This window comes from Halomonas stenophila, from assembly GCF_014192275.1.
Taxonomy (GTDB): Bacteria; Pseudomonadota; Gammaproteobacteria; order Pseudomonadales; family Halomonadaceae; genus Halomonas; species Halomonas stenophila.
Genome location: NZ_JACHXR010000003.1, coordinates 364,440 through 419,697 on the forward strand (window position 1 = coordinate 364,440; position 55,258 = coordinate 419,697).

52 protein-coding genes (2 of these 52 only partly in view) are annotated in these 55,258 nt (G+C 70.0%); 28 read left to right on the forward strand and 24 right to left on the reverse strand.

The features are described 5' to 3' along the window. Positions 1 to 148, forward strand: the 3' portion of a protein-coding gene (locus FHR97_RS08235; protein ID WP_343065571.1) for a T2 family ribonuclease. 602 nt of this gene lie to the left of the window's left edge; only the last 148 of its 750 coding nucleotides appear in the window; its start codon lies beyond the left edge, outside the window; it ends in the stop codon at positions 146 to 148. Between the two features lie 12 nt (positions 149 to 160). Here FHR97_RS08235 and FHR97_RS08240 read toward each other — a convergent pair whose 3' ends face one another. Further along, positions 161 to 1,069, reverse strand: a complete 909-nt coding sequence (locus FHR97_RS08240; RefSeq protein ID WP_183383304.1) for a nuclease-related domain-containing protein — start codon at positions 1,067 to 1,069, stop codon at positions 161 to 163. Between the two features lie 131 nt (positions 1,070 to 1,200). Here FHR97_RS08240 and FHR97_RS08245 point away from each other — a divergent pair, with 131 nt between their 5' ends. Next, positions 1,201 to 2,058, forward strand: coding sequence for an NAD-dependent protein deacetylase (locus tag FHR97_RS08245; protein WP_183383305.1), 858 nt, complete (start codon positions 1,201 to 1,203; stop codon positions 2,056 to 2,058). Here the strand turns inward: FHR97_RS08245 and FHR97_RS08250 are convergent. Both FHR97_RS08250 and FHR97_RS08255 read right to left on the reverse strand, forming a co-directional pair. Beyond that, a complete protein-coding gene (locus FHR97_RS08250; protein ID WP_183383306.1) occupies positions 2,039 to 2,413 on the reverse strand; it encodes a translation initiation factor Sui1 in 375 nt (124 codons plus the stop codon). The two genes, FHR97_RS08245 and FHR97_RS08250, sit on opposite strands and share 20 nt — an antisense overlap. Positions 2,414 to 2,597: 184 nt before the next feature. Continuing rightward, positions 2,598 to 3,776 carry an alpha-hydroxy-acid oxidizing protein gene (locus tag FHR97_RS08255; protein WP_183383307.1) on the reverse strand — a complete coding sequence of 393 codons (1,179 nt, stop codon included), beginning with the start codon at positions 3,774 to 3,776 and terminating at the stop codon, positions 2,598 to 2,600. Positions 3,777 to 3,909: 133 nt separating this feature from the next. Here FHR97_RS08255 and FHR97_RS08260 point away from each other — a divergent pair, with 133 nt between their 5' ends. The 8 genes from FHR97_RS08260 to uxuA all read left to right on the forward strand — a co-directional run bounded on the left by FHR97_RS08260 (position 3,910) and on the right by uxuA (position 12,583). Next, positions 3,910 to 4,647 (forward strand): GntR family transcriptional regulator, encoded by a 738-nt coding sequence (locus FHR97_RS08260; protein ID WP_183383308.1) that lies wholly within the window; start codon positions 3,910 to 3,912, stop codon positions 4,645 to 4,647. Further along, a complete protein-coding gene (gene manD / locus FHR97_RS08265; protein ID WP_183383309.1) occupies positions 4,644 to 5,855 on the forward strand; it encodes a D-mannonate dehydratase ManD in 1,212 nt (403 codons plus the stop codon). The genes FHR97_RS08260 and manD overlap by 4 nt, the downstream gene beginning before the upstream one ends. Before the next feature lie 12 nt (positions 5,856 to 5,867). Next, on the forward strand, positions 5,868 to 6,890 hold the full coding sequence (locus FHR97_RS08270) for a Zn-dependent oxidoreductase (protein ID WP_183383310.1): 1,023 nt from the start codon (positions 5,868 to 5,870) through the stop codon (positions 6,888 to 6,890). 69 nt (positions 6,891 to 6,959) lie between these two features. Next, a complete protein-coding gene (locus tag FHR97_RS08275) occupies positions 6,960 to 7,928 on the forward strand; it encodes a TRAP transporter substrate-binding protein (protein WP_183383311.1) in 969 nt (322 codons plus the stop codon). 75 nt (positions 7,929 to 8,003) lie between these two features. Further along, on the forward strand, positions 8,004 to 8,588 hold the full coding sequence (locus FHR97_RS08280; RefSeq protein ID WP_183383312.1) for a TRAP transporter small permease: 585 nt from the start codon (positions 8,004 to 8,006) through the stop codon (positions 8,586 to 8,588). Continuing rightward, positions 8,588 to 9,868, forward strand: a complete 1,281-nt coding sequence (locus tag FHR97_RS08285; RefSeq protein ID WP_183383313.1) for a TRAP transporter large permease — start codon at positions 8,588 to 8,590, stop codon at positions 9,866 to 9,868. Before FHR97_RS08280 ends, FHR97_RS08285 begins: the two co-directional genes overlap by 1 nt. Positions 9,869 to 9,918: 50 nt before the next feature. Further along, a complete protein-coding gene (locus FHR97_RS08290; RefSeq protein WP_183383314.1) occupies positions 9,919 to 11,388 on the forward strand; it encodes a mannitol dehydrogenase family protein in 1,470 nt (489 codons plus the stop codon). A gap of 16 nt (positions 11,389 to 11,404) precedes the next feature. Continuing rightward, positions 11,405 to 12,583 (forward strand): mannonate dehydratase, encoded by a 1,179-nt coding sequence (uxuA, locus tag FHR97_RS08295; protein ID WP_183383315.1) that lies wholly within the window; start codon positions 11,405 to 11,407, stop codon positions 12,581 to 12,583. 82 nt (positions 12,584 to 12,665) lie between these two features. Here the strand turns inward: uxuA and FHR97_RS08300 are convergent, their stop codons facing one another. The 5 genes from FHR97_RS08300 to FHR97_RS08320 form a co-directional block, all read right to left on the reverse strand. After that, complete coding sequence (locus FHR97_RS08300; protein WP_183383316.1) at positions 12,666 to 13,343, reverse strand: HAD-IA family hydrolase; 678 nt, start codon at positions 13,341 to 13,343, stop codon at positions 12,666 to 12,668. A 59-nt stretch (positions 13,344 to 13,402) separates the two neighbouring features. Continuing rightward, on the reverse strand, positions 13,403 to 14,386 hold the full coding sequence (locus tag FHR97_RS08305; protein ID WP_183383317.1) for a sugar kinase: 984 nt from the start codon (positions 14,384 to 14,386) through the stop codon (positions 13,403 to 13,405). A 100-nt stretch (positions 14,387 to 14,486) separates the two neighbouring features. Next, positions 14,487 to 15,509 carry a LacI family DNA-binding transcriptional regulator gene (locus FHR97_RS08310; protein WP_183383318.1) on the reverse strand — a complete coding sequence of 341 codons (1,023 nt, stop codon included), beginning with the start codon at positions 15,507 to 15,509 and terminating at the stop codon, positions 14,487 to 14,489. Positions 15,510 to 15,709: 200 nt separating this feature from the next. Continuing rightward, entirely contained in the window at positions 15,710 to 16,396 is a 687-nt protein-coding gene (locus FHR97_RS08315; protein ID WP_183383319.1) for an HAD-IA family hydrolase, read from the reverse strand. A gap of 143 nt (positions 16,397 to 16,539) precedes the next feature. After that, positions 16,540 to 17,571, reverse strand: a complete 1,032-nt coding sequence (locus tag FHR97_RS08320) for a sodium:calcium antiporter (protein ID WP_246403850.1) — start codon at positions 17,569 to 17,571, stop codon at positions 16,540 to 16,542. 193 nt (positions 17,572 to 17,764) lie between these two features. Between FHR97_RS08320 and FHR97_RS08325 the strand changes: the two genes are divergently transcribed. Beyond that, the gene (locus tag FHR97_RS08325) at positions 17,765 to 18,052 is read left to right on the forward strand and encodes a DUF4235 domain-containing protein (RefSeq protein ID WP_183383321.1); all 288 of its coding nucleotides are present in this window, start codon (positions 17,765 to 17,767) and stop codon (positions 18,050 to 18,052) included. Here the strand turns inward: FHR97_RS08325 and FHR97_RS08330 are convergent. The 5 genes from FHR97_RS08330 to FHR97_RS08350 form a co-directional block, all read right to left on the reverse strand. Further along, on the reverse strand, positions 18,049 to 18,633 hold the full coding sequence (locus tag FHR97_RS08330) for a COG4315 family predicted lipoprotein (RefSeq protein ID WP_183383322.1): 585 nt from the start codon (positions 18,631 to 18,633) through the stop codon (positions 18,049 to 18,051). The two genes, FHR97_RS08325 and FHR97_RS08330, sit on opposite strands and share 4 nt — an antisense overlap. A gap of 200 nt (positions 18,634 to 18,833) precedes the next feature. After that, positions 18,834 to 19,142, reverse strand: coding sequence for a hypothetical protein (locus FHR97_RS08335; protein ID WP_183383323.1), 309 nt, complete (start codon positions 19,140 to 19,142; stop codon positions 18,834 to 18,836). A 56-nt stretch (positions 19,143 to 19,198) separates the two neighbouring features. Then, positions 19,199 to 20,263: a class II fructose-bisphosphate aldolase gene (fba, locus tag FHR97_RS08340; RefSeq protein WP_183383324.1), complete on the reverse strand. Its 1,065-nt coding sequence runs from the start codon at positions 20,261 to 20,263 to the stop codon at positions 19,199 to 19,201. A gap of 73 nt (positions 20,264 to 20,336) precedes the next feature. Further along, positions 20,337 to 21,500 carry a phosphoglycerate kinase gene (locus tag FHR97_RS08345; protein WP_183383325.1) on the reverse strand — a complete coding sequence of 388 codons (1,164 nt, stop codon included), beginning with the start codon at positions 21,498 to 21,500 and terminating at the stop codon, positions 20,337 to 20,339. A 37-nt stretch (positions 21,501 to 21,537) separates the two neighbouring features. Continuing rightward, complete coding sequence (locus FHR97_RS08350) at positions 21,538 to 22,572, reverse strand: type I glyceraldehyde-3-phosphate dehydrogenase (protein WP_183383326.1); 1,035 nt, start codon at positions 22,570 to 22,572, stop codon at positions 21,538 to 21,540. Between the two features lie 182 nt (positions 22,573 to 22,754). On the opposite strand from FHR97_RS08350, the gene FHR97_RS08355 reads away from it, so the two are divergent. From FHR97_RS08355 to FHR97_RS08365, 3 genes are all read left to right on the forward strand, one after another. Continuing rightward, positions 22,755 to 23,213 (forward strand): Hsp20/alpha crystallin family protein, encoded by a 459-nt coding sequence (locus FHR97_RS08355; RefSeq protein WP_183383327.1) that lies wholly within the window; start codon positions 22,755 to 22,757, stop codon positions 23,211 to 23,213. 30 nt (positions 23,214 to 23,243) lie between these two features. Next, the gene (locus FHR97_RS08360; RefSeq protein WP_183383328.1) at positions 23,244 to 23,636 is read left to right on the forward strand and encodes an Hsp20/alpha crystallin family protein; all 393 of its coding nucleotides are present in this window, start codon (positions 23,244 to 23,246) and stop codon (positions 23,634 to 23,636) included. Positions 23,637 to 23,881: 245 nt separating this feature from the next. After that, positions 23,882 to 24,934 carry a class I fructose-bisphosphate aldolase gene (locus tag FHR97_RS08365; protein WP_183383329.1) on the forward strand — a complete coding sequence of 351 codons (1,053 nt, stop codon included), beginning with the start codon at positions 23,882 to 23,884 and terminating at the stop codon, positions 24,932 to 24,934. A gap of 106 nt (positions 24,935 to 25,040) precedes the next feature. Here FHR97_RS08365 and tkt read toward each other — a convergent pair whose 3' ends face one another. Next, on the reverse strand, positions 25,041 to 27,044 hold the full coding sequence (tkt, locus tag FHR97_RS08370; protein ID WP_183383330.1) for a transketolase: 2,004 nt from the start codon (positions 27,042 to 27,044) through the stop codon (positions 25,041 to 25,043). Positions 27,045 to 27,413: 369 nt separating this feature from the next. On the opposite strand from tkt, the gene metK reads away from it, so the two are divergent. The 5 genes from metK (at position 27,414) to FHR97_RS08395 (ending at position 34,037) form a co-directional block, all read left to right on the forward strand. After that, a complete protein-coding gene (gene metK, locus FHR97_RS08375; protein WP_183383331.1) occupies positions 27,414 to 28,634 on the forward strand; it encodes a methionine adenosyltransferase in 1,221 nt (406 codons plus the stop codon). Positions 28,635 to 28,736: 102 nt separating this feature from the next. Continuing rightward, a complete protein-coding gene (gene ligB, locus FHR97_RS08380; RefSeq protein ID WP_183383332.1) occupies positions 28,737 to 30,428 on the forward strand; it encodes an NAD-dependent DNA ligase LigB in 1,692 nt (563 codons plus the stop codon). Positions 30,429 to 30,493: 65 nt separating this feature from the next. Beyond that, positions 30,494 to 31,903: an adenosylhomocysteinase gene (ahcY, locus tag FHR97_RS08385; protein ID WP_183383333.1), complete on the forward strand. Its 1,410-nt coding sequence runs from the start codon at positions 30,494 to 30,496 to the stop codon at positions 31,901 to 31,903. A gap of 48 nt (positions 31,904 to 31,951) precedes the next feature. Further along, positions 31,952 to 33,124: a diguanylate cyclase gene (locus FHR97_RS20495; protein ID WP_183383334.1), complete on the forward strand. Its 1,173-nt coding sequence runs from the start codon at positions 31,952 to 31,954 to the stop codon at positions 33,122 to 33,124. Between the two features lie 85 nt (positions 33,125 to 33,209). After that, positions 33,210 to 34,037 (forward strand): UDP-2,3-diacylglucosamine diphosphatase, encoded by an 828-nt coding sequence (locus tag FHR97_RS08395; protein WP_183383335.1) that lies wholly within the window; start codon positions 33,210 to 33,212, stop codon positions 34,035 to 34,037. Between the two features lie 19 nt (positions 34,038 to 34,056). On the opposite strand, the gene FHR97_RS08400 is transcribed toward FHR97_RS08395, so the two are convergent. Further along, positions 34,057 to 34,521, reverse strand: coding sequence for a hypothetical protein (locus FHR97_RS08400; RefSeq protein ID WP_183383336.1), 465 nt, complete (start codon positions 34,519 to 34,521; stop codon positions 34,057 to 34,059). A 21-nt stretch (positions 34,522 to 34,542) separates the two neighbouring features. Then, complete coding sequence (locus FHR97_RS08405) at positions 34,543 to 34,914, reverse strand: DUF6152 family protein (RefSeq protein WP_183383337.1); 372 nt, start codon at positions 34,912 to 34,914, stop codon at positions 34,543 to 34,545. Between the two features lie 236 nt (positions 34,915 to 35,150). On the opposite strand from FHR97_RS08405, the gene FHR97_RS08410 reads away from it, so the two are divergent. Next, positions 35,151 to 35,813 carry a glutathione S-transferase family protein gene (locus tag FHR97_RS08410; protein ID WP_183383338.1) on the forward strand — a complete coding sequence of 221 codons (663 nt, stop codon included), beginning with the start codon at positions 35,151 to 35,153 and terminating at the stop codon, positions 35,811 to 35,813. 130 nt (positions 35,814 to 35,943) lie between these two features. After that, positions 35,944 to 37,179 carry a cation:proton antiporter gene (locus FHR97_RS08415; RefSeq protein ID WP_183383339.1) on the forward strand — a complete coding sequence of 412 codons (1,236 nt, stop codon included), beginning with the start codon at positions 35,944 to 35,946 and terminating at the stop codon, positions 37,177 to 37,179. 4 nt (positions 37,180 to 37,183) lie between these two features. Here FHR97_RS08415 and FHR97_RS08420 read toward each other — a convergent pair whose 3' ends face one another. Beyond that, complete coding sequence (locus FHR97_RS08420) at positions 37,184 to 38,119, reverse strand: AEC family transporter (protein ID WP_183383340.1); 936 nt, start codon at positions 38,117 to 38,119, stop codon at positions 37,184 to 37,186. Positions 38,120 to 38,402: 283 nt separating this feature from the next. On the opposite strand from FHR97_RS08420, the gene metF reads away from it, so the two are divergent. Together metF and sodC are read left to right on the forward strand one after the other, a co-directional pair. Next, entirely contained in the window at positions 38,403 to 39,245 is an 843-nt protein-coding gene (metF, locus tag FHR97_RS08425) for a methylenetetrahydrofolate reductase [NAD(P)H] (protein ID WP_183383341.1), read from the forward strand. A 181-nt stretch (positions 39,246 to 39,426) separates the two neighbouring features. Continuing rightward, positions 39,427 to 39,957: a superoxide dismutase family protein gene (gene sodC, locus FHR97_RS08430; protein ID WP_183383342.1), complete on the forward strand. Its 531-nt coding sequence runs from the start codon at positions 39,427 to 39,429 to the stop codon at positions 39,955 to 39,957. Positions 39,958 to 40,047: 90 nt separating this feature from the next. Here sodC and FHR97_RS08435 read toward each other — a convergent pair whose 3' ends face one another. The 4 genes from FHR97_RS08435 to prlC all read right to left on the reverse strand — a co-directional run bounded on the left by FHR97_RS08435 (position 40,048) and on the right by prlC (position 46,173). Next, positions 40,048 to 42,234: a TRAP transporter permease gene (locus FHR97_RS08435; RefSeq protein WP_183383343.1), complete on the reverse strand. Its 2,187-nt coding sequence runs from the start codon at positions 42,232 to 42,234 to the stop codon at positions 40,048 to 40,050. Positions 42,235 to 42,314: 80 nt separating this feature from the next. Next, on the reverse strand, positions 42,315 to 43,292 hold the full coding sequence (locus FHR97_RS08440) for a TAXI family TRAP transporter solute-binding subunit (protein WP_183383344.1): 978 nt from the start codon (positions 43,290 to 43,292) through the stop codon (positions 42,315 to 42,317). 367 nt (positions 43,293 to 43,659) lie between these two features. Then, entirely contained in the window at positions 43,660 to 43,902 is a 243-nt protein-coding gene (locus FHR97_RS08445) for a YheV family putative zinc ribbon protein (RefSeq protein ID WP_183383345.1), read from the reverse strand. A 222-nt stretch (positions 43,903 to 44,124) separates the two neighbouring features. Continuing rightward, on the reverse strand, positions 44,125 to 46,173 hold the full coding sequence (gene prlC, locus FHR97_RS08450; RefSeq protein ID WP_183383346.1) for an oligopeptidase A: 2,049 nt from the start codon (positions 46,171 to 46,173) through the stop codon (positions 44,125 to 44,127). A gap of 106 nt (positions 46,174 to 46,279) precedes the next feature. Between prlC and FHR97_RS08455 the strand changes: the two genes are divergently transcribed. The 3 genes from FHR97_RS08455 to FHR97_RS08465 all read left to right on the forward strand — a co-directional run bounded on the left by FHR97_RS08455 (position 46,280) and on the right by FHR97_RS08465 (position 48,932). Beyond that, the gene (locus tag FHR97_RS08455; protein WP_183383347.1) at positions 46,280 to 47,620 is read left to right on the forward strand and encodes a sodium-dependent transporter; all 1,341 of its coding nucleotides are present in this window, start codon (positions 46,280 to 46,282) and stop codon (positions 47,618 to 47,620) included. Positions 47,621 to 47,635: 15 nt separating this feature from the next. Beyond that, a complete protein-coding gene (locus FHR97_RS08460; RefSeq protein WP_183383348.1) occupies positions 47,636 to 48,184 on the forward strand; it encodes a gamma carbonic anhydrase family protein in 549 nt (182 codons plus the stop codon). Positions 48,185 to 48,260: 76 nt separating this feature from the next. Then, the gene (locus FHR97_RS08465) at positions 48,261 to 48,932 is read left to right on the forward strand and encodes a metal-dependent hydrolase (protein ID WP_183383349.1); all 672 of its coding nucleotides are present in this window, start codon (positions 48,261 to 48,263) and stop codon (positions 48,930 to 48,932) included. On the opposite strand, the gene FHR97_RS08470 is transcribed toward FHR97_RS08465, so the two are convergent. Genes FHR97_RS08470 through FHR97_RS08480 form a run of 3 tightly spaced genes read right to left on the reverse strand, consistent with a single transcriptional unit; the run spans position 48,908 to position 52,983 of the window. Continuing rightward, complete coding sequence (locus tag FHR97_RS08470) at positions 48,908 to 50,290, reverse strand: sigma-54-dependent transcriptional regulator (protein ID WP_183383350.1); 1,383 nt, start codon at positions 50,288 to 50,290, stop codon at positions 48,908 to 48,910. The two genes, FHR97_RS08465 and FHR97_RS08470, sit on opposite strands and share 25 nt — an antisense overlap. After that, complete coding sequence (locus FHR97_RS08475; protein ID WP_183383351.1) at positions 50,283 to 52,205, reverse strand: sensor histidine kinase; 1,923 nt, start codon at positions 52,203 to 52,205, stop codon at positions 50,283 to 50,285. Before FHR97_RS08475 ends, FHR97_RS08470 begins: the two co-directional genes overlap by 8 nt. 4 nt (positions 52,206 to 52,209) lie before the next feature. Beyond that, complete coding sequence (locus FHR97_RS08480; protein WP_183383352.1) at positions 52,210 to 52,983, reverse strand: GntR family transcriptional regulator; 774 nt, start codon at positions 52,981 to 52,983, stop codon at positions 52,210 to 52,212. Between the two features lie 318 nt (positions 52,984 to 53,301). Here FHR97_RS08480 and FHR97_RS08485 point away from each other — a divergent pair, with 318 nt between their 5' ends. Beyond that, on the forward strand, positions 53,302 to 54,057 hold the full coding sequence (locus tag FHR97_RS08485; protein ID WP_183383353.1) for a (Fe-S)-binding protein: 756 nt from the start codon (positions 53,302 to 53,304) through the stop codon (positions 54,055 to 54,057). Continuing rightward, positions 54,054 to 55,258: the 5' portion of a LutB/LldF family L-lactate oxidation iron-sulfur protein gene (locus tag FHR97_RS08490; protein WP_183383354.1), read on the forward strand. The gene runs 235 nt beyond the window's last position; only the first 1,205 of its 1,440 coding nucleotides appear in the window; it begins with the start codon at positions 54,054 to 54,056; the stop codon falls past the right edge of the window. Before FHR97_RS08485 ends, FHR97_RS08490 begins: the two co-directional genes overlap by 4 nt.

Below are 55,258 nucleotides of genomic sequence, written 5' to 3' on the forward strand. Positions count from 1 at the left end.
GTGCCGGGGGCGTGGCAATCGGTGGCTGACCGAGGTGCGCATCGGCATCGACGCCGAGGCCCTGGCACGCTTCCCCGCCGCCGACAGCCTGGTGCGGCAGGATCGGGGTCGCTGCGCGGCGAGGGTACGGATCGCGGCCTTCGACTGAGGGGCCGCGAGGTCAGGCCTCGTCCAGCCCCACGGAAGCGGACGCCTGGCCGGCGCGCCTGTGCAGGGCGCCGATCACGGCATCATGGGTGGCATCGTCGAGTTCGCCCAGCCACTCGCCGGCCAGCCGGTCCGCCAGGGCATCGCCGCTGACCACCAGCAGGTCGCCGGCGGCACCGGCCCCCTCGATCCGCCAGCCCGGCAGCGCCAGGACCCCCTGCACCGGCACCGCCCGGCCCACCTCCCTCTCCAGCCAGACGCCCAGCCAGCGCACGGCGCGCCGGGTCTCGTCCAGCGGGCGTCGCTCGAACCCGCCCGGAAAGCGGAGCCGTTCGCGTTCCACGGTGACCCGGTTGTCCTCCTCGCCGGACGGCGTCACCGCCGGCGTGCGGGCGCGGGTCTCGATGACGAAGACGCCGTGGGGCGTCACCGCCACATGGTCCAGGGTGTCGTCGCCGCCGGGCACGTCGTGGAAGACGACGTAGGGGTGGGACTCGGGACGGAGCATCCGCTCGAGCTCCTGGCCCACCGCCAGCTCGCAGGCCAGCCCCAGCTTGAGACGCCGGATGCGCTGGAAGTCGCGGATCAGCCGGAAGCAGAACACCAGCACCAGCGCCGTGGACAGCGCCCCGTAGAAGGCCCACTCGAGCCAGTTCTGCTCGCTGGCGAAGAGCATGCGGCCCATGCCGTAGACCAGCGGCGCCAGGGAGACGATGGGCCCCAGGGCGCCATTCAGGAAGAGCCCGGCGAAGGCCCGGTCGAGGCGGTCGCGCAGCGATTGCCCGGGTTCGCGCAGCGGGTGGGCGTCGAAGGGGGAGCTCACGCGGGCGTCGTGGAGGTTGTGCAGCGCCACCACGATCACCGCGCACGCCGCCAGGGGAAACAGGAAGATCAGGGGGAGCAGGTATTCCAGCCAGGCCATCGGGTATCCTTGCCCGTGGGGTATCCTGCCCATTCTAGACAACCTTGTCCCCCGGGGGCCATGCTCGGTTCTTGCGAGGGGCGAGGGGTAAGGTGTAAGGAGCCGCCAAGCACCGAGGAGTGAGGCGAGGTATGAGGAGCGAGATACGCGACATCGCGGCACTGGCGGCCTTCGTGGCCCGCACGCCCCGTCTCGCCGTGCTCACCGGCGCCGGGATCAGCACCGCCAGCGGCATCCCCGACTATCGCGACGACCACGGCGACTGGAAGCGCTCGCCGCCCATGCGCCATCAGGTGTTCATGGCCAGCCACGCCGCCCGGCAGCGCTACTGGGCCCGGGCGCTGATCGGCTTCCGCGCCCTGCAGGAGGCCCGGCCCAATGCCGCCCATCGGGCGCTGGCACGGCTCGAGGCTTCGGGACAGGTGGCGGGGGTGATCACCCAGAACGTCGACGGCCTGCATCGCCGGGCGGGTTCGCGGCGGGTGATCGACCTGCATGGCCGCGCCGACCTGGTGCGCTGCATGGGCTGCGGGGCAGCCCGCATGCGTCACGACCTGCACGCCGAACTGGCGCGCCGCAACCCTCGCTGGCTCGACACCGGCGCCCAGGCCGGGCCCGACGGCGACGCCGACCTGGAGGCGGACTTCGCCGCCTTCCAGGTGCCCGCCTGTACGCGCTGTGGGGACGGCATCTGGAAGCCCGACGTGGTGTTCTTCGGCGACAGCGTGCCCAAGTCGCGGGTGGCCGAGGCCTTCGCCCTGTTGGAGGAAGCCGGGGGGCTGCTGGTGGTGGGCTCGTCGCTGATGGTCTATTCGGGCTTCCGCTTCGCCCGGGAGGCCGCCCGGGCGGGCAAGCCGGTGGCCTGCCTCAACCTGGGCCGCACCCGCGCCGACGACCTCTATACGCTCAAGGTGGCGACCCGCGCCGAAGCGGGCCTGGCCGCGCTGGTCGACGCCCTGGAGGGGGACCCTAGCCGCCGGCCAGCTTGACCTTGTAGCCGCGCTTCTCGAGCTCGGCCTTGAGCACCTCGCGCTGGTCGCCCTGGATCTCGATCACCCCCTCCTTGAGGGCGCCGCCGGTGCCGCAGCGCTTCTTGAGCGCCTTGGCCAGCGCCTTGAGCTCGTCGGCCTTGAGCGGCACGCCCTCGACCAGGGTCACCCCCTTGCCCTTGCGTCCCTTGGTCTCGCGGCGCAGGCGCACGATGCCGTCCAGGCCCGCCAGGCGATCCTCCTCTGCGGTTTCGGCGCAGCGGCAGTCGGCGAGCGGCTGGCGGCATGCGGGGCAGATGTCGCCGTGCTCGGTGGAATAGACCAGGCCGCGCAGCTGGTCCTGCAGGGATGCCATGGGGCCTCCTTCACGGTATGCATGTGGTCCTCGATGATAGCGGTGGAGGCCCTACCGGTCGATCCAGTCGATGACGCTCGCGAACAGCGCGGCCGGCTGGCAGCGCACCTCGCCGACAGGACACGGGCCACTCCTTCCGGGGTGGGCCCGTGTGTCGACGACGCGATGGGGACCGCGACATCCGCTATCCGCGGCGGCTCACCAGGGCGCTCGCCTCCAGGTCGGCGATCCGGTCGACACCCAGCAGGCCGATCGTGCGGTCGATTTCCCGTTGCAGGATCTCCAGGGCATGCTCGACGCCCGCCTGACCGCCCGCGGCCAGCCCGTACAGGGTGGCGCGTCCCAGCCAGATCGCATCGGCGCCCAGCGCCAGCGCCTTGACGACCTCCGTGCCCTGCCGGAAGCCGCTGTCGACGAACAGCTGGCAGCGCTCGCCGACGCGCTCCCTGGCCTCCGGCAGCACATCGAGCGGGGAGCAGGCGTGATCGAGCTGGCGGCCGCCATGGTTGGAGAGCACCACCGCATCCACCCCGAGCGCGGCGGCCCGCTCGGCCTCGGCGGGCGACAGGATGCCCTTGACGATCAGCTTGCCCGGCCAGCGGTCGCGCAGCCAGGCGATGTCGTCCCAGTTCAAGGTGGGATCGAGCTGCTGGCCGATCACCGCCGAGGCGCCCTGCACGCTCTGCTTGCCGGGTGGCAGCAGGTCGCCCAGGTTCTTGAAGGTCGGCATGCCGTCGGGAATCAGCACGTCGGCGATCCAGCCTGGCCGGGTCAGCAGGTGGACGAGGTTACGCAGGGTCGGCTGCATGGGCTTGCGGAAATTGCGCAGGTCCCACTCCCGGTTGCCGTAGATGGCGCTGTCGGTGGTGACCACCAGGGTCTCGTAGCCTGCTGTCTGGCAGCGTTCCACCAGTTTCCTGACGTAGTCCCGATCGCGATAGAAGTAGATCTGCATCCAGGCGTTGAGCCCCTCGATGGCGGCGATGTCCTCCAGCGAGGTGGTGGCGACGTTGCTGAGCACGAAGGGAATGTTCGCGCCGGAGGCCGCCGCCGCCAGCTTGAGGTCGCCGTTCCGCGTCAGCATGCCGTTGTAGCCGGTGGGCCCGATCACCAGCGGCAGGGCATGGCGCTTGCCCAGCAGCGTGGTGGACAGGTCCCGCGGGCCGACCCGGGTCAGGGTCCGGGGCTCGAACAGGTAGTCATCGAATACGGCTTGATTGTGGCGCAGCGTCCGCTCGTCATCGGCGCCGCCCTCGAGATACTCGAACACGAAATGGGGGAGTCGGCGCCGGGCGATGCGTGCCAGGTCCTGGATGTTGAGTGCCTTGCGGCAGTCGGTTCCTGCGTAGGGGCGGCGTTTCACATGAGCCTCCAAGCGATGGTCGTCCCACCAAGGTCTAAGCCGAGGGCGCTTTCTGTTTTCTTGCCATACTACCATACTAGCCATATCAGGTAGGCGCCGGCCAGGGGCCACGCCGACATATCGGGGTAAACACATGAACGCGACACTGCAAGCGCTATGGCAGGAAACCCGCGACAGCGACTCGGTTCGCCAGCGGCTCTATCAGGTGCTGCGCCAGTCGATCATCCGCATGGTGCTGGCGCCGGGACAGGCGCTGTCGGAGAAGGAGCTCGCCGACACCTTCTCGGTGAGCCGCCAGCCGGTCCGCGAGGCCTTCATCCGGCTGTCGGAGGCGGGACTGGTCGAGGTGCGGCCGCAGCGCGGCACCTTCGTGGTCAAGATCTCGCAGCAGGCGGTGCTCGAGGCGCGCTTCGTGCGCGAGGCGGTGGAGGTGGCCGTGGCCCGCGAGGCCGCGACCCGCGGGCTGGGGAAGCCGGTGCTCGCCGATCTTCGTGAGCTGATCGAGCGTCAGCGGCGCTGCATCGAGCCGGCCGACCACGACCGCTTCTTCCTGCTCGACGAGGCCTTCCATCGCACCCTCTCGCTGGGCATCGGCCAGCAGACCGCCTGGAAGGTGACCGAGGAGGTCAAGGCGCAGCTCGACCGGGTGCGCTACCTGAGCATTCCCGACAGCACCCCCATCGACAAGCTGATCGAGCAGCACGAGGCCATCGTCGAAGCCATCGAGCGGCGCGACGTCGAGGCGGCGGCGGAGGCCATGTGCGTCCACCAATGCGAGATCCTGCAGTCGCTGCCCGATCTGGTGCGCCGCTTCCCCGAGATGTTCCAGACATCCCAGACACCATCGCTCGCCGAGGAGGCCAAGGCATGAAGATCGAACGGGCCTATACCATCGTCACCGCGCCGGGGCGCAACTTCGTCACCCTCAAGATCGTCACCGACGAGGGCGTCTACGGCATCGGCGATGCCACCCTCAACGGTCGCGAGCAGGCGGTGGTCGCCTACCTCGAGGAACACGTGATTCCCGCCCTGATCGGCCGCGACCCGCAGCGTATCGAGGACATCTGGCACTACCTCTACCGCGGCGCCTACTGGCGGCGGGGCCCGGTGACCATGAGCGCCATCGGCGCCGTCGACATGGCGCTGTGGGACATCAAGGCCAAGGCCGCCGGCATGCCGCTGTACCAGCTGCTGGGCGGCAAGAGCCGCGAGCGGGTAATGGTCTATGGCCACGCCACCGGCAAGGACATCGAGGCCTGCCTCGACGAGGTGGCCCGGCATGTCGAGGCAGGCTACCGCGCGGTGCGGGTGCAGGCCGGGGTGCCGGGCATCGCCAGCATCTACGGCGTGGCCAAGAAGCCCGGCGAGCGCTACGAGCCCGCCGACGCCGAGCTGCCGGCCGAACACGTCTGGAACACCGCCAAGTACCTCAACCACGCGCCCAGGCTGTTCGCCGCCGTGCGCGAACGCTTCGGCGATGACCTGCACGTGCTGCACGACGTCCACCACCGGCTGACGCCCATCGAGGCGGCGCGGTTGGGCAAGGAGGTCGAGCCCTTCCACCTGTTCTGGCTGGAGGACTGCGTGCCGGCGGAGAACCAGGAGAGCTTCCGGCTGATCCGCCAGCACACCACCACGCCGCTGGCGGTGGGCGAGGTCTTCAACAGCCTCTATGACGCCAAGGCGCTGATCGAGAACCAGTGGATCGACTACATCCGCGCCACCCTGACCCATGCCGGCGGCATCACCCATGTGCGGCGGCTGGCCGACCTGGCCGGGCTCTATCACGTGCGCACCGGCTTCCACGGACCCACCGACCTGTCACCGGTGTGCCTGGGGGCGGCGATCCACTTCGATACCTGGGTGCCCAACTTCGGCATCCAGGAGTACATGCCCCACGAAGCCGTCACCGACGAGGTCTTCCCCCACGACTACCGCTTCGAGGACGGCCACTTCCTGGTCGGCGAGACGCCTGGGCATGGCGTCGACATCGACGAGAAAGCGGCCGCCAAGTATCCCTATCGCCGTGCCAGCCTGCCGGTCAACCGGCTCGAGGACGGCACCCTGTGGCACTGGTAACGAGGTGAACCGATGAAAGCCTTTCAGGTAAGCGCCCCCCAGGACTACCGCCTGGTCGACACCGAGGTTCCCGACGCCGCCCCCGGGGAGGTGCTGGTGAGGGTGGCCTTCGCCGGGATCTGCGGCTCGGACATGCACATCATCCATGGCGACAACGCCTTCGTGCGCTTCCCGCGGATCACCGGGCACGAGTTCGCCGGCCTGGTCGAGGCCGTTGGTGAGGGCGTCCAGGGCCTCGCCATCGGCGACCGGGTGTGCATCGACCCGGTGATCAGCTGTGGCCACTGCTATCCCTGCCGCATCGGCCGCCCCAACGTCTGCACCGCGCTGGAGGTGATTGGCGTGCATCGCAACGGCGGCTTCGAGGAGCGGGTCAACGTGCCGGCCGGCAACGTCCATCGCCTGCCCGAGCACCTGGGGCTGGATGCCGCGGCGCTGGTCGAGCCCTATTCCATCGCCGCCAACGTGCTGGGCCGCATGCAGCCCCATCCCGGCGATCGCCTGCTGATCCTCGGCGCCGGGGTGATCGGCCTGACCATCCTGCAGGTGGCCCGCGCCCTGGGCATCGAGGACGTCACCGTCAGCGACGTGATCGATGCCCGCCTGGCCACCGCCCGGGAGCTGGGCGCCACCCGCACCCTCAACGGGGCGGAGCAGGACGTCGAGGCCGAGGTCGCGGCGTTGACCGGCGGCGAGGGCATGCCGCTGATCGCCGACGCCGCCTGCGTGCCGGCCCTGCTGCCGCAGATGCTGCGCATGGCCTCGCCGGCGGGCCGCATCGGCCTGCTCGGCTTCAACCCCACCCCCAGCGACCTGGTGCAGCTGGAGGTGATCAAGAAGGAGCTGACCCTGGTCGGCTCGCGGCTCAACAACCGCAAGTTTCCGGAGGTGATCGAGCTGATGGCATCCGGGCGGCTCGATCCGCTGGCGCTGGTCAGCCACCGCCTGCCCTTCGACGACATGCCCGGGGCCATCGAGATGATCGATCACCATCCCGAAAGGGCCCGCAAGGTACTGATCCAGATCGGTGCCTGACGGCCATCCACGCTCGTGGTCCGCACGACAACCAACAAGCCACAACCGCAAGTGCCAGGAGACAACGCCATGATCAAACGACTCGTGACCAGCGCCGTCCTGGGCGCCGCCATCCTCGGCAGCCAGGCCGGCCTGGCCGCCGACTTCACGCTGAAATTCGGCCACCTGGCCAACGAAGAGAACATCTGGCACCAGGCCGCCGAGAAGTTCAAGGAAGAAGTGGAAGCCAATTCCGACGGTCGCATCGAGGTGCAGCTCTATCCCAACGAGCAGCTCGGTGCCGAGATGGATGTCATCAACAGCATCCAACTGGGCACCGCGGACATGACCATCACCGGCGAGAGCCTGCAGAACTGGGCGCCCAAGGCGGCGATGATGGCGGTGCCCTATGCCTTCCGCGATTCCGCCCACCTCGGGCAGGCCGTGGAGGGCGAGATCGGCGAGCAGATCGAGGCCCAGATCACCGAGCGCGCCAACCTGGTGCCGCTGGCCTGGTTCGAGCGCGGCCCGCGGCACCTGACCTCCAACCGCCCGATCGAGCATCCCGAGGATCTCGACGGCATCCGCCTGCGCGTGCCCAACGTGCCGCTGTTCGTGGATACCTGGGAGGCGCTGGGGGCCCGCCCCACGCCCATGGCCTTCAGCGAGGTCTTCACCTCCCTGCAGCAGAATACCATCGAGGCCCAGGAGAACCCGCTGAGCCTGATCGAGAGCGCCAGCTTCGATGAGGTCCAGGACTACGTGAACCTCACCGGCCATGTGCGCAGCTGGATCTATGTGGTGATCGGCAAGGACCAGCTCGAGGGCATGCCGGAGGACCTGCAGCAGGTGGTCCGCGACGCCGCCCAGGAGATGCAGGCCCATGAGGCCGAGCTCTTCGCCGAGGACGAGCAGCGGCTGCGTCAGGATCTCGAGGAGCGTGGCATGGAGTTCGTCGAGGTGGATATCGACGCCTTCGCCGAGAAGGCCCGCCCCGCGGTGCTCGATGCCCTCAATGAAGAGCAGCGCGAGCTGTTCGAGGCCATCCAGGACCTGTGATGTCGCTGCCGGGCGAGTCCCGCCGGGCTCGCCCGCTCGCCGATGCGTGCCGCCCAGGCATCTTGAGGAGGACCTATGGACCCCAACCACAAGGCGGCCGAGCAGGAGGCGCTCGAGCAGTTGGACCCACTCGCCTCGGTTCCCACCTTTCAGGGCGCCCTGGGGCGGCTGATCGGGGGGATCGACACCCTGTTCACCGTGCTCGCCGTCCTGGCGCTGGTGGCTATCGCCGGCACGGTGCTGCTGCAGGTCTCGGCGCGGCTCTTCCTGCCGTTCAGCGTCTCCTGGACCGAGGAGCTGTCGCGCTACCTGTTCATCTACATGGTGGCCCTGTCGGCGGGGGTGGTGCTGCGCCAGCACCGCAACGTCAGCGTGGAGCTCTTCCACCATACCCTGGGGCTCCGCGCCAGGGCCGCCCTCCAGGCGCTGATCTGCCTGCTGATCGCCGGCTTCGCCTGGATGGTGCTGCCCTACGCCTGGCAGTACGCCCTGAACGGTGCCTGGCAGACCTCCCCGACCCTCAGGGTTCCCATGCTCTACATCTTCTTCTCCACGGTGGTGATGTTCGCGCTGTTGCTGGTCTACGGCGCCATCGGCTTCCTGGAGGGCCTCGTCGCCATTTTCCGCTCGCCTGAGAGCCCCGCATCGGAGAAGCCGTGATGGAAGTGATCATCCTGTTCAGCGCCTTCCTGGTCCTGCTGTTGATCGGCATGCCCATCGCCTTCTCCCTGGGCATCGCCTCGCTGGGCTACCTGCTGCTGGAAGGCATCTCGCTGACCGTCGTGCCGCAGCGCCTGTACGCGGGCATCGACACCTTCGTGCTGCTGTGCATTCCCGGCTTCGTGCTGGCCGGCAACCTGATGAACGTCGGCAACATCACCGAGAACATCGTGCGCTTCTCCAACGCCCTGCTCGGCCATATCCGCGGGGGGCTGGGCCTGGCCAACGTCGGCGGCTCGATGATCTTCGGCGGCATCTCCGGCACCGCCGTGGCCGACTCGGCCAGCATCGGCTCGGTGATGATCCCCGGCATGGCCAGGTCCGGCTACGACAAGCCGTTCGCCGCGGCGGTCACCGCCGCCTCCTCCACCGTGGGCCCGATCATTCCCCCCAGCGTGCCGATGATCATCGCCGGCTCGCTCTCCGGGGTCTCGGTGGGCCGCATGTTCCTGGCCGGCGCCGTCCCCGGCCTGCTGCTGGGCCTGGCGATGATGGTCACGGTGTATATCCTCGCCGTGCGGCGTGGCTATCCCAAGGAGGCCCGCGTGCCCTTCCTGCAGCTGCTGCGCGAGGCCAGGACCGCCTTCTGGGCGCTGCTGATGACGGCGATCATCCTCTACGGCATCATCGGCGGCTTCTTCACGCCCACCGAGGCCTCCATCGTCGCCAGCCTCTACGCCCTGGTGGTGGGCATGTACGTCTACAAGGGCCTCTCCTGGCGCAAGCTGCCGGCGATCCTCACCGATACCGTCTTCACCTCCGCGGCGCTGCTGCTGATGGTGGGGCTGGCCAACCTCTTCGGCTGGATCCTGACCAGCGAGCAGATCCCCCAGATGATCGCCGGCCTGATCCTGACCATCAGCGAGAACCCCCTGGTGGTCATCCTGATCCTCAACCTGATCCTGCTGTTCGTCGGCGCCTTCATGGAGACCATCGCGGCGCTGATCATCCTCTTCCCGGCGCTGCTCGGCGTGGCCACCGGGGTGGGCATGGATCCGGTCCACTTCGCGGTCATGGCGGTGCTCAACCTGATGATCGGCCTGACCACCCCGCCGGTGGGCGTCTGCCTGTTCGTGGTCTCGGGGATCGGCAAGCTGCCCATGCTGACCGTGGCGCGGGCCATCCTGCCCTTCCTGGTCTGCAACCTCGCCGTGCTGCTGCTGGTGTCCTATGTGCCGGCGGTCTCGCTGTGGTTGCCGACCCTGCTGTTAGGTGAGTAGAGAGTGGGCGAGTGACGCTCCGACAGAATCCAGCCATCAAAGGGATGCGCATGAACCTGACCCATCTTCCCGCGGCCGCGCGCGCTGGCCGGATCGGCATCGTCCACCTGGGCCTCGGCGCCTTCCACCGCGCCCACCAGGCGGTCTACCTGGAGCGCTATCGCCGGCGCAGCGGCGATACCGCCTGGGGCGTGAGCAGCGCCAACTTGCGCGCCAGCGTGGGGTTGGTGGATGCCCTGCGCGAGGCCGGCCACCGCTACCACGTGGCCGAGTACGCCGACAGCGAGCATGTCACCGTCCGCGAGATCGGCGTGATCGAGGAGACGCTGTTCTCCGGCCGCGATGAGCACGGTCGCTGGGGCCGCGACCGCGAGGCGCTGCTCTCGCGACTGGCAGACCCGGCGGTGCGCATCGTCACCCTGACGGTGACCGAGAAGGGCTACTTCCTGAGCCCGGCCAGCGGGCGGCTGCTCGTGGACGAGCCGCTGATCGCCGCGGACATCGCCACTCCCGAGGCCCCCTGCACCGCGCCGGGGCTGCTGGTCGAGGCCCTGGCGCGGCGCCGGGCGGCGGGGCTGGCGCCGTTCACGGTGCTCAGTTGCGACAACATGCCCGACAACGGCAAGCGTACCCGCGCCGCCGTGACCGAGCTGGCCGAGCGTCGCGACGCCGCGCTGGCGGCCTGGATCGAGCGCGAGGTGGCCTTCCCGTGCAGCATGGTCGATCGCATCGTGCCGGCCATGACCGCGGCGGACTTCGCCCGCCTGGCCGAGCTCGGCGTCGAGGACCCCAACGCCGTGGTCGGCGAGGCCTTCAGCCAGTGGGTGGTCGAGGACGACTTCCCCCAGGGGCGGCCGGCCTGGGAGGCGGACGGCGTGGAGATGGTCGCCGATGTGGCGCCCTTCGAGACCATGAAGCTGCGCATGCTCAACGGCAGCCACTCGCTGCTCGCCTACCTGGGCGCCCTGGACGGCATCGAGACGGTATTCGAGGCGGTGAGCCGCGACGACCTGGTGGCCCTGCTGCGCCGCTACATGCTCGATGAGGCCGCCCCCACCCTGGCCATGCCCGAGGGCACCGATCTCACCGCCTACGCCGGGCAACTGCTCGAGCGCTTCGCCAACGACAGCCTGCGCCATCGCCTGCAGCAGATCGCCATGGACGGCTCCCAGAAGCTGCCCCAGCGCTGGCTGCACGGCGCCCAGGCACGCCTGGCGGCCGGCGGTGAGGTGCCCTGCACCGCGCTCGGCGTGGCCGCCTGGATCCGCTATACGGCCGGCGACGACCTGGCCGGCCGGTCCCATCGGGTCGACGACCCCCTGGCGAGCCGCCTGGCGGCCCTGCACGCGCGCCACGGCGACGATGTCGAGGCCCTGGTGGCGGCCTTCCTGGCCGTGCAGGACGTCTTCCCGCCGGCGTTGGCGGCCGAGCCGCGCTTCGCCCGGGCGGTCGCCGCCGCCTACACCACCCTGACACGACAGGGGCTCGCCGGGGCGCTGGCCGCCCGCGGGCGGGCCTGACCGAGAGGACCTTCCCATGGAACACAGCTGGCGCTGGTTCGGCCCCGCCGACCCCATCACCCTCGACGAGATTCGCCAGACCGGGGCCACCGGTATCGTCACCGCCCTGCACGAGATCCCCAACGGCGAGGTCTGGCCGGTCGAGGCCATCGCCGAGCGCAAGCAGATGATCGAGGCGGCCGGCCTCACCTGGTCGGTGGTGGAGAGCGTGCCGGTGCACGAGGCCATCAAGCAGGGCCTGCCCGATCGCGACGCCTATATCGCCGCCTACCAGCAGACGCTGCGCCACCTGGCGGCCTGCGGCATCGACACCGTCTGCTACAACTTCATGCCGGTGCTCGACTGGACCCGCACCGACCTGACCTGGCGCCTGCCGGACGGCGGCCTGGCGCTGCGCTTCGACCAGACCGCCTTCGCCGCCTTCGACCTCTACCTGCTGGCGCGTCCCGGCGCCGAGGCCGAGTACTCCGACGCCGAGCAGGCCGAGGCCCGGGCCTATCTCGACGGCCTCGATGACGCCGGTCGCGAGCGGCTGGTGAACACCATCATCGCCGGGCTGCCCGGCGCCGAGGAGCACTACACCCTCGAGCGCTTCCGCGGCGCGCTGGCGGAGTATGCCGAGATCGATGCCGAGCGGCTGCGCCAGCACCTGGGCCACTTCCTGACGGCGGTGGTGCCGGTGGCCGAGGAGGTGGGCGTGCGCCTGGCGATCCACCCCGACGACCCGCCCCGGCCGATGCTCGGCCTGCCGCGGGTGGTGTCCGGGCCCGAGGACGCCCGGTGGCTGCTCGAGCGCGTGCCCAGTCCGGCCAACGGCCTGACCCTGTGCACCGGCTCCTACGGCGTCAGCGCCGACATCGACCTGGTGGCGATGGCCGAACGCTTCGCCCCGCACATCTACTTCGCCCATCTGCGTTCGACCCGGCGCGAGGCGTCGGACCCGCGCTCCTTCCACGAGGCCCATCATCTGGGCGGCGACCCGGACATGGTCGGCGTGGTGCAGGCGCTGGTCGCCGAGGAGCGCCGCCGCGAGCGCGAGGGTGGGCCGCGGCTGCCGCTGCGTCCCGACCACGGCCACCATATCCTCGACGATCAGCATCGCGACACCGCGCCGGGGTACCCGCTCTACGGCCGCCTCAAGGGACTGGCCGAGCTGCGCGGCGTGGAACTGGCGGTCCGCTCGCTGACCGCCTGAGCCCGGAGGCGCGCTCGAGACCCGACGCCCCCGCCGGTGCAACCGGCGGGGGCGTCATCGTCTGGTGGGGAGGGCAGCCGGCTCAGACCGGCTGCGGCACCTTGGCGGCCAGTTCGGCGATCACCGCCGGCAGCTCGCCGGCGTGGCCGATGGCGATGGCGCCCTCGGGGGTGGTCTCCTCGTCGGGGAAGTGGTTCAGGTGGACGACTCGCATGCCGGCGGCGAGCCCGGCGGCCACGCCCACCGCGGCGTCGTCGATGACCACGCAGCGCTCCGGCGGGTAGCCCAGGGCCTCGGCGGCCTTGAGGTAGAGCGCCGGGTCGGGCTTCCATACGCCCAGGGTGTAGGCGCTGAACAGCCACTCGCCGAAGTGGTGGGCCAGGCCGGCGCTGTCCATGGCGCAGCGGATCTTGCGCTCGGGGCCGTTGGAGACCACCGCCAGGGGGTAGGCGGTCAGGGCCTCGAGGGCCGCCGGCATGCCGTCGATCGCCTCGAGCTCCTCGCGCATGCGCGCCTCCATGCGCGCGCGCATGTCATCTTCCATGGCCTGGAAGCGGCCATCGCCGAGGGCGCCGTGGCACGCTTCGAGTTGCCGGACGATGGCCAGGAAGCGCACGCCGCGGAACTCCTCCATGTACTGGCGGGCGGTGAACGGCAGGCCGTAGCGCGGCAGCGTCTCCGCCATCACCTGGGCGAGCAGAATCTCGCTGTCGACCAGGGTGCCGTCGGAGTCGAAGAGCAGGCATAGAGGGGATGTCATGTGGACCTCGTGGGGGTTGGGAGCGATGGCTGAACCTATCGGGAATCGGTCATGCCCGGTCAGGGACGACGGGCCTGGTCGGCCTCGAGCTCGTCGAGGCGCGCGCGGCTGGGCAGGCCCTCCATGTCGCCGAGCACCTGCACCGCCAGGGCGCCGATCAGGTTGCCGCGGTTGAGCGCCTCGCGCGGCGAGCGGCCGTCGAGCAGGGCGCTGACCACCCCGACCGCGAAGCCGTCGCCCGCGCCCACGGTGTCGACGACCTCGCGCACCGCGATGCCGGGCACTTCGAAGCTTTCCTCCTGGTCGACGAGGCAGCCCCGATAGTAGCTGCCCTGCGGTCCCAGCTTGATGATCACCGCCCGGGCGCCGCGGTCGAGGTAGAAGCCGGCGATGTCGTGGGGCGTCTCCAGGCCGGTGAGGCGGCGCCCCTCGGCCAGCCCCGGCAGCACCCAGTCGGCGTGGCCGGCCATGGCGTTGAGGGTGTCGCACATCTCGGCCTCGCTGGCCCACAGGCCGGGGCGCAGGTTGGGGTCGAAGGAGATGCTGGCGCCGGCGCGGCGGGCCCGGTCGAGCATGTGCCAGGACAGCTCGCGGCAGCTCGCCGAGACCGCCGGCGGGATACCGGTGGCGTGCAGGTGGCGGGCCGCGGCGAAGTCCACCGTGGCGGCGTCGTCCGGCGACAGCCGGCTGGCGGCGCTACCGCGGCGGTAATACTCGACGTGGGGATCCGCCCCGCCCTCGGCGCGCTCCTTGAACACCAGGCCGGTGGAGGCGGCCGGGTCGCTGGCCAGGTGGCGGCAGTCCAGGCCTTCGGCCTCCAGGGCATGGCGGATGTAGCGGCCGAAGGCGTCGTCGCCGACCCGGCTCAGCCAGCCGACGCGGAAGCCCAGGCGGGCCAGGCCGATGGCCACGTTGGTGTCGGCGCCGGCGATGCGGCGCTGGAAGCGCTCGACCTCGGCCAGGTCGCCGGGGGCCTCGGCGACGAACAGGGTCATCGCCTCGCCGAAGGCGAGGATCTCGGGAGTATTGGTGGCTGTGGTCATCGGGAATGCCTCGCAGTATTTGGGAACGTTACCATCGCTCGGCGTGCGACATCGTCGGGTTGGATCATCAACATGGGGGTATCCGGTGCAGGGCGTCGAGTTAACGGCGGGTCGAGCCGCGGGCGATGAGCTCGGCCTGGTAGTGGATGCGTCGCGGCGGGGCGGGACGCTCGCGCTCCGCCCGCCGCTGCAGCAGGCTGTCCACCGCCGTCCGGCCGATGTCCTCGGTGGGCTGGGCGAGGGTGGTGATGCCGGGGGCGACCAGGGCGCACCAGTCGAGCTCGTCGATGCCCATCAGCCCGGTCTCGCCCAGGGGGACGCCGAGGGATTGCAGCGCCCGGGTCACCGCCAGGGTGACGTTGCCGTTGGCGCACAGCAGCGCCCGGGGCCTGGTGGCCGGGGCGTCCAGGAAGGCGGCGACGGCGCGCTCGAGCGCCGGCGCGTTGCCGTCGAGCGCCAGGCAGCACGCCTCGCCGCTCAGGTCGCGGGCGGCGAGCTGCTCACGGAAGCGCGCCAGGCGGGCCTGGCGCGAGCTGGCCTCGGCCGTCGGTTCGCTGACGTAGAGCAGCTCGCCGTAGCCCTGGGCCTGCAGATGGTCGAGAGCGCTGTCGATGGCCCTGGCGTTGTCGAGTCCCACCACGTCGGCCTCGAAGTCGCCCAGCGAGCGGTCGAGCAGCACCAGCGGCGTGCCCTGGGCGGCGAGGGCCTCGAGCTCCCGGCTGGGCCGGCCGGCGACGTTGATGACCAGCCCCTCCACCCGGTAACCGGCGAGCAGGGCCAGGTGCTCTCGTTCCAGGGCCGGCTCGTTGTCGGTGTTGCAGACCATCAGCGAGAGGCCCTGCTCCCGGCAGGCCTGCTCCACCCCGTGCATCACCGCGATCGAGAAGGGGTTGCGGATGTCCGCCACCAGCATGCCGATCAGGCGCGAGCGACCGCCCTTGAGCCCGCGGGCCATCTGGTTGGGTCGATAGCCCAGGCGCCTGGCGCTGGCCGCGATGCGCCGCTGCATGTCCCGCGACAGGCGCTCCCGCTCGCCGCCGAAATAGCGGGAGACGCTGGTCTTGGAGACGCCGGCGTCGCGGGCGACTTCCAGGATGGTGGCGCGTTGGGCATGCTCGGACATCGGCGGCTCGGCCTGGAATGGGAACGTTACCATCGTAGGCGTGGAACATGCCGGTCGGCAAGTCGCCTGGGCCTAGACAAAGGTCGGGAGTGGACGGTCGTCCTCGGGGGCGACGGCTCGTGGGCGCCGTCATGGCCGGGGCGCTCCCCGGCTGCACGGTGTCGTATGAGGGCCTCGTCGGCACCGGGCCAGGAGCGGGCTCAGGCCTGGGAGGTCGCCAGGTGGCGGGTGCTCTCCAGGCGCGAGATCACGGTGGGCAGCTGGAACATGCTGGTGATCGTGATGGCGCCCTCGGGGGTCTGCTCGGCGTCCGGGAAGCGGTTGAGGTGGATCACCGTCATGCCGGCGGCGAGCGCGGCCTTCACCCCGACGATGGCGTCGTCGATGGCCACGCAGTCCTCGGCGGCATAGCCCATCAGGCTGGCGGCGTGGTGGTAGAGGCAGGGGTCGGGCTTCCAGCACTGGGCCTCGTAGGCGCTGAACAGGTGATCGCCGAAGACGGCTTCCAGCCGGGTCGCCATCAGCGAGGTGCGGATCTTGTTCACCGGGCCGTTGGAGACCACGCCCATGGGGTGGCCGGTGAGGCTGGCCAGGGCTTCGGTGGCGCCGGTGATGGGCTTGAGGTCGGTGGCCAGGCGGCGATTGAGGTTGGCGCGCATGTCGCGCTCCAGCACCTCGAGGTGGAGGGGATCCACCGCGCCGTGGCGGCGTTCCAGCTCGGCGACGATATGGCGGAAGCGGGCGCCCCGGAACTCCCCGATGTAATCGCTGGCCTGGAAGGGCAAACCCGCCGCGGTGAGGCTCGTCTCCATCTCGTCGGCCAACAGGGGTTCGCTGTCGACCAGGGTGCCGTCGCAATCGAAGAGCAGGCAGAGAGGGCGTGCCATCACCAGACCTCGCGGGCGTGTCAGGAAGTTATGAACGCTATTGTGTCATATCGGCAGCGCTCAGAATTCATTAAAGCCCAGTTTCCCCATTTTGTGAACACTGTTTTCAAAGTTGCAGGCCCCGTCTCCCGGGGGAGACGGTCTCAGCCGGAGGCGAACAGCAGGGACAGCACGCCGGCCAGGTAGCAGCCGGCGATGGCCAGGCTCTCGAAGCCGATGCGGCCCGGCCCCAGCCTCTCGCGGTGGATCATCCCCACCATCAGGATGGCGGTCATCAGCAGCGACAGGGCGACCCACAGCGCCACCGGGTCGGGGATGGCGTGATAGATGGACCCGCCCCGATAGGCGACGTCCGAGGCGGCCACGAAGAGGGTGTCGAAGGCGTTGCCGCCGATGATGCCGGCCACGGCCAGGGTCAGGGCGCCCCGTCGCACCGCCGCCACCGAGGTGACCAGCTCCGGCAGCGAGGTCACCACCGCGGTCATCAGGGCGCCCACCACCGACTGGCCGAGGCCGGTCTCGGCGGCGATCACCGAGGCGGCGCGCTCGAGCAGCCAGCCGCTCGCCCCGAGCGCCATGGCCAGACCCAGGAAGCTCAGCCACAGGCCCGGGGCCGAGCGGTTCATGGCCTGCTCGTCGGGGATGTCGGGCTGTGTCTCGCGGGTCTGGGCCGGGCGCCACATGGGTCTTTCCTTGGTGCGATCCGCGAGGCGCAGCCCGAACAGGTAGGCCAACAACAGCAGCGGGGTCACCGGGTGCACCTGCCACAGGGTCCACTCGGGAGCGAAGCGACCCACCAGCACCAGCGCCAGCAGGCACAGCAGCAGCCCCCCCTGCATCAGGTTGCCGATGGAGGCGGCGGCATGCTCCAGGTTGGCGCGCCGATGGACCAGGTCGGCGATGGTCAGGAACAGGGTCTGCACGGCGATGCCGCCCAGGGCATTGCTCATGGCCAGGGTGGGGCGGTCGGCCAGCGCCGCGGAGACCGACAGCACCAGCCCCGACAAGGAGGTGGCCATGCCCAGCAGCACGGCCCCGGCGATGGCCTCGCCCAGGCCGGTGCGATCGGCGAGGTCGTCGACGATATGGGCCAGCCGGGTGCCCGCCACGCCGATCACCAGGGTGCAACCGACGAACAGGGCAACGGCGGTGCCGAGGGCGAGTTCCGTCAGCAAGGGAAGGCCCCCGTCGTACGGGGTGGGCGGGGCGCGTATCGCCCGGCGCATGCCGCCCGGGCGCTGGGGGTGTCGGACATGTCGGCTCCTGCTGAAGGGCGCTGGGCTAGTATGGTGGCATCCTGCCATGATACTCAGGGAGGGGCGGCACTGAGTCGCCAGTCCACAGCGTTCCCCCGGAGGCCGTCAAGTCATGAAACGCACAATGCTCTGGTCGGTGGTCGGCTATACGGCCGTCATCGGCGCCGGCCTGCTGACCCGGCACGCCGCTCGGGAGGCCTACCGCAAGACCGCCGGGGCCGCCCCGCCGGAGAACCCCGGACGCCGCGATACCCGGTGGCGGGAGGCCCTGGTCTGGGGCATGGCGAGCGGTGCCCTGGTCGGGGTGGCCAGGGTGGTCGGCCACCGCCTGGGCGATGAGGCACGCCGCCGCAGCGAGCGCCGCCGGCCGAGGCGCGCCCTGAAGCACCCGGGAGACTAGTCTTCGGGATTCGCCTCCGGCGCGTCGGGGGCCGACTGGCGCTGGCCCTGCTCGATCCTCTCGCCCGCCGGCGAGACCAGGTACCAGGGCGCGCCCAGGTGCAGCACATCCTGGCCGAGGGCGTCGCCGGCCTCCTTGTCGCCGCTGAAGTAGTAGAGCGGCCAGCCGGCGTAGGTCACCTGCCGGGTGCCGTCCTCGCGCTCGATGGTGCCGAGCTTGTCGGCATCGATGCCCTCGCCGGCCTGGGGCGCCTGGCGGGTGGTGTAGGGCGGCCAGGCGATGGCGCAGGACTGCGTGCAGTGGCTGCCACCCCCCGGCTCCTCCATCGCGAACATATACAGGCTCATGCCCTCCCGGTCGGTGAGGTAGGGCCCGTAGTCGGCCTGCTGTCGCGTCTCGAGCCGGGCCTGCTCGACCGGCTCGGGCACGCTCTCCAGGTCCTTGGTGGCCTCGTCGGCCTCCTGGCCCGCCACCGCGTCATCCGTCGCCGTCTCCGACGCCGCCTGCAGGGTGACGGGGGCCGCCAGCAGCAGCGTGGCCAGCAGGAAGACGGATCCCGCGCGTGGTATTCGTCCCTTCATCTCGCTCTCCCCTTTGAAGACGTCATCTCCACTCTAGGACAGGTCCCGCGGTGTCGTCTGCTCGGGCGTCTCGATGCACCGGGCGGGATCAGCCCGTCGTCATCTCGCCGCACAGGGGCGTCGGCATGGCCACCGCGCCTGCGGCGAACTCGAGCGGCGTGACGGAGCGGCAGGGTCGCTACCCGCGCCGCCGAGGCGTCTCAACGGTCGAGGCGGGCGCAGTTGCTGCGGTAGAGGGGGGCGGTGTCATCCAGCGTCAGGCGCTCGGTGACGGTGTGGTAGTAGAAGCGGGCGGTGGGGCCGCCGGGCAGCGCGTAGTCGCCGCACAGGCCATAGCCCTTGTTGACCTCGGTGAGGTGCGAGAGGTCGACGCGCTGGGGGGTGTCGAGGCGCTCGGCGATGCGTGCGGCGACCTGGGCGTCGCGCTTGGCCTCGGAGACCGCTTGGCCGCCGAAGATCAGGCCGGCGGCGACGAGGATGGCGACGACGGGGATCCAGAGATTGTGCATGGCGGGGTCCACAGGGGAGGTGCCCACCGGCGCGATGCCGGTGGGCGGAGGGGCGCTTACTCGACGCGCGGCTCCAGTTCGCCGCGCTCGTAGCGCAGGAACATTTCCTCGAGGTTGATCGGCCTGATCCGCGAGGCGTGGCCGGCGGTGCCGAAGGCCTCGTAGCGGGCCTTGCAGACCTCCTTCATGGCCGCGGTGCTGACCTTGAGGAACTTGCGCGGGTCGAACTCGGCCGGGTTCTGGGCCAGGAAGCGCCGCACGGCACCGGTGGAGGCCAGGCGCAGGTCGGTGTCGATGTTGACCTTGCGCACGCCGTGGCGGATGCCCTCGACGATCTCCTCGACCGGCACGCCGTAGGTCTCGGGGATGGCGCCACCGAACTCGTTGATGATCTCCAGCCATTCCTGGGGCACCGAGGAGGAGCCGTGCATCACCAGGTGGGTCTCGGGGATGCGGGCGTGGATCTCCTTGATGCGCTGGATGGAGAGGGTGTCGCCGGTGGGCGGCTGGGTGAACTTGTAGGCGCCGTGGCTGGTGCCGATGGCGATGGCCAGGGCATCCACGCCGGTGGCCTTGACGAAGTCGGCGGCCTCTTCCGGGTCGGTGAGCAACTGGTCGTGGTCGAGCTTGCCCTCGGCGCCCACGCCGTCTTCCTCGCCGGCCATGCCGGTCTCCAGGCTACCCAGGCAGCCCAGCTCGCCCTCGACAGAGACGCCGCAGGCATGAGCCATCTCGACGGTGCGCCGGGTGACGTCGACGTTGTAGGCATAGTCGGCGGGGGTCTTGCCGTCTTCCTTGAGCGAGCCGTCCATCATCACCGAGGAGAAGCCCAGCTGGATGGAGCGCTGGCACACCGCGGGGCTGGTGCCGTGGTCCTGGTGCATGACCACCGGGATGTGCGGGAACTCCTCGACGGCGGCCAGGATCAGGTGGCGCAGGAAGGGGGCACCGGCATACTTGCGGGCCCCGGCGGAGGCCTGGACGATCACCGGGGAGTCGGTCTCGTCAGCGGCTTCCATGATGGCGCGCATCTGCTCGAGGTTGTTGACGTTGAAGGCCGGGACGCCGTAGCCGTGCTCGGCGGCGTGGTCCAGCAGTTGGCGCATGCTGATCAGTGCCATGAAGTTACCTTGTCGTGCGTGATGGGACGCGGCGGGCCGGCGCCGCGTCCGGTCTCAATGGATGGGGGAGGGGTCAGCGGGCCGCCGCTTCCAGGGCCGCCACGGCCGGCAGGGTCTTGCCTTCCACGTACTCGAGGAAGGCGCCGCCGCCGGTGGAGATGTAGGAGACCCGGTCGGCGATGCCGTACTTGTCGATGGCCGCTAGGGTGTCGCCGCCGCCGGCGATGGAGAAGCCGTCGCTCTCGGCGATGGCTAGCGACAGCGCCTCGGTGCCGTGGCCGAACTGGTCGATCTCGAACACGCCCACCGGGCCGTTCCACAGGATGGTGCCGGCGGCCTTGAGCTGCTCGGCCAGGCGTCCCGCGGTCTCGGGGCCGATGTCGAGGATCATCTCGTCATCCTGCACCTGGTCGACGGGCTTGGTCACGGCGGTGGCGCTCTCGGAGAACTCGGTGGCCACCACCACGTCGGAGGGCAGCGGGATCTCGACCTTGGCCATCAGCGCCTTGGCCTGGTCGATCAGGTCGGCCTCGTGCAGCGACTTGCCGACGTTGTAGCCCGCCGCGGCGATGAAGGTGTTGGCGATGCCGCCGCCGACGATCAGTCGGTCACACTTCTCGGACAGCGCGGTGAGCACCTCGAGCTTGGTGGAGACCTTGGAGCCGCCGACGATGGCAGTCATCGGCCGCTTCGGCGTGGCCAGGGCCTTCTCCAGCGCCTCGAGCTCGCTGGCGAGCAGCGGGCCGGCACAGGCGGCGGGCGCGAAGCGTGCCACGCCGTGGGTGGAGGCCTGGGCCCGGTGGGCGGTGCCGAAGGCGTCCATCACGAAGACGTCACACAGGGCGGCGTACTGGCGGGCCAGCGTCTCGTCGTCCTTCTTCTCGCCGGCGTTGAAGCGCACGTTCTCGAGCAGGGCGACCTCGCCGTCCTCGAGGGCGACCTCCTGGTCCAGGTAGTCCTTGACCAGCCGCACCCGGCGCTCCAGCAGGCCGCCCAGGTGGTCGGCCACCGGGGCCAGCGAGAACTCCTCGGCCGGCTCCCCCTCGGTGGGCCGCCCCAGGTGGCTCATCAGCAGCACCTTGGCGCCGGCCTCCAGGGCGGTCGTGATGGTCGGCAGACAGGCCCGCAGGCGGGCGTCGCTAGTCACCTGGCCGTGCTTGACGGGCACGTTGAGGTCCTCGCGGATCAGCACCCGCTGGCCGCGGAGGTCGAGGTCGGTCATCTTGCGCACGTTCATGGAAGCAGGTTCCTCGTCTGGGAAAACCGAAGGGAAGTCAGGCGTCGGCGGGGGGCACCGGGCCCAGCCTGGCGATGCGGCCGGCGACGTCGAGCATGCGGTTGGCGAAGCCCCACTCGTTGTCGAACCAGCACATCAGCTTGATCAGGCGGCCGCCGGCCACCCGGGTCTGGGTGGCGTCCACGATACCGGAGCGCGGATCGTGGTTGAAGTCGACCGAGGCCATGGGCTCCTCGGTGTAGCCGAGCAGGCCGGCCAGCCGGGTCCGGGTGGCCTCGCGCAACAGGGCATTGACCGCCCCGGCCGAGGTGTCGGTGCGCACGCACAGCGACAGGTCCATGGCCGAGACGTTGATGGTCGGCACCCGCACGTGCAGGCACTCGAAGCGGCCGTGGAGGTGCGGCATCAAGCGGTCGATGCCCCGCGCCAGCCCGGTATCCACCGGCACGATGGAGTGCATGGCGGAGCGGGTCAGGCGCAGGTCGGTCTGATGATAGGAGTCGATCACCGGCTGGTCGTTCATCGCCGAGTGGATGGTGGTGGTCACCCCATGCTCGATGCCCAGGGCCTCGTCGAGCACGGTGAGCACCGGCACCAGGCAGTTGGTGGTGCAGGAGGCCGCGGAGATGATGCGGCAGCCCGGGGCCAGGTCGGCGTCGTTGATGCCGGTGACGATGGTGGCGTCGACGTCGCTCTCGGCCGGCTGGGAGAACAGCAGGCGGCCGGCGCCGGCCGCCAGGTGGCGCTCGGCGGTGGCGCGGTCCTTGAAGCTGCCCGAGCACTCCAGCACTAGGTCGATGCCCAGCGCCTCCCAGGGCAGCCGCTCGGCGTCGGGCTCGCTGAGCACCCGGATGGCGCGGCCGTCGATCACCAGGCGGTCGTCGTCCACCTCGACATGGCCGGGGAAGCGGCCATGGGTGGTGTCGTAGCGGGTCAGGTAGGCGATGGTGTCGAGGCCCGACAGCTCGTTGATGGCCACCACCTGGAGCGCCGGCTCGTCGCGCTCGATGAGCGCACGCAGCACGCACTGGCCGATGCGGCCGTAACCGTTGATGGCGATGCGGAGGGCCATGACGTTGTCGGGGACTCCAGAAGCGTTGCACACAAACCGGCGATTCTACCGCAATTCGCGCCCGTCGTCGCGGCCACCCGACCCCTTGAAAACCGCCCGGGTGTACCTATCTCAGCTAGTGGAGGGCGGGGGGCCCTGCCCTCACGACATCAACCACAGCAGGTGATCAGGAGGTGTTCGACATGTTCGGAGATCTCAGGCGGTTCGATACCGATTGGGCGCCCGGCACGGACTGGTTCCGGCGCTTCTTCGACGAGATGTGGCCCGAGCCCGGTGCCGCCGACATTCGTTCGGTGCCCCGGGGCAGCTTCCCGATGATCAACGTGGGGCGCACCGACGACGCGGTGCGGGTCTATGTGTTCGCCCCCGGGCTCACCGCCGAGGAGCTCGAGGTCAGCCTGCAGGACAACGTGCTCACCCTGAGCGGCCGGCGGGCCGGCGTGACCGAGGAGGAGGGCGGCGAGCGCCGTACCTTCTTCCGGCGCGAGAGGGCGACCGGCGAGTTCAGCCGTTCCGTGTCCCTGCCTCAGGGCCTCGACCCCGACCGCGCCGAGGCGCGCTTCCGCAACGGCGTCTGCGAGGTGGTCCTGCCCAAGCGCGAGGAGCTCAAGCCGCGCCGCATCGACATCCATGCGTCCTGAAGACGGTGCATCCAGAGGAGGTGAGTCGTCATGAGTGAAGTCGCCAAACGTGAAGAGAGCCGTGCACCGGTCGAACGGCGCGAGCGGCGGGCGGATGCCCTGCTGCCGCCGGTGGACATCTACGAGGAGGGCAGCGCCCTGCACCTGATCGCCGACATGCCCGGGGTGCAGCGTGACACCCTGTCCGTCGAGGTGAACGACAACGTGCTGAGCCTGGAGGGCGAGGTGGCCCTGGAAGTGCCCGAGGGGCTGACCTCGATCTACGCCGAGGTGCGCGCCCAGCGCTTCGCGCGTCGCTTCACCCTGAGCCACGAGATAGACGTGGAGGGTATCCAGGCGAGCATCGACCAGGGCGTGGTGCACCTGGTGCTGCCCAGGAAGGAGACCTACCGGCCGCGCCGCATCGACGTCAAGCCGGCCTGAGCCGGCACGTTTCCCGCCCCCGCCCAGGGGGCTTTTTCTTGCCTGGCCACCGACCGCGGCGTGCCCGTCACGCCTGTCACCGATTCAGTACGGTAGCGGAGAAGCACGACGACAAGTCTGATTCGGCTCGGGGCAGTCTGCGGCGGTTTTGCCCCGCCGAAGGGCTGTCGGCGGCCGCCGCTTGCTCTAGGCTAGAGGGGTAGCATCGATCACCCGTCAGTCAACCATCAAGGAGAGAGGGAGCGATGACCGATATAGCGCAGCTGCTCGGCAACGAGACGGAAAGCCTGCTGACCCACGAGTGCCGGGGCATTCCGGCCGCGTCGATCCACGCGCCGGGCCCGGACTACATCGACCGGGTGATGGCCCACAGCGACCGTCAGCCCCATGTGCTGCGCAACATGCAGGCCCTGTTCGACCACGGCCGGCTGGGCGGCACCGGTTATCTCAGCATCCTGCCGGTCGACCAGGGCATCGAGCACTCCGCCGGGGCCTCCTTCGCGCCCAACCCGATCTACTTCGATCCGGCCAACATCGTCGAGCTGGCCATCGAGGGCGGCTGCAACGCCGTGGCCTCGACCCTGGGCGGCCTGGCCTCGGTGGCGCGGCAGTATGCCCACAAGATCCCCATGCTGCTCAAGCTCAACCACAACGAGACGCTGACCTACCCGGCGGCCTACGACCAGACGCTGTTCGCCCAGGTCGAGCAGGCCTTCGAGATGGGCTGCGTGGCGGTGGGGGCGACCATCTACTTCGGTTCGCCGGAGAGCCGTCGCCAGATCACCGAGATCAGCGAGGCCTTCGAGCGTGCCCACCAGTTGGGCATGGTCACGGTGCTCTGGGCCTATCTGCGCAACCCCGAGTTCAAGCGCGAGGGCCGCGACTATCACACCGCCGCCGACCTCACCGGCCAGGCCATTCACCTGGCGGCGACCCTCAAGGCCGACATCGTCAAGCAGAAGATGGCCGAGACCAACGCCGGCTACCGGGACATCGGTTTCGGCCATACCCACGACAGGGTCTACGACGAGCTGACCTCGTCCCATCCCATCGACCTGGCCCGCTACCAGGTGGCGAGCTGCTACATGGGGCGGGCCGGGCTGATCAACTCCGGCGGCGCCTCGGGCGGGGCCAGCGACCTGGGCCAGGCGGTGCGCACCGCGGTGATCAACAAGCGCGCCGGCGGCATGGGTCTGATCTCCGGACGCAAGGCCTTCCAGAAGCCCATGGCCGAGGGCGTCGAGCTGCTCAACGCCATCCAGGATGTGTATCTGGACGAGTCCATCACCCTCGCCTGAGCCAGCCGAGGCAATCGCGGTTGGGGCCCGACGATGACCGATCGGGCCCCAACGCAAAAGGGCACGGCCGAAGCCGTGCCCTTTTGCGTGTGCCGTGACGCCGCGATCAGTCGTCGGCATCCTCCAGCAGCTGCTCGGCCTCGGCCACCAGGTTCTCCACGGTGAAGCCGAAGTACTTGAACAGGTCGCCGGCCGGGGCGGACTCGCCGAAGGTGGTCATGCCGAGGATGCGGCCCTCGAGGCCCACGTACTTGTACCAGAAGTCGCGGTGGCCGGCCTCGATGGCGATGCGGTTGCCGACTTCCGCCGGCAGCACCCGCTGGCGGTACTCGGCGTCCTGGGCGTCGAAGACGTCGCTGGACGGCATGGAGACCACCCGGACCGCGCGGCCGTTCTCGCCGAGGGCGGTGGCGGCGTCCATGGCCAGGGCGACCTCGGAGCCGGTGGCGATGATGATCAGCTCGGGGGTGGCCTCGCAGTCCTTGAGCACATAGCCGCCGCGCTGGATCTCGGCCACCTGCTGCCTGGTGCGGGCCTGGTGGGGCAGCCCCTGGCGCGACAGCACCAGGGCGCTGGGGCCGGACTGGCGCTTGAGCGCGGCGTCCCAGGCCGTGGCGGTCTCCACGGCGTCGCAGGGCCGCCAAGTGGAGAGGTTCGGCGTAGAGCGCAGGGTGGTCAGCTGCTCCACCGGCTGGTGGGTGGGGCCGTCCTCGCCCAGGCCGATGGAGTCGTGGGTGAACACGTGGATCGCCCGCACGCCCATCAGCGCGGCCATGCGCACGGCATTGCGCATGTACTCCATGAAGATCAGGAAGGTCGCGCCGTAGGGCACGAAGCCCCCATGCAGGGCGATGCCGTTGATGATTGCCGCCATGCCGAACTCGCGCACGCCGTAGTGCAGGTAGTTGCCGCCCGGCTCCTGGGCGGAGATCACCTGGGCGCCCTGCCAGAAGGTCAGGTTGGACGGCGCCAGGTCGGCGCTGCCGCCGAGCAGCTCGGGGAGCTGCGGGCCGAGCGCGTTGAGGCAGGCCAGCGAGGCCTTGCGGGAGGCCACGGCCTCGCCCTTGTCCTGGGCCTGCTCGATCAGCGCCTCGCTGGTCAGTTCCGTCGGCAGCTCGCCCTTGATGCGGCGACTGAACTCCCGGGCCAGCGCCGGATGGGCCGCGGCGTAGCGCTCGAAGCGCTCCTGCCAGGCGGCCTGGCGGGACTGGCCGGCCTCGGTGGCATCCCAGCCCCGGTAGATCTCCTCGGGCACGTGGAAGGGCGCGTGGGGCCAGTCGAGCTGCTCGCGGGCCGCGGCGACCTCGTCCTCGCCCAGCGCCGCGCCGTGGCACTCTTCCTTGCCCTGCTTGTTGGGCGCGCCGAAGCCAATGATGGTCTTGCAGATGATCAGGCTGGGCCTGTCGTCGTGGCTGCGGGCCAGCTCGATGGCGGCCTTGACCTCGTCGGGCTTGTGGCCGTCGACGTTGGGCACCACGTGCCAGCCGTAGGCCTCGAAGCGCTTGGCGGTGTCGTCGGTGAACCAGCCCTCGACCTCGCCGTCGATGGAGATGCCGTTGTCATCGTAGAAGGCGATCAGCTTGCCCAGCCCCTGGGTGCCGGCCAGCGAGCACACCTCGTGGGAGATGCCCTCCATCAGGCAGCCGTCGCCCAGGAAGCAGTAGGTGTAGTGGTCGACGATGGTGTGGCCGTCACGGTTGAACTGGGCGGCCAGGGTGCGCTCGGCGATGGCCAGGCCCACGGCGTTGGCCAGGCCCTGGCCCAGCGGCCCGGTGGTGGTCTCGATGCCCGGGGCGTAGCCGAATTCCGGGTGGCCGGCGGTCTTGGCGTGGAGCTGGCGGAAGTTCTGCAGCTCCTCCAGGCCGAGCTCGTAGCCGGACAGGTGCAGCAGCGAGTAGAGCAGCATGGAGCCATGGCCGTTGGACAGCACGAAGCGGTCGCGATCGGGCCAGTGCGGGTCGGCCGGATTGTGCTGCAGATAGTCGTTCCACAGTACCTCGGCGATGTCGGCCATGCCCATGGGGGCGCCGGGGTGGCCGGACTTGGCCTTCTGGACGGCATCCATGGACAGGGCGCGAATGGCATTGGCCAGTTCGAAACGGGATGGCATGGGGGTCAGCTCCTCGCCTGCGGCAATAGTAGCAATGACACGGTCGGGCCGGGGGGTGGCCGGACGTGGATCCTGGCTGGGATGCGCCGCGAGACGCGGGCGGCGCGGTCAAATTCGGTCGCTTATTGTCGCCGAGATGGGCCCGGCCTTCAAATGTGCGGCGGCCGGGTAGCTCGGAGGAGGCCGCCCGGGGCGCCGCTCGGCGTGTCGCTGTCGCTAGGAAGGGCCGCGGCGAGGGTGTAGAATCCGCTCCCAGCCGGTCCGCCCGGGCCCTGGCGCGCCGCGCCGCTGCCCCGTGGCGGTGCCCACCGTTATCCTGGCTTCGAGCCCAGACGCCGTCATCCCACCATGTAGAGGGTCGAGGACGCCATGAGCGAATACTCCCTGTTCACCTCCGAGTCCGTGTCCGAGGGACACCCGGACAAGATCGCCGACCAGATCTCCGATGCGGTGCTCGACGCCATCATCGCCCGCGACAAGAACGCCCGGGTGGCCTGCGAGACGCTGGTCAAGACCGGGGTGGCCATCGTCGCCGGCGAGATCACCACCTCGGCCTGGGTCGACCTGGAGGACCTGGTGCGCCGGGTGATCCTGGACATCGGCTATACCTCCTCGGATGTCGGCTTCGACGGCGAGACCTGCGGCGTGCTGAACCTGATCGGCAAGCAGAGCGTGGACATCGCCCAGGGCGTCGACCGCACCAAGCCCGAGGACCAGGGGGCCGGCGACCAGGGCCTGATGTTCGGCTACGCCACGGACGAGACCGACTCCTTCATGCCGGCGCCGATCCACTACGCGCATCGCCTGGTGGAGCGCCAGGCCGAGCTGCGCCACCACGGCTTGTTGCCCTGGCTGCGCCCGGATGCCAAGAGCCAGCTGACCTTCCGCTACGACGAGCACGGCAAGCCTTGTGGCGTGGATGCGGTGGTGCTGTCGACCCAGCACGACCCGGACATCGACCAGGAAGAGCTGCGCAGCATGGTCCAGCGCGAGATCATCGAGCAGGTGATCCCCGCCGAGTGGCTCACCGAGACCACCCAGTACCACATCAACCCCACCGGCAAGTTCGTCATCGGTGGCCCGGTGGGCGACTGCGGCCTGACCGGGCGCAAGATCATCGTCGACACCTACGGCGGCATGGCTCGCCACGGCGGCGGCGCCTTCTCCGGCAAGGATCCGTCCAAGGTCGACCGCAGCGCCGCCTATGCCGGCCGCTACGTGGCCAAGAACATCGTCGCCTCCGGCCTGGCCGAGCGCTGCGAGATCCAGGTCTCCTACGCCATCGGCGTGGCCGAGCCGACCTCGGTGTCGGTGAACACCTTCGGCACCGGCAAGATCAGCGACGAGCGCATCGTCGAGCTGGTTCGCGAGCACTTCGATCTGCGGCCCAACGCCATCACCCGCATGCTCGACCTGCTGCACCCCATGTACCGGCTGACCGCGGCCTATGGCCACTTCGGTCGCGAGCCCTTCGAGACCAGCTATACCTGGACCGATACCCAGGGCGAGCAGCATACCGAGACCTTTACCGCCTTCCCCTGGGAGAAGACGGACCGCGCCCAGGCGCTGCGCGACGCCGCCGGCCTCTGACGCTCTGTCGGTGATCTCGCACGCCGATTGAGGGCCCCGCCGGCAGCGCCGCGCGGGGCCCTCGTCTAGGGTCGAGGCAAGTCCCTCTCGGGAGGCCTCGCCATGGCCCGCCTGCTGCTCCTGTTGCTCGGTTGCCTGCTCGCGGCCCCCCTGTCGGCCGCATGCCCGGACTGGTCGTCCGCTCGCGCCGGGGGCGAGCTCGCCGCCCTGCAGGCCCGCCTCGAGGCCTGGAACACGGCCTATCGCCGCGACGGCCGCTCGTCGGTGAGCGACGCCGTGTACGACCAGGCCGTCGAGCGTCTCGGCACCTGGCGGCGCTGCTTCCCCGGCCAGGCCCCCGCCTCCCCACCCGCCACGACCGGCCCGGCCGGCGAACTGTCCCATCCGGTGGCCCAGACGGGGCTGACCAAGCTCGCGGACCGTGACGCGGTGCGCGCCTGGCTGGCCCGTCACGGGCCCGCCTGGATCCAGCCCAAGGTGGATGGCGTGGCGGTGACCCTGCTCTATGAGCGGGGACGGCTCGTCCGCGCCATCAGCCGCGGCGACGGCCGTTCGGGCCAGGACTGGACGGCCCGGGCCCGGCGCCTTCCCGCGGTGCCCGGGCGGCTGCCGGACGGGGCGCCGGCCAGGGTGGTGTTGCAGGGCGAGCTGTACCGGCGCCTGGATGGCCATGTGCAGGCCGAGCGCGGCGGCGCCGGGGCGCGCAGCACGGTGGCGGGGTGGCTGGCGCGGGAGCGGCTCGACGCGAGCCTGGCCGGCGAGGTCGGCCTCTTCGTGTGGGGCTGGCCCGATGGGCCGGCGACCCTGCCGGCCCGCCTGGCAGGCCTCGAGGCCCTGGGCTTTCCCGACACCGCCCGCTGGACCCGGCCGGTCGAGGGGGCGCCAGCGGCCGGCCGCTGGCGCGAGGCCTGGTACCGCGACCCTCTGCCCTTCGCCACGGATGGGGTGGTGCTCAAGCGGGGCCGCCGCCCGCCGGGGCGCGACTGGCGGCCGGCGCCGCCGGACTGGGCGGCCGCCTGGAAGTATCCGCCCCGGGAGGCGCTGGCGGCGGTGCGCGGCGTGGAATTCCGCATCGGCCGCACCGGGCGCATCACGCCGCTACTGCAGCTGCGGCCGGTCGACCTCGACGGCCGCACCATCCGCCGGGTCTCCGCCGGCTCGCTGGAACGCTGGGAGCGTCTCGATATCCGCCCCGGCGACCGGGTGGTCATCGCCCTGGCCGGTGCGACCATCCCGCGCCTCGAGGGCGTGGCCTGGCGAGCCGTCGAACGTGCCGCCGTGTCGCCCCCGGACCCCGCCGCCTACCACGGCCTGAGTTGCTGGCACCCGGCACCGGGCTGCGAGCAGCAGTTCCTCGCGCGCCTGGAATGGCTGGCCGGTCCCGAGGCCCTCGACCTGCCGGGGCTGGGGGCCGGCACCTGGCGTGCCCTGGTGGCGGCGGGGCATCTCGAGGGGGTGCTCGACTGGCTGGCGTTGTCCCCCGGCGCGCTGCGCCGGGCGGAGGGCATCGGCGAGGTGCGGGCGCGGCGGTTGGCGGCGGCCTTCGCCGCGGCCCGCCGGCGGTCCTTCGCCGCCTGGCTCGAGGCGCTGGGCGCGCCGCCCGGCTGGGACGCCGGGGTGGCGCCGGACTGGGCGACCCTGGCCCGGCGACGCGAGGCGGCCTGGCGCGCGCTGCCCGGGCTGGGGCCGGTACGCAGCGCGGACCTGCGCGCCTTCTTCGGCCACCCCGAGGTCACGCACCTGGCACGGCGGCTGGCGGCGGCGGGGATCGACGGCTTCGAGGCCCAGCGTTGATTGTCCGCTTTTCCTGCCGCCTCCTATAGTGAAGGTCACGTTTTTCCCCGGGAAAGAGGTGACGCATGAATCAGCCCGTCGTATCCGCGCCCACCGCCACGGACTACAAGGTCGCCGATATCGCCCTGGCCGACTGGGGCCGTCGCGAGATCCGTATCGCCGAGACCGAGATGCCGGCCCTGATGGCGATCCGCGAGAAATACCACGCCGCCCAGCCCCTCGCCGGGGCGCGGATTGCCGGCTGCATCCACATGACCATCCAGACCGCGGTGCTGATCGAGACGCTGATCGACCTCGGGGCCTCGGTGCGCTGGTCCTCGTGCAACATCTTCTCCACCCAGGATCATGCCGCCGCGGCCATCGCCGCCGCCGGCATCCCGGTCTTCGCCTGGAAGGGCGAGACCGAGGAGGACTTCTGGTGGTGCATCGGCCAGACGGTGGAGGGCCCGGAGGGCTGGGTGCCGAACCTGGTGCTCGACGACGGCGGCGACCTCACGGCGCTGCTGCACGACAAGCGCCCGGAGCTGCTCGACGGCGTCCACGGCATCAGCGAGGAGACCACCACCGGCGTGCACCGCCTGCTGGAGATGATGCGGGAGGGCACCCTGCGGGTGCCGGCGATCAACGTCAACGACGCCGTGACCAAGTCCAAGAACGACAACAAGTACGGTTGCCGCCACTCGCTGAACGACGCCATCAAGCGCGGCGTCGACCACCTGCTGGCCGGCAAGCAGGCACTGGTGATGGGCTACGGCGACGTGGGCAAGGGCTCGGCGGCTTCGCTGCGCCAGGAGGGCATGATCGTCCGCATCGTCGAGATCGACCCGATCTGTGCCATGCAGGCTTGCATGGACGGCTTCGAGGTGGTCTCACCCTACCGCGACGGCATCAATGCCGGCAGGGAGAGCATCGACCGTGCCCTGCTCTCGCGCATCGACCTGGTGGTCACCGCCACCGGCAACATCGATGCCTGCGACGCCGCCATGCTCGCGTCCCTCAAGCCGGGCGCGGTGGTATGCAACATCGGCCACTTCGACAGCGAGATCGACACCGCCCATATGCGCCGCCAGTGGCACTGGGAGGAGGTCAAGCCCCAGGTGCACAAGGTCTACCGGGACAGCGAGCCGGGGAACTACGACCCCGACAGCCGCGACTACTTGATCCTGCTCTCCGAGGGCCGGCTGGTGAACCTCGGCAATGCCACCGGCCACCCCTCCCGGGTCATGGACGGCTCCTTCGCCAATCAGGTGCTGGCGCAGATCCATCTCTACGCGCGCGGGTTCGCCGGCCTCGACGACGCCGGCAAGCGCGAGGCGCTCGGGGTCTCGGTGCTGCCGCGGTACCTGGACGAGGAGGTGGCCCGCTACATGGTCGAGGGCTTCGGGGGCGTCATCACCCGCATGAGCGAGGCCCAGGCCGAGTATACCGGCGTGCCGGTGGAGGGGCCCTACAAGCCCGATGCCTATCGCTATTGACCCCGTCCGGTCTCATGGGCGGGCCCGAGCCCGCCCCGGGAGGAGTTCGTGTCGGCAGACCGGCAGGCAAGGCCCTCGGCAGAGGCGTGCGAGCAACAGGCGCGCCTGAATGCCGTCCTGATGGCCTGCGGGATCATCGGCCTGCTCTGCTATCTGCCCTTCGACTACTGGATGGTCCCCGAGCGCTGGCCGGCCCTGTGGGTCGGCCGGCTGCTGGTGGTGGGACTGCTGGCGCTGTGCCTGGCCTGGCAGCATCGCCGGCCCATGCGCAGCGAGCGGGCGCTGCTGGTGGCGGCCCTGGGCACCACGCTGTTCCTGGCCTGGGGGGCCGCCCAGGTCACGGAGCCCTTCGCCTTCTTCTTCTGGAACCAGAGCCTGGCGGTGGTCATGTTCATCCTGCTGCCGGTGGTGTCCGTATGGCGCCCTGTCTACATGCTGGTGCACAACGGCGTGATGCTGGTGGCCTATGGCCTGTGCTTCGTCCTGTGGAGCCCCTTCGCGCTGGTCGAGCTGCTGCGTCTGGGCGGCGTCTTCCTGCTGATCGGCTGGCTGATCTCGCCGCTGCTCTCCTATGTGCGCTATGGCATCTTCCAGCGCACCGCCGCCCTGAGCCATGCGCTGCGGGAACGCAACGCCGAGCTGACCGCCGCCAACCAGGAACTGGCGACCCAGCAGCAGGAACTGACCTACCTGGCCAACTTCAATGCCATGACCGGGCTGGCCAACCGCCGCTGGGGGATGACCTTCCTGCGCGAGAACCTCGACGACTGCTACCGCAAGCGTTGGCCGCTGTCCCTGCTGCTGGTGGACATCGACCGTCTCAAGGTCGTCAACGACAGCCACGGGCATGCCAGCGGCGACCGGTTGATCTGCCACGTGGCCCGAGCCATCGCCGACCAGTTGCGCAACGGCGAGCTGGCTTGCCGCCTGGGCGGCGACGAGTTCCTGATGATCATGCCCGACGCCGATGCGACCGAGGCCGGCGACCGGGTGCGTCGCCTCTCGGCGCTGGCGTCGGGGCGGCTCGAGAGCGACCCGGAGCTGGTGGCCACGGTCAGCGTCGGCGAGGCCACCTACCGGCCCTGGCAGGAGGGAGTGGCGGACATGGATATCCTCATCCAGCGGGCCGACAGCGCCATGTACAGCTGCAAGCGGCACAGCCGGCGGCAAACCCGCACCACCGACGAGGCGCCCAGGCGCGCTCGGCGCCGGGGCGATTAGCCCTGTCACGGCAGTGACACGCGACCGCCACGGTGGCGTCACCGCGGTGCGCCAGGCTGGTCGGGTCTGTCGAGGAGACCGCCCCATGCCGACCCCGCCCACCGCCCGCACCCTCTTCGTCTCCGATGTCCACCTGGGCACCCGGGACTGCCAGGCCGAGCTGCTGGCGAGCCTGCTGCGTCGCGTGCGTCCCGAGCGCCTCTACCTGGTCGGCGACATCGTCGACCTGATCGCCATGCGCAAGCGGGCGGTGCTGCCCCCGGCCCAGCAGCGCCTGGCCGCCCGGCTGCTGCGCCTGGCCCGGGGGGGCTGCGAGATCGTCTACATCCCCGGCAACCATGATGCCGCCCTGCGGCGGCTGTGTGGCCTGCGCGTCCACCGGGTGCGCATCGAGCGGCGCATGATCCATACCACCGCCGACGGCCGCTGCCTGCTGGTCAGCCATGGCGATGAGTTCGACACCCATGTGCGCATTGCCCCCTGGCTGCTGACCCTGGGCGACGGCATGCACCAGTTCGTGCTGGCGCTCAATCGCTGGTGCAACCGCACCCGCGGCCTGCTGGGCCTGCCCTACTGGTCGCTGGCCAGCGCGCTCAAGCGCCGGGTCGGTGCCGCCCAGCGCTATGTCGCCCAGTTCGAGCAGGCGGCCTTGCACCAGGCGGCCCGGGAAGGGCTCGACGGCTACGTCGGCGGGCATATCCACAAGGCCGGGTTCCGGGCCCGGGACGGCGTGCTCTACTGCAACGACGGCGACTGGGTGGAACACTGCACGGCCCTGCTGGAGACACCCGACGGGCGGCTCCAACTGGTCGACTGGCGGGGTGAGATCATCGAGCGTGAACCCGTCATGGCGGCTTCGTCCGTTTCCGAGGGGGCGGCCTTGCCCGTCGCCGCGGCCGGTCGCGCCTCCTGACGCCCCGCGCCCGGCGGCCTCATTCCGCGACGAAGGCGAGCAGCCGGCCGCAGATCAGCACCACCAGCCACAGCAGCAGCGAGGCGCCACCGGCCAGCCAGAGCCGGCGGCGCGTGGCGCGGGCCAGTCCCGGGCCCAGGTTCAGCCACAGGGCATTGCCGACGGCCGCGGCGATCAGGGTCAGCTTGGCCAGGAACAGCGGCATCGCCAGGTAGTCGCCGGGCGCGGCGAGGAACAGCAGGGCGCCGGTGGCCAGCGCCAGGACGAGGCCCAGGACGGCCACCGGCTGTAGTAGTCGGGCCGCATCGACCAGCGGCAGCTCGGGACGCCGGCCCATCAGGCGCAGGTCCAGTGGCAGGATCGCGCCGACCAGCAGGGCGATGCCCAGCACGTGCAGGGTGTTGACGCCGGCGTAGCCCCAGCGCGACAGCCGCATCCAGTCGGCCGGCGAGGTCTGTGCCAGCCACGCGATCAGACTATCCACGAGGCGTCGAGCGGCGAGGGATCACAGTCGGTCCGGATAGAGAGGGAAGGCCTCGCCGTCGATCCACAATTGCACGGCCTTGAGCCGCTTCTCGTCGGAGTCGCGCGAGGGCGCGCCCAGCACCCGGATCTCGATGCCCTCGGCCAGGTCCCCGGGCTCGAGGCCGGCGCGCCGGTTGCGCCAGGGCTGGCCGACTTCCACCGTCCAGGCGGTGCCGTCCACGTCCAGGGTCAGGTTGCCATGGGGGTTGCCCAGGCGAACCGCGGTGATGGTGCCGGTCAGCGTGGTGGGCTCGTCCTCTGCCCAGGCCCAGCCATGGTGGGCCTGGGCGGGAAACGCGAGGGTGATCAGGACGGCCAGAAGCAGACCGAGACGGGTAGGGGGGCGCAGCATGGTGGGATCCTCCGTTCGGGTGGTGAATGTGCCGGCGGGCGGACAGGTTAACCATAGCCTGCCTGCGACCCGGCTGCCGCCGGCCACCGATCGCCGTTTCCGCCTGCTGCCATGCGACGCGCTTCCGTCGGCGCCGCTTCCAGGCGCGCCGGCATGGCAGGACGACGCCAGAGGTTCTAGAACATAGGATGTGGCGGATTCACCTGCCATCATCCCCCCGCGAAAGGTTTCTCGTCATGACCGCTTCCGTGCAAATCGTCGGCCCCCAATTCAGCACCTTCGTGCGCAGCGTCCAGCTGTGCTGCGAGGAGAAGGGCATCCCCTACACCCTGGGCGCCGAGGTCGACGGCCGGCCCCTCGGCCTGCACTCCCCCGAGCACTACGCCCTGCACCCCTTCGGCAAGCTCCCGATCCTGCTCCACGGCGAGCGGCGCCTGATCGAGACACCGAGCATCTGCCGCTACCTCGACGCCGCCTTCGAGGGGCCACCGCTGCAACCCGAGGATCCCTGGGCGCGGGCCCAGGTCGATCAGTGGACCGGGATCCTCGCCCTCTACGTGGACCAGGCCCTGGTGCGTCGCTACCTGCTGGAGTTCGTCTTTCCCAAGGGCGAGGGGGGTGCCGTGCGCCAGGAGGCGGTCGCCGCGGCCCAGCCGGAGGTGGCGCGCCTGCTGGGCCTGCTCGAGGGGCAGCTGGCCCACGGCGACTACCTGGTGGGTGAGGCCTTCAGCATCGCCGACGCCATCGCCGCGCCGATGCTCGACTACCTGCTGGGCCTGCCCGCCGCCGAGGCCTTCCTCGCCGAGACCCCGCGGCTGGTGGCCTACACGCAGCGTCTGCGGGCGCGGCCCGCGGCCGCCCGGGTGCTGGTAGCGCCGGACCTGGGCGGGGCCTCCTAGTCGCCGGGTCGCCTGCGCTCTCGGCGGACACCCCGGGCGTGGCTCCGCCCGCCGGCGCGGCCGAGAGTGGGAACACCGCCAGCTGCCGGCCACGCCGCGGCGGCCCCCATACCTGGCACAAGGATGGCCCATGCTGAATCTGCTCGCGATCATCGTCTCCCTCACCGCGGCGCTGGCCTGGCTCAACCAGCGGTTAATCCGCCTGCCCACCACCATCGGGGTGATGGCCATCGCCCTGGTGCTGTCCTGGGGGCTGCAGGGGCTGGCCTGGCTGGGGCTGCCGGGGCTCGAGGCGCGGGCCGCCGACTGGGTGGCGCGCTTCGACTTCAACGAGCTGGTCATGGAGGGCCTGCTGTCGCTGCTGCTGTTCGCCGGCGCCCTGCACATCGACCTGGACCGACTGCGGCGTTACCGCTGGTCGATCGGCTTCCTGGCCACCCTGGGGGTGGTGATCTCGACCCTGGCCATCGGCGCGGCGACCTACGGCCTGCTGCGCCTCGCCGGGGTCGAGCTGTCCTGGCTGTACTGCCTGGTGTTCGGCGCCCTGATCTCGCCCACCGATCCCATCGCCGTGCTGGGTATCCTGCGCAAGGCCGGGGCGCCGGTGGACCTGGAGCTGCGCATCGTCGGCGAGTCGCTGTTCAACGACGGGGTGGCCGTGGTGGTCTTCACCCTGCTGCTGGGCGCCGCCGCGGGCAGCGAGGCGCTCACCCCGGGCCATGCCGGGGCGCTCTTCCTGCAGGAGGCCGGCGGCGGCATCGCCCTGGGCCTGGCGGTGGGGGGGGTGGCCTATGCGCTGATGCGCAGCATCGACGAGTACCGCATCGAGGTGCTGGTCTCCCTGGCCCTGGTGCTGGGCGGCTATGCGCTGGCCCTGCAGCTGCACGTGTCCGGTCCCATCGCCATGGTGGTCGCCGGCCTGCTGGTCGGCAACAAGGCCCGCGAGAGCGCCATGTCGGAGACCACCCGGGCGCAGCTCGATGCCTTCTGGGAGCTGATCGACGAGCTGCTCAACACCCTGCTGTTCGTGCTGCTCGGCCTCGAGGTGCTGCTGATCCCGTTCGCCGGATGGCAGCTGTGGGTCGCCGCCGGGCTGATCCCGGTGCTGCTCGGCGTGCGCCTGGTGACCATCGGGCTGCCGGTGATGCTGCTGCGCGAGACGCTGGGCTTCCGCCGGGGCTCGGCGCGGATCCTCACCTGGGGCGGCCTGCGTGGCGGCATCTCGGTGGCCCTGGCGTTGGCCATCCCCAGCGGCGAGGCCCGGGATGTGCTGCTGACCATCACCTACCTGATCGTGCTGTTCTCGATCCTCGTCCAGGGCCTGACCATCGGCCGGCTGGTGGCCCGGCTGCTGGCGCCCGAGTAGCCGTTCAGCCGAGACCGGCCAGGCCGGCGAGGCCCGTCAGGTAGAGCGGGATCAGCAGAGGCGCCGCCAGGGTGGTGAGCAGCACCGCCAGCGCGCCCTTCTCGGGGGCGATGCCGAGTTCCATGGCCACCACCACCACGTTGGCGGCCATCGGCACCACGCCGATCAGCAACAGCGCCATGGCGAGCTCCGGCGAGAGCCCCAGGGTGGCCTGCAGCGCCAGCACGACGCCCAGGGCCAGCAGCGGCCAGAGCCCGTAGCGCACCGCCACGCAGGCGCTGATAAAGCGCAGATCGAATTCCCGTACGCTCACCCGGCCCAGCGTCATGCCGATGATCATCATGCCGAGCAGGGTATAGGTAGGCGGGAAGACCGCGAGCCCCTCCATGACCGCTGCCGGCACCGCGAGCCCGGAGGCCTCGACCAGCAGCGCCGCCAGGAAGGCGTAGATCATCGGCAGGCGCAGGATCTTGACCAGGCTCTGGCGCACCGAGAAGCGTCCCCGGGCGCTCAGGTAGAAGCCCAGGGTGAACTCGTAGAGGGTCACCCCCAGCACCCCGAACAGGTAGAGGGTCACCCCCGAGGGTGGCAGCAGCACCAGGGCTACCGGCAGGCCGAAGTAGCCGGTGTTGCCGGTACCCGCCGAGAAGGCCAGCACGGCGCTCTCCTCGCCGGGCAGGGCGCGGCGGGCCAGGCGGCTGACCAGCAGGGCGACCAGGCTGGCCGCGACGAACAGGGCCCCGGTGATCAGCAGATAGGCCGGCGTGGGGCCGCCCTGGGTCAGGCCGCGGAAGAAGGTCAGCGGCGCGATCAGGTAGATCAGCAGGGTGGCGATGGGGCGGGGGTCCACCGCCAGGTGGCGGGCGGCCAGCCAGCCCAGGCCGACGAAGGCCAGCAGCGTCCACAGCGGACCCATCAGGGTGGCGGGATCGAGGCTCATGCATCACGTCCATGTGGAGACAAGGTCCCTATCTTGCCTGGCTCCCCCCGGGCTGTCAGTCCGCCGGGGCGGGGCGGCCCGGCGGTTCTTTAGCACGTCTGGTTATACAGCCCGCGGTTTTTATATGAAGGAAATCGATGCAGAGTGACGAAACTTTCATTGGTCGCCCTGCCCGCGAATCGTCACAATGGCGCCAACTTCTCGCATTGCCCGGCCGGCGCCGGGCGGCTGCGCATCCTGACACCGCGTGTCCGAAGCGACGCGAACCACGAGGACCGGATCGATGAGTGCACACGAGCATCCGCTGGGCATCAGTTTCGAATTCTTCCCGCCCAACACCGACGCCGGGCGGGACAAGCTGATGCGCACCCGCGATGCCCTGGCCCCTCGCCAACCGCGCTTCTTCTCCGTCACCTACGGTGCCGGCGGCTCCACCCAGCATCGCACCCTCAACACCGTGCAGGCCGTGCGCGAGTCAGGCATCACCACCGCGCCGCACCTGTCATGCATCGGCAGCGAGAAGGCGGTGCTGCGCGACCTGCTGGCCCAGTACCGCGAGCAGGGCATCGACAGCCTGGTGGCCCTGCGCGGCGACCTGCCCTCCGGCATGGGCGGCATCGGCGAGCTGCGCTATGCCAACGAACTCGTCGAGTTCATCCGCGAGGAGACCGGCGACCACTTCGAGATCGCCGTGGCGGCCTATCCGGAGTCCCATCCCCAGGCGCCCAGCCTCGACCGCGACGTGGAGAACTTCGCCCGCAAGATGAAGGCCGGGGCGAACCTCGCCATCACCCAGTACTTCTTCACTGCCGACGCCTACTTCCACTTCGTCGAGCGGGCCCGCGCCCTGGGCGTCGAGGCGCCGATCGTGCCCGGCATCATGCCGATCACCAACTACACCAAGCTGGCGCGCTTCTCCGATGCCTGCGGCGCCGAGATCCCGCGCTGGATCCGCAAGCAGCTCGAGGCCTACGGCGACGACAGCGAGGCCATCGCCGCCTTCGGAGAGGAGGTGATCTCGCGGCTCTGCCAGCGCCTGCTCGACGGCGGCGCCCCGGGCCTGCACTTCTATACGCTGAACCAGGCCGAGCCGACCCTCAAGGTGCTCGACAACATTTCCGCCTGAACCCAGCCGGCCGGGCGTGCAGGCCGGCTGCACTTCCCTCTCTATGCTGGCCTCGCCCAGGCCGAGCCGACCCGACCCTGCGCGTCCTCGAGGACCGGGCCGGATGCGCCTTCGCAGTGCGACAGGTTCTGGGCTAGCCTGTTGTTGCCATGTCCAGGGAAACAGGAAGAGGAGACGCCAGATGCGCCAAGCCAGACTTGCGGGAATCGCGTTGTCTTGCCTGCTGCTTGCTGCCGGCTTCGGCCAGGCTCAGGCCAACGAGCACCGGGAAGTGGAGGTCAACCGGGTCAATCCCGAGGGTGTGGGGGAGTCTCTCGGTACCGTCACCCTCGAGGATACCGACCACGGCCTGCTGTTGACGCCGGACCTGAGCGGACTGTCTCCCGGCATCCACGGCTTCCATGTCCACGAGAACGCCGGATGCGGTCCGGAGGGGGAGTCGGCGGGCGCCGAGGCGGGCGGTCACTATGATCCCGACGAGACAGGTCGCCATGAAGGCCCCTATGGCGATGGCCACCTCGGTGACCTGCCGGTGCTGGTCGTCGACGAGGACGGGGAGGCGAGGCTGCCGGTGCTGGCCCCTCGACTCGGTCTCGAAGACCTGCAGGGGCGCAGCCTGATGATCCATGAGGCGGGTGACAACTACGCCGACGAGCCGAAGCCGCTGGGGGGTGGTGGCGCCCGGGTGGCCTGCGGGATGATCGCTTCCTGAGCGAGCGTGGGCAAGCGACGGCACGAATCCTGACGCAGAAGGGCCCCGCCATCCGGCGGGGCCCTTCGCGTGGTGCGTGACGGTGAGGCGTCAGCCGGAGGTCACCGGCTGGGCGCCGCCGCCGTTGCGGCCGCGCTGGTACAGGAACAGCGCCGTGCCGATGGCCAGGCCGGCCACGTCGCTGTAGATGCCGCCGTAGATCATGCACAGCGCGCCGATCAGCATCACCAGGCGCTGCCAGACCTTGACCGGGCCGAAGAACCAGGCCTGGACGGTGGCCGCCAGCAGCACGATGCCGAGGGTGGCGGTCACGCCGACCCGCAGGATCTGCAGCCAGGAGCCCTCCATCAGCATCGCCGGGCTGTAGAAGAACATGAAGGGCACGATGAAGGCGGCCAGGCCGATCTTGAACGAGGCCACCGAGGTGCCCATGGCGTTGTCCCCGGAGATGCCCGCCGCGGCATAGGAGGCCAGCGCCACCGGCGGGGTGATCGCCGAGACCACCGCGAAGTAGAACACGAAGAAGTGCGCCACCAGCGGCTGGATGCCGATCGCGATCAGGCCCGGGGCGACCACCGAGGCGGCCACCGCATAGGCGGCCGTGGTCGGCATGCCCATGCCCAGCAGGATCGAGATGCACATGGCGAAGAACAGCGCCAGCAGCTGGCTGACGCCGGCCAGGCCGAGCAGCAGCGAGGAGAAGCGCGCGCCCACGCCGGTCAGGGCGATCACGCCGACGATCAGGCCGGCGCAGGCGCACACGGCGATGATCTGGATCGACATGCTGCCGGCGAGTTGTAGGGCGCGGAGGATGGCGCGGATACCCATCTTGTGGGGCGACAGCCAGCTCACCACGGCCGCCGAGGCGGTGGCCAGGGTGCCGGCACGGATCACCGAGTAGCCCATGAACAGCGCCGCGATCAGGATGATGATCGGCGCGAACAGGTAGACCTGCTTGACCAGCTTCGAGAACAGCGGAATCTCTTCCTTGCGCATGCCGCGCATGCCCTTGCGGGCGGCCTCGAAGTCGACCATGCAGTAGATCGACAGGAAGTAGAGGATGGCGGGGATCAGCGCCGCCACGGCGATCTCGGTATAGGGAATGCCGGTCACCTCGGCCATGATGAAGGCCCCGGCGCCCATGATCGGCGGCATGATCTGCCCGCCGGTGGAGGCGGCGGCCTCGATGGCGCCGGCGCTGCGGGCCGGGTAGCCGACCTTCTTCATCAGCGGGATGGTCAGCGAGCCGGTGGAGACCACGTTGCCGGCGCTGGTGCCGTTGATCATGCCCATCAGCCCGGAGGCGAAGATCGACACCTTGGCGGGGCCACCGCGGGCCCGGCCGGCGGCGGCGAAGGCGAAGTTGACGAAGTAGTCGCCGACCTTCGAAGCCTGCAGGAAGGCGGCGAAGATGATGAACAGGATGATGTAGGTCGAGGACACGGCAGTGGTCGGGCCGAGTATCCCGGCATCGGTGTACACCTGGCTGAAGAAGCGCCCCACCGACAGCCCCGGATAGCCGAGGAAGCCCGGCAGGTAGGGGCCGATGAACACATAGGCCAGGAAGATGGTGGAGATGATCACCAGCGCCAGGCCGGCGACGCGACGCGTCAGCTCGAGGATCAGGGCCGCGCCGGCGATGGCCGCGTAGGAGATGCCCATCGGCGCGAAGGGGGTCCCGGTGGAGGCGCGCAGGGGGCTGTTGAACATCACCAGCAGATAGCCGGCGGTGGCGACGGCGCAGACCATCAGCACCAGGTCGGCGGGCGACAGCCGGTGGCGGTACTGGCGGTAGCTCCAGGACAGCAGGATGGCCGCCGCGGTGGCCAGCATCAGCGGGTAGCCGTAGTGGAAGGCCTCGATGTGCGGCTCGATGCGCATGGCGCCGCCGCTCATGGCCTGCTGCATCAGGAAGACCTGGACCAGGGCATAGCCCGCGGGGATCAGCAGGGCGTAGCTCAGCCACGCCAGCCAGGCCGGTGAGGGCTTGTGGCGGTCGTCGGCGAAGCGGGTGCCGGCATAGAAGCCGTAGCCGAGGATCAGGGCGCCGCAGATGTGCACGATGCGAAACGACCAGGTCTCCATCGGATAGAGGTTGAGCGACACCAGGTGAAAGCTGGAATAGACGATGGCCAGGGTGCCGAACAGCAGCCACTGCCAGCCGCTGTAGACGCGCCGGTTGGATTCCACGGCGTCGTCATCGACGCCTTCGGCGACGACGGGGCGGATCTCCTCGTCGTCGTGTGCGTCGGGACGGGGATCGTGAGTCTGGGACATGGGAGTCACCCTTGGGTGAGGGACGAACGTGCGGGGGGCGATCCCGCGTCGGGGACGCGGGATCGCGGGTGGTCAATGGCTCAGAGCTTCAGGTCGGCGGGAATCTCGTAGCCGTTCTCCTCGTACCAGCGCACCGCACCCGGGTGGAACGGCAGCACGGTGTTGTACTCGATGTTCTCCGGCACGCTGAACTGGGCGCTGCGATGGATGTCGCGCATCCTGTCGTTGTTCTCCATGCTCAGCTTGGTGATTTCGTAGACGAAATCCTCCGGCAGGTCACAGCCGGCGATGGTGAAGTTCCACATGGAGACGGCGCGGGCATCTTCCTCGAGGGTCTGGTAGGTGCTGGCCGGGATCTGGAACGGCGACACCGGGAAGGCGTCGATGACTTGCTGCTGTTCCTCCTCGGTGAATTCGATGATGTTGACGTCGGTCTGCACCTCGAGCTGGCTGACCGCCGGGATCGGGATGCCCGCGGCGAAGGCGATGACGTCGATCAGGCCGTCCTGCAGCTGGCCCCCCAGGTCGTTCCAGCCGCCGTTGCGGCGTTCGAAGTTCACGCCCAGCTCCTCGAGGATGGCCGGGAAGTAGGTGTCGGAGGTGGAAGCCGCCGGGCCGAAGCCGATGGTGGCGCCGTCGGGGATGTCGGAGATCGACTCGATGCCGCTGTTGGCGAGGGTGGCGATGGAGAAGGGCGTCTCGTACATCGGGAAGAGTGCGCAGACGTTGTCCAGCTTCACGCCGGGTGCCAGCGGGCTCTCGCCGGCCAGTGCCTCGGCGGCCGGGCCCATGGTGGTCAGGCCCAGGGCCAGGTCGCCGGTGTGCACCAAGGCCAGGTTCTGGTTGGGGCCGCCGGTGACCTCGCCGCCGCCGGAGACACCCAGCTCGTCGGCGATCAGGTTGGCCCAGCCGGAGCCGTAGACGAAGTAGGTGCCGCCCTGGCTGGCGGTGCCCACCGTGAAGCTCTGCGGCCAGTCGCTGCGATCGGCCTGGGCGCTGCCGGCGATCAGCATGGCGCCGGCCAGCGTGCCGGTGAGGATCCGGGTGGTCGTGGTCATGGCGTTTCTCCCGTTCGGGTTATGGTTGTGCTCGGCCGGCCCAGGCGGAACCGGGTCGGCTGTCGTTCGACACCCTGACCAGCAGCAAGAGGTGTTCCATGACGGGGAAAGCCTATTATTTTCAGTAGGATGAAAAATCCTTCTGCGACTAAGGTCGAAAGGTCGGCGAGGGTGTGCGTCCGGGGATCCGCACGCCTGGGGGTATTCGCTGTGCGGAAATCCACACGCTCGTCAGTCGACGGCTTCCGGGGGCGCCAGGGCAGCCATGAGGCGACTGGCCTGGTGCAGGTCGTTCATCGGCAAGGCGGCCAGCCGTGCCTGGACGCGCCGGGCGGGCACCTGCCCCGAGGTGCCGCGAGGCTCGGGATCATGCCTTGGGGTCGAGGATCTTCACGGTCTGCAGGTCGTCGCGGTGCGGCTCCTCGCGTTCGCGGTTGACCCGGGTCTCGAGTTCGGGCAACGCCTCGTCCTCGATGGGCAACTGCTCGAAGAAGTCGCAGCTGACGCAGTCCCGGTAGCGGATGCCGTGCTGCTCCCAGGCACGGATGCGATCCATCTCGGCACAGCGGGGACAGATGGCGCCGGCGATAAAGCGTTTCTGGATAGCCATAGGGGCTCCTGAAGGGGGCCGCCGGAGCGGCGTAGGTGCATGTCGGGCGGCACGGATGCGATGCCGTTTCACCTCTCGGCACAGCGGGGACGGAGGGCGCCGGCGATAAAGCGTTTCTGGACGGCCATGGTGAGCTCCTGTCGGGGCCGTGGGGCCCGGTGGTACGTGGGGCCGATGGCCTGCCGCCGGGGCGGGCCCGGCGGCAGGCCGCGCGAGGCGGACTCAGGCGGCGCGGATGCCGCAATGGCGCAGCAGCGGCTCGATGCTGGGCTCGCGTCCGCGGAAGGCGCGGAACAGCTCGGCGGCATCCCGGGAGCCGCCCCGCTCGAGGATCTCGGTGCGGAAGCGACGGCCGGTCTCGGGGTCGAAGATGCCGGCTTCCTCGAAGGCGCTCCAGGCATCCGCGGAGAGCACCTCGGCCCACTTGTAACTGTAGTAACCCGCCGCGTAGCCGCCGGCGAAGATATGCCCGAAGCCGTTCTGGAAGCGGTTGAAGTCGGCCCGCGGCACCACCGAGACGGCGTCGCGCACCTCGTCGAGCAGCGCCTGAATGTCGGCGGCGGACGGGGCGGCGGCCTCCAGGTGCAGGCGGAAGTCGAACAGCGAGAACTCCAGCTGGCGCACCATGCCCATGGCCGACTGGAAGTTCTTGGCCGCCAGCAGCTTCTCGAACAGCGCCTCGGGCAGCGGCGCACCGGTATCGACGTGGCCGGCGATCAGGTCCAGGCCTTCGCGCTCCCAGCAGAAGTTCTCCATGAACTGGCTGGGCAGCTCCACGGCGTCCCAGGCCACGCCGTTGATGCCGGAGATGTCGGCGACGGTCTGGCGGGTCAGCATGTGGTGCAGGCCATGGCCGAACTCGTGGAAGAGGGTGGTGACCTCGTCATGGGTCAGCAGGGCGGGCCTGTCGCCCACCGGCCGGGTGAAGTTGCAGGTCAGGTAGGCCACCGGCAGCTGCAGCTCGCCGGCCTCCAGGCGGCGGACCCGGCACTCGTCCATCCAGGCGCCGCCGCGCTTGCCTTCCCGGGCATAGAGGTCCAGGTAGAAGCCGGCGATGGGCGCGCCGTCCTCCATGATGCGGAAGTAGCGCACGTCGGGGTGGTAGCGCGGCGCCAAGGCATCCTCCTCGACGGTCACCCCGTAGAGGCGCTCGACCACCCGGAACAGGCCATCGACCACCCGTGGGGCGGGAAAGTAGGGGCGCAGCTGCTCGTCGGAGATGGCGTAGCGGGCCTCGCGCAGCTTCTCGCTGGCATAGCCCACGTCCCAGGGCGCGAGCTCGGCCATGCCCAGCTGGTCGCGGGCGAAGGCCGCGAGCTCGGCATATTCCTCCCGGGCCTGGGGCACGGCGCGCTCGGCCAGGTCCTCGAGGAAGGTGACCACCCGGGTGGGCGACTCGGCCATCTTGGTGGCCAGCGAGTAGTCGGCGTAGGTGGCGAACCCCAGCAGCTCGGCGAGTTCACGGCGCAGGGCCAGGGTCTCCTCCATGATCGGGGCGTTGTCGAACTGCCCGGCATTGGGGCCCTGGTCGGAGGCCCGGGTGACGAAGGCGGTGTAGACCTCGCGGCGCAGCGCGCGGTCGTCGGCGTGGGTCATCACCGGGAAGAAGCTGGGGAAGTCCAGGGTGATGCGGTAGCCCTCGCGTCCCTTGGCCTCGGCGTTGGCCTTGAGGGTCGCCAGGGCGCTCTCGGGCAGGCCGGCCAGGCGGCTGGCATCGTCGAGGTGCAACTGCCAGGCCTGGGTGGCGTCCAGCAGTTGGTTGGAGAAGGCGTTGGCGAGGCTCGACAGGCGGGCCTGGATCTCGCCGTAGCGCTGCTTCTGGGCGGGCGGCAGGTCGACCCCGGCGAGCCGGAAGTCACGCAGGGCATTGTCCACGGTGCGGCGCTGCCCCTCGTCGAGCTCGGCCCAGGCCGGGCCGTCCTTCAGCGCCTGCCAGGCGCGGAACAGGCCCTCGTGCTGGCCGAGCCAGGTGCTGTACTCGGAGAGCAGCCTGAGGCCCGTCTCGTAGGCGCCCCGCAGCGCCTCGTTGTTCATGGTGCCGTTGAGGTGCGAGACCGGCGACCAGGCCCTCGACAGGCGGTCGTTGAGGGCCTCCAGGGGCGCCGCCAGGCTTTCCCAGGTGGGTGGTTCGCGTTCGGCGCGGGCCACCAGGTCCTCGATGGCCTCGCGGTTCTCGGCCAGCAGGGTCTCGATGGCCGGCACTACCTGCTCGGGTCTGATCTCGGCGAAGGGGGGCAGCGAGTGGGAGTCGAGCAGTGGATTCGCGGACATGCGCACCTCGAAACGTGATGGGAAACATGCCTTAGATGCGGGCGGCCCGGGCGGGTTTCAATGTGCTAGGCTTGCGCCCTTTGCAACGACCGCCCGGAGCAGAGCGATGAACGAGACCCTGGAGCGCTGGAGCAGCCGACGCGCCTTCATCCTGGCCGTGACCGGGGCCGCGGTGGGGCTGGGCAACATCTGGCGCTTCCCCTACATCACCGGCGAGTACGGTGGTGCGGCCTTCCTGCTCCTCTACGTGGCCTTCGTGGTGCTGCTGGGCCTGCCGGTGATGATGGCCGAGATCCTGATCGGTCGTGCCGGGCGGCGCAGCCCGATGCAGTCCCTCGGCCACCTGGCCACCCACGCCGGCCGCAGCCACCACTGGCGCTGGCTGGGGCTGTTCGGGGCCTTCACGGTGTTCTGCATCCTCTCCTTCTACTCGGTGGTCTCGGGCTGGTCCATCGAGTTCCTGGTCGCCGCGGTCAACGGCGACTTCGTCGGCCAGGGCGCGGCGGAGATCGGCGCCGGCTTCGACGCCTTCCTCGCCGATCCCGGGCGCATGACCTTCAACCACACCCTCTTTTTGGCCATGACCATGATGGTGGTGGCCGCGGGGGTGGCCAAGGGCCTGGAGCGGCTCAACAACCTGCTGATGCCGCTGCTCTACCTGCTGCTGCTGGTGCTGGCCGGTCACGCCGCCACCACCCGCGGCTTCGGCCCGGCGCTCGCCTGGCTGTTCACGCCGGACCCCTCGGCGGTCACGCCGACGGTGCTGATCGCCGCCATGGGGCATGCCTTCTTCACCCTGGCGGTGGGCGCCTGTGCATTGATGGCCTACGGCGCCTACATGCCGGACCACCAGAGCCTGCCCCGGGCGGCGGCCGGCGTCGCGGTGCTCGACGTCACCGTGGCGCTGTTGGCCGGCATCGCCATCTTCTCGGTGGTCTTCGCCCAGGGCATGGATCCCGGCGAGGGCCCCGGCCTGATGTTCGTGACCCTGCCGGTGGCCTTCGCCGACCTGCCCTTCGGGGCCCTGTGGCTGTCGCTGTTCTTCCTGCTGCTGCTGCTGGCCACCTGGACCTCCTCGATCAACCTCGCCGAGCCGATGGTCGCCACCCTCCAGGGCTGGGGCCTCGGCCGTGGCCAGGCCTCGGCGCTGGTGGGTGTCGCCGTCTGGCTGCTGGGTCTGCTGTCGGTGCTGTCCTTCTCGACGCTGTCCGAGGTCCGGGTGCTGTTCGGGATGAACGTCTTCGAGCTGGTGACCACCATTCCGCCGGAGATCTTCCTGCCGGTGGGGGGGCTGCTGATCGCGATCTTCGCCGCCTGGGTGCTGCCCGGCCACGTCGCCCTGCGTGCCCTGGATGCCGGGCCCAACGGCTTTCGCCTGTGGCGGTTCCTGGTGCGCTGGGTGTCGATCCCGCTGACGCTGGTAGTATTGGTCTCGGGACTGATCTGACAAGCGAGGTGCAAGATGAGTGATTCGACGGCCATCCGGCCCTGGAAGGGCGTGACGCCGCAGCTGGGCGAGCGGGTCTACATCGATCCCGCCGGCGTGGTGCTGGGCGACGTGGTGCTCGGCGACGACAGCTCGGTGTGGCCGATGGCGGTGGTCCGCGGCGACATGCACCGCATCCGGATCGGCGCGCGGGTCAGCGTCCAGGACGGCAGCGTGCTGCACATCACCCACGCCAGCGACTTCAACCCCGACGGTTTCCCGCTGACCATCGGCGACGACGTGACCATCGGCCACAAGGCGATCCTGCACGGGGCCACCCTGGGCAGCCGCATCCTGGTGGGCATGGGCGCCATCGTCATGGACGGCGCCGTGGTCGAGGACGAGGTGATCATCGCCGCGGGGGCGGTGGTGACCCCGGGCAAGCACCTGGCCGGCGGCCACGTCTATGCCGGCAACCCGGCCAAGGCGCTGCGGCCGATCAAGGACAAGGAGCGCGCCTTCTTCCCCTACACGGCCGGCAATTATGTAAAGTTGAAGGACGAGTACCTCGCGGCCCGGGGTTGAGCCGCCAAGCGATTGTTCTCTCACGCCATCCGGGGCGATAATATGGACGTTTATCCAGTTTTTGGAGGCGCCCGGGATGGCCGATTTCCGCACCCATATCAGTGCCGCCGCGGGGGGCGGTGTGCTCCTGGCCCTGGCCGGCTGGCGAGCCGAGCTGTGGACCCCCGACCAGGCCCTGCCGCTGGCGGTGCTGGTCGCCTTCGGCGGCGTCCTGCCGGACATCGACTCCGACCACTCCCATGCCGTGAGGCTGATCTTCAGCGTGATGGCGGTGCTGGTCGTGGTGGCCGGGGCGCTGCTGCTGAGCCCCTGGCTGAACCTGGGGGCGCTGCTGGTGGCCTGCGGTGGCCTCTACATCGGGGTGCGTTACGTGCTGAGCCCGGTCTTCAAGCACTTCTCCGTGCATCGCGGCATCTGGCACTCGCTGCTGGCGGCGGGCCTGTGCGGGCTGGCCACCAGTGCGGGCAGCTACCGCCTGCTGGAGCTGGAGGCCGGGCTGGCCTGGGCCCAGGGGCTGGCGCTGGTGCTGGGCTGCTGCATCCACCTGCTGCTCGACGAGCTGTACAGCGTCGACCTCACCGGGGCGCGGATCAAGCGCTCCTTCGGCAGCGCCTTCAAGCTGTTCGCCTACCGTGAACCGTTGAACTCCGGGATCATGCTGCTGCTGGCCGTCGGCCTCACGCCCTGGCTGCCCCCCTGGGGCTCGCTGGGCGAACTGCTGTCTCAGGGCTCGGCGATCTGGCGGTAGTCCTCGGCCTTGAGGCCGTGCTTCCTGAGCTTGTCGTAGAGGGTCTTGCGGGGCAGCCCCAGGCCCTCGCAGACCTCGCTGACCCGCCCCTGGTGGCGGGCCAGGGCCTGGCTGATCAGGCCCTTCTCGAACAGCTCCACCTGCTGGGGCAGCGGCAGCTCGCCGCTGTCGCTCTCCACGCCGGCCAGCAGGGTCTCCAGCCGGTAGTCGCAGGTCACCCCGAGCAGCACGTAGCGCTCCGCCAGGTTGCGCAGCTCGCGCACGTTGCCCGGCCAGTCGTGGGCCATCAGCGCCGAGGTGCCGGCGGCGTCCAGGGGCGGCGCCTCCAGGCCGCTGCGGTTGGCGGCCAGCACCGCGAAGTGCTGGAACAGCAGCGGGATGTCCTCGCGGCGCTCGCGCAGCGGCGGGATCGGCAGAGTCACCACGTTGAGCCGGTAGTAGAGGTCCTCGCGGAAGTCCCCGGCCTCCGCGGCGGCCTTGAGGTCCACCTTGGTGGCGGCGATCACCCGGATATCCAGCGGTACCGACTGGTTCGAGCCCAACCGCTCGATGGTGCGCTCCTGGAGCACCCGCAGCAGCTTGACCTGCAGGGCCAGCGGCATCGACTCGATCTCGTCGAGGAACACCGTGCCCCCCTCGGCGTGCTCGAACTTGCCGATGCGCCGCTCCACGGCGCCGGTGAAGGCGCCCTTCTCGTGGCCGAAGAGCTCCGACTCGATGGTGCTCTCCGGCACCGCGCCGCAGTTGATGGCGACGAAGGGGCGCCCGCCCCGGGAGCTGCGCTCGTGGATGGCACGGGCGACCAGGTCCTTGCCGGCACCGGTCTCGCCGAACAGCAGCACGTCGGTCTCGACCTGGCTGATGCGCTGGACCATGGAGGCCAGCTTCTGGATCGCCGGGGTGCGCCCCACCAGGCGTGGCCCCGGGGCCGCCTGCTGCGCCTCCAGCTCGGCCTTGAGGGTGCGGTTCTCGAGGCTCAGTCGTCGCTTCTCGGTGCCGCGGCGCACCACCTCGACCAGCCGCTCCCCGGCGAAGGGTTTCTCCAGGAAGTCCCAGGCGCCCTCGTGCATGGCCTCCACGGCGGTGGAGATGTCGCCATGGCCGGTGATCAGCACCACCGGCAGGTCCGGGTCGCGGCTGCGCACCTCGCGCAGCAGCGCCATGCCGTCCATGCCGGGCATGCGGATGTCGCTGACCACCACGCCGGGAAAGTCCGGCGTCAGGGCCGCCAGGGCGGCCTCGGCGTTCTCGAAGGGCTGGGGGGCGTAGCCGGCCAGCTCCAGGGTCTGACCCGCGGTGATGCGCAGGTGGGCCTCGTCGTCGATGATCATCACCGGAGGGGCCGGGGACTCATGCATGGTGTGACTGCTCCTTGGCTTGCGCCCGTTTGCCGTCCGGGCCGCTGTCCCGGGGAAGGGTAATGGTGAAGCGGGCACCGCCGCCAGGGGCGTTGCGGGCCTCGAGGCGACCGCCGAGGTCGTCGATGATGCGGCCGGAGATCGACAGCCCCAGCCCCAGGCCGCTGCCGGTGGACTTGGTGGTGAAGAAGGGCTCGAAGATCCTGGCGAGATGGTCCTCGGGGATGCCCGGACCGTTGTCCGCCACCTCGATGGAGACTCGCTCCGACGTGGTCTCGATGGCCAGCGTCAGATGCGGAGACGACGTCTCGGCCAGGGCCTGGAGGGCGTTGCCGATCAGGTTGACCAGCACCTGCTCGAGGCGTACCGGGTCGGCGCGCACCCAGGCCGTCTGCTCGGGCCAGCGGCGCTCGATGTGGATCGCGCCCTCGCTGAGGCGAGCCTGGAAGAGGCGCAGGGCATAGTCGAAACAGGACTGCACCGAGACCGCGGTGAGGGTGTCGCCGCTCTTGCGGGAGAACTGACGCAGCTGGGCGCTGATCTCGGCCATGCGCCCGGTGAGCTCGACGATCTGGCCGAGGTTGGCATCGGCGGCCTCGGCGCGGCTGCGGGCGATGAAGGCGCGGGCGTTCTCGGCGTAGGCGCGGATCGCCGCCAGGGGCTGGTTGAGCTCGTGGTTGATGCCGGCGGCGAGCTGGCCCAGCACGGCCAGCTTGGCGGCCTGGACGAGCTCGTCGCGGGTCTCCCGCAGGCTCTGTTCGGCGCGGCGACGCTCCTCGATCTCGTCGGACAGGCGACGGTTGGTGGCCACCAGGTCGCGGGTGCGGTTGGCCACGTTGCGTTCCAGCTCGTCGCGGGCCCTCGCCAGGGTCCGGCGCTCGCGCTCGGCGAAGCGCTCGCGCTCCCGGCGCAGGCGCAGGCGCTGCCAGCCGATACCGCCCCCCAGGGCCACCAGGCCGTAGAGGCCGCCGGCCAGCAGCGCCGAGACCCACTGGGCGCTGATCACCGGGGTCAGGGGCTTGAGGATGTGCATATGCCAGTCGAAGGCCGGCATGGGGCGGGTCAGGCTGAAATAGGGCTGTCCCGCCAGGGGCCCTTGGGCGAAGCCCACCAGGCGGGTGCGCTCGTCGCGGTGCTCGATCTCGCGCAGGCCGGAGGGCGGTAGCGGCTCGTCGCCATAGCGCCGCGAGGCCCGCAGGGCCACGCGCTGCGCCTCGCCGAGCGGCTTCATGGCGGTCAGTCGCAGTGCCGGCTGGCTGGCCAGGAAGATCACGCCGTCCCGGCCGGTGACCAGCAGTTCGGCGTCCTGCTCGGCCCAGCTGTCCTCCACGGCGTTGAGCAGCACCTTGAGCACCATCACCCCGTCGGGACGGGCGTCCGGCGCCGTCTCGTCCAGCCACACCGGGGCCGAGAAGTAGTAGCCCCGCTCCCCGGACTGCACCCCCAGGCCGAAGAAGCGGCCATTGCGGCCGGCGATGGCCTCCTGGTAATAGCGCCGGTAGCGGTAGTTCTGGCCGATGAAGGTGTCGGGGCGGTGCCAGTTGCTGGCGGCCAGGGTGTCGGCGTGGTGGTCGAGCAGGTAGATGTCCGAGACGTCGGCGGTGGCCCGGAAGCGGTCGAGCAGGCGGTTCAGCGGCATCGGGTCCTGGCTGTCCGGCGACGCGAGGAAGCGCTTGACCGCCTCGCGGCTGGCCAGCAGCTCCGGCAGGTAGTCATGGCGCGACAGGTGGCCGGTCAGCCCGGCCGCCGACAGGCGCAGCTCGTTCTCGGCATCCTGGCGCAGGCTCTGCAGGGCCTGTTCCCGGGCCACTTGGGCGGTCTGCCACATGCACAGGGCGAGCCCGGCGAGACCCAGCCCCCACAGCAGCAGGCGGATCAGGCGACGACGCTTCGAGGCAGGTGCGGCGTGGGGCATGGGCTCAATGACTCGCCGTGGGCATCGCCTGGGCGCGACGCAGGGAGCGCTGGGCGCGGGTCTCGGCGCGTGCCGCCTCGAGCAGGCCCTCCTCCACATAGACCAGGTGCTCGTGGGCCCGGCTGCGGGCCTCCTCGGCACGGCCCTGGAGGATGGCATCGAGCAGGGCGCGGTGCTGGGTCATCAGGTGCTTGCGGGCATCGGGCTTGGCGAACAGGTGCTCGAGGTTGTCGACGATGCTCTTCTCCAGCAGGTGGAAGATGCCGCGGATGGTGTGCAGCAGCATGACGTTGTGGGCGGCTTCGGCGATGGCCAGGTGGAAGGCGGCATCGGCCTTGGCCTCCCGGGGCGGGTCCTGCTCGTTGAAGCGAGCCTCCAGCTCCTCGAAGCGTTCGATCAGCACCGCCTTGTCGGTGGGGGTGGCCCGCAAGGCGGCATAGTAGGCGGACAGGCCTTCCATGGCGTCACGGAACTCCAGCAGGTCCAGATGGAACTCGCCGTGACGGGACAGCATCTCCAGCAGCGGATCGCTGTAGCCGCTGTGCAGGTCCTCGGTGATGAAGGTGCCACCCCCCTGGCGGCTGGTCAGCAGGCCGCGGGCGGCGAGCTTCTGGATCGCCTCGCGCAGCGACGGTCGCGACACGCCGAAGCGTTCGGCGAGCTCACGCTCCGGCGGCAACCGTTGGCCGGGCTTTAGGCTGCCCTCGAGAATCAGGGCCTCGAGGCGCTCGGTGATGACATCGGCCAGGCGCGGCTGGCGGAGGGATTGATAGGACATGGTGGTGTTTCCTGGGCACGGGGTCACGGTGCTCATGATAGCGGCGATGAATTGGTATTACCAATATGTCGTCATGAAGGCGGGCGTGGAAGAGGATGGGTTTTCCTGCCACTTCAGCCGGTTGCCGCCGACGCTGGATGGCCATAGACCAAAGTCTAGCCGTCTGGGCGGTGTCCTTGGCGCCCGGAATTTGACAGTCACGGCGCCGCCTCATACTGTGCGGTGACATTGCGCTGTAAATTGGTTTTACCAATCACCGGCAGCCCAGGCTCATCAAGACAGCGCCCCGCCACCCGGCCGGCGCCGAGGACCCTGACCATGACGCCCGTCAAGCTCTACCCTGCCAGGCCCGACAAGGTGTACTTCTATGGCACCTGCCTGGTCGACCTCTTCTTCCCCCAGGCCGGCCTCGACGGCATTCGCCTGCTGGAGCGGGAGGGCATCGAGGTGATCTTCCCCGAAGATCAGACCTGCTGCGGCCAGCCGGCCTACACCTCGGGCTACCAGGACGAGGCGCGAGCCGTCGCCGCGACCCAGCTGGACCTCTTCCCCGGGCCCTGGCCGATCATCGTGCCCTCCGGCTCCTGCGGCGGCATGATGCGGGTCCACTACCCCGACCTCTTCGCCGGAACCGAGCGGGAGGCGCAGGCCAGGGAAGTGGCCGACCGGGTATTCGAGCTGACCGAGTTCCTGGTGCATGTCTGTCACCTGCGCCTCGCTGACCGCGGGGGCCCGGAGAAGGTGGCCATGCATACCTCCTGCAGCGCTCGGCGCGAGATGGGGCTGGCCGCGACCGGCCCGGCGCTGCTGGGGCGGCTCGAGGGCGTGGAGCTGGTGGAGCCGGCCCGGGCAACCGAGTGCTGCGGCTTCGGCGGCACCTTCGCGGTGCGTCACCCCGAGGTATCGGCCGCCATGGTCGAGGACAAGAGCCGGGCGATCGAGGCAACCGGTGCCGAGCATTTCGTCACCTCCGACTGCGGCTGCCTGATGAACATCGCCGGGCGCCTCGAGCATCGGCAGGGTGCCGTGCGCGGCGAGCATATCGCCAGCTACCTGTGGCAGAGGACGTCATGAGTGTACAGACCTACACCCCCGCCGCCTTCCATCGCCAGGCCCACGAGGCCCTGGAGAACCCGCAGATCCGGGCCAACTTCCGCAAGGCCATGGACGGGCTGATGAGCAAGCGTCGGGACAGTTTCGACGACTGGGACCTGGAGACGCTGCGCGAGCTGGGGGCCAGTATCCGCCTGCGCGCCCTGGCCAAACTGCCCGACTTACTGGAACGGCTCGAGGCCAACTGCCAGGCCAACGGCATCCGCGTGCACTGGGCGGAGGACGGTGAGCAGGCCTGCCGCATCATCCGCGAGCTCTGCGAGGCCCGCGAGGCGACGTCGGTGATCAAGGGCAAGTCGATGGTCTCCGAGGAGATGCACCTCAATGCCCACCTGGAGGCGGCCGGCATCGCCGCGCTGGAGTCCGACCTCGGCGAGTACCTGGTGCAGCTCAACGAGCAGACGCCGTCGCACATCATCATGCCGGCGATCCACCTCAACACCGACGAGATCGCCGGCATCATGCACGACAAGACCGGCATCGAGCGTACCCGGGACGTCGACGCCATGACCGCCGCGGCCCGCCTCCAGCTGCGCGAGCGCTTCATGGCCGCCGACGTGGGGGTGTCCGGCGTCAACTTCGCGGTGGCCGAGACCGGCACCCTGTGCCTGGTGGAGAACGAGGGCAACGGTCGCATGACCACCACGGTGCCGCCGGTGCACATCGCCGTGACCGGCATCGAGAAAGTCGTCGAGCACCTGCGCGACGTGGCGCCCCTCTACTCGCTGCTCACCCGCTCGGCCACCGGCCAGCACGTCACCACCTACTTCAACATGATCAGCGGGCCCCGCCGCCCCGGCGAGCACGACGGCCCGGAAGAAGTGCATCTGGTGCTGGTCGACAACGGTCGCTCCAACATCTACCAGGACGATCAGCTGCTCGACACCCTGCGCTGCATCCGCTGCGGGGCCTGCATGAACCATTGCCCGGTGTACACCCGGGTCGGCGGGCACAGCTACGGGACCACCTATCCGGGGCCCATCGGCAGTATCCTGATGCCCCACCTGGAGGGCCTGGAGTCGACCAGGGACCTGCCCACCGCCTCGAGCCTGTGCGGGGCCTGCGGCGAGGTCTGCCCGGTGAAGATCCCGATCCCCGACCTGTTGGTGCGGTTGCGCCGCGAGTCGGTCGGCGAGGGGCGTGGCAACGTGCGCGGTGCCGG

Bases quoted from the DNA above. Each gene is read 5' to 3' on its own strand.
- FHR97_RS08410 (WP_183383338.1), top strand. From the start codon at position 35,151: ATGACCGCTTCCGTGCAAATCGTCGGCCCCCAATTCAGCACCTTCGTG.
- FHR97_RS08245 (WP_183383305.1), top strand. From the start codon at position 1,201: ATGAGGAGCGAGATACGCGACATCGCGGCACTGGCGGCCTTCGTGGCC.
- FHR97_RS08280 (WP_183383312.1), top strand. From the start codon at position 8,004: ATGGACCCCAACCACAAGGCGGCCGAGCAGGAGGCGCTCGAGCAGTTG.
- FHR97_RS08285 (WP_183383313.1), top strand. From the start codon at position 8,588: ATGGAAGTGATCATCCTGTTCAGCGCCTTCCTGGTCCTGCTGTTGATC.
- FHR97_RS08335 (WP_183383323.1), bottom strand. From the start codon at position 19,142: ATGCACAATCTCTGGATCCCCGTCGTCGCCATCCTCGTCGCCGCCGGC.
- FHR97_RS08310 (WP_183383318.1), bottom strand. From the start codon at position 15,509: ATGTCCGAGCATGCCCAACGCGCCACCATCCTGGAAGTCGCCCGCGAC.
- FHR97_RS08395 (WP_183383335.1), top strand. From the start codon at position 33,210: ATGCCGACCCCGCCCACCGCCCGCACCCTCTTCGTCTCCGATGTCCAC.
- FHR97_RS08300 (WP_183383316.1), bottom strand. From the start codon at position 13,343: ATGACATCCCCTCTATGCCTGCTCTTCGACTCCGACGGCACCCTGGTC.
- FHR97_RS08435 (WP_183383343.1), bottom strand. From the start codon at position 42,234: ATGTCCCAGACTCACGATCCCCGTCCCGACGCACACGACGACGAGGAG.
- FHR97_RS08355 (WP_183383327.1), top strand. From the start codon at position 22,755: ATGTTCGGAGATCTCAGGCGGTTCGATACCGATTGGGCGCCCGGCACG.
- FHR97_RS08275 (WP_183383311.1), top strand. From the start codon at position 6,960: ATGATCAAACGACTCGTGACCAGCGCCGTCCTGGGCGCCGCCATCCTC.
- FHR97_RS08250 (WP_183383306.1), bottom strand. From the start codon at position 2,413: ATGGCATCCCTGCAGGACCAGCTGCGCGGCCTGGTCTATTCCACCGAG.
- FHR97_RS08455 (WP_183383347.1), top strand. From the start codon at position 46,280: ATGAACGAGACCCTGGAGCGCTGGAGCAGCCGACGCGCCTTCATCCTG.
- FHR97_RS08345 (WP_183383325.1), bottom strand. From the start codon at position 21,500: ATGAACGTGCGCAAGATGACCGACCTCGACCTCCGCGGCCAGCGGGTG.
- FHR97_RS08290 (WP_183383314.1), top strand. From the start codon at position 9,919: ATGAACCTGACCCATCTTCCCGCGGCCGCGCGCGCTGGCCGGATCGGC.
- FHR97_RS08415 (WP_183383339.1), top strand. From the start codon at position 35,944: ATGCTGAATCTGCTCGCGATCATCGTCTCCCTCACCGCGGCGCTGGCC.
- FHR97_RS08270 (WP_183383310.1), top strand. From the start codon at position 5,868: ATGAAAGCCTTTCAGGTAAGCGCCCCCCAGGACTACCGCCTGGTCGAC.
- FHR97_RS08325 (WP_183383321.1), top strand. From the start codon at position 17,765: ATGAAACGCACAATGCTCTGGTCGGTGGTCGGCTATACGGCCGTCATC.
- manD (WP_183383309.1), top strand. From the start codon at position 4,644: ATGAAGATCGAACGGGCCTATACCATCGTCACCGCGCCGGGGCGCAAC.
- FHR97_RS08465 (WP_183383349.1), top strand. From the start codon at position 48,261: ATGGCCGATTTCCGCACCCATATCAGTGCCGCCGCGGGGGGCGGTGTG.
- metF (WP_183383341.1), top strand. From the start codon at position 38,403: ATGAGTGCACACGAGCATCCGCTGGGCATCAGTTTCGAATTCTTCCCG.
- FHR97_RS08420 (WP_183383340.1), bottom strand. From the start codon at position 38,119: ATGAGCCTCGATCCCGCCACCCTGATGGGTCCGCTGTGGACGCTGCTG.
- tkt (WP_183383330.1), bottom strand. From the start codon at position 27,044: ATGCCATCCCGTTTCGAACTGGCCAATGCCATTCGCGCCCTGTCCATG.
- FHR97_RS08240 (WP_183383304.1), bottom strand. From the start codon at position 1,069: ATGGCCTGGCTGGAATACCTGCTCCCCCTGATCTTCCTGTTTCCCCTG.
- FHR97_RS08315 (WP_183383319.1), bottom strand. From the start codon at position 16,396: ATGGCACGCCCTCTCTGCCTGCTCTTCGATTGCGACGGCACCCTGGTC.
- FHR97_RS08485 (WP_183383353.1), top strand. From the start codon at position 53,302: ATGACGCCCGTCAAGCTCTACCCTGCCAGGCCCGACAAGGTGTACTTC.
- FHR97_RS08405 (WP_183383337.1), bottom strand. From the start codon at position 34,914: ATGCTGCGCCCCCCTACCCGTCTCGGTCTGCTTCTGGCCGTCCTGATC.
- metK (WP_183383331.1), top strand. From the start codon at position 27,414: ATGAGCGAATACTCCCTGTTCACCTCCGAGTCCGTGTCCGAGGGACAC.
- FHR97_RS08475 (WP_183383351.1), bottom strand. From the start codon at position 52,205: ATGCCCCACGCCGCACCTGCCTCGAAGCGTCGTCGCCTGATCCGCCTG.
- FHR97_RS08260 (WP_183383308.1), top strand. From the start codon at position 3,910: ATGAACGCGACACTGCAAGCGCTATGGCAGGAAACCCGCGACAGCGAC.
- fba (WP_183383324.1), bottom strand. From the start codon at position 20,263: ATGGCACTGATCAGCATGCGCCAACTGCTGGACCACGCCGCCGAGCAC.
- FHR97_RS08350 (WP_183383326.1), bottom strand. From the start codon at position 22,572: ATGGCCCTCCGCATCGCCATCAACGGTTACGGCCGCATCGGCCAGTGC.
- FHR97_RS08470 (WP_183383350.1), bottom strand. From the start codon at position 50,290: ATGCATGAGTCCCCGGCCCCTCCGGTGATGATCATCGACGACGAGGCC.
- FHR97_RS08460 (WP_183383348.1), top strand. From the start codon at position 47,636: ATGAGTGATTCGACGGCCATCCGGCCCTGGAAGGGCGTGACGCCGCAG.
- ahcY (WP_183383333.1), top strand. From the start codon at position 30,494: ATGAATCAGCCCGTCGTATCCGCGCCCACCGCCACGGACTACAAGGTC.
- prlC (WP_183383346.1), bottom strand. From the start codon at position 46,173: ATGTCCGCGAATCCACTGCTCGACTCCCACTCGCTGCCCCCCTTCGCC.
- FHR97_RS08480 (WP_183383352.1), bottom strand. From the start codon at position 52,983: ATGTCCTATCAATCCCTCCGCCAGCCGCGCCTGGCCGATGTCATCACC.
- FHR97_RS08440 (WP_183383344.1), bottom strand. From the start codon at position 43,292: ATGACCACGACCACCCGGATCCTCACCGGCACGCTGGCCGGCGCCATG.
- FHR97_RS08365 (WP_183383329.1), top strand. From the start codon at position 23,882: ATGACCGATATAGCGCAGCTGCTCGGCAACGAGACGGAAAGCCTGCTG.
- FHR97_RS08330 (WP_183383322.1), bottom strand. From the start codon at position 18,633: ATGAAGGGACGAATACCACGCGCGGGATCCGTCTTCCTGCTGGCCACG.
- FHR97_RS08360 (WP_183383328.1), top strand. From the start codon at position 23,244: ATGAGTGAAGTCGCCAAACGTGAAGAGAGCCGTGCACCGGTCGAACGG.
- uxuA (WP_183383315.1), top strand. From the start codon at position 11,405: ATGGAACACAGCTGGCGCTGGTTCGGCCCCGCCGACCCCATCACCCTC.
- FHR97_RS08445 (WP_183383345.1), bottom strand. From the start codon at position 43,902: ATGGCTATCCAGAAACGCTTTATCGCCGGCGCCATCTGTCCCCGCTGT.
- ligB (WP_183383332.1), top strand. From the start codon at position 28,737: ATGGCCCGCCTGCTGCTCCTGTTGCTCGGTTGCCTGCTCGCGGCCCCC.
- FHR97_RS08305 (WP_183383317.1), bottom strand. From the start codon at position 14,386: ATGACCACAGCCACCAATACTCCCGAGATCCTCGCCTTCGGCGAGGCG.
- sodC (WP_183383342.1), top strand. From the start codon at position 39,427: ATGCGCCAAGCCAGACTTGCGGGAATCGCGTTGTCTTGCCTGCTGCTT.